Below are 57242 nucleotides of genomic sequence, written 5' to 3'. Positions count from 1 at the left end.
CCGGCTCACCGACACCGGCGAGATCGCCCTCGACGAGGTCCGGATCAGCGACCAGGACCTGCGCGACGTCGACAAGATCATGATCGTGGCCTGCGGCACGTCGTACCACGCCGGCATGGTCGCCAAGTACGCCATCGAGCACTGGACCCGGATCCCCTGCGAGGTGGAGCTGGCCAGCGAGTTCCGCTACCGCGACCCGGTGCTCGACCGGTCCACCCTGATCGTGGTGATCTCGCAGTCCGGCGAGACGATGGACACCCTGATGGCGCTGCGGCACGCCAAGGAGCAGAAGGCCCGGGTGCTGGCGATCTGCAACACCAACGGCTCCACCATCCCGCGCGAGTCCGACGCCGTGCTCTACACCCACGGCGGCCCCGAGATCGCGGTCGCCTCGACCAAGGCGTTCCTCACCCAGCTGGTCGCCTGCTACCTGATCGGACTGCACCTGGCCCAGGTACGCGGGATCAAGTTCGCCGACGAGGTGGGCGCGGTGGTGGCCCAGCTCCAGGAGATGCCGGGCAAGCTGCGTGAGCTGCTCGACCGGATCGAGCCGGTGCGGGAGCTGGCCCGGGAGCTGAAGTCCGAGCCGACCATTCTGTTCATCGGCCGGCACGTCGGCTACCCGGTGGCCCTGGAGGGCGCGCTCAAGCTCAAGGAGTTGGCGTACATGCACGCCGAGGGGTTCGCCGCCGGTGAGCTGAAGCACGGCCCGATCGGGCTGCTCGACAAGGGCACCCCGGTGATCTGCGTGGTGCCGTCGCCGGTCGGCCGGGGCATGCTGCACGACAAGGTCGTCTCCAACATCCAGGAGGTCCGGGCCCGGGGTGCCCGGACCATCGTGATCGCCGAGGAGGGTGACGAGGCGGTGGTCCGCTACGCCGACCACCTGATCTATGTGCCGCGTACGCCGACCCTGCTCGCACCGCTGGTCACCACCGTGCCGTTGCAGGTGTTGGCGGCCGAGATCGCCGCCGCCCGGGGGCACGACGTCGACCAGCCGCGCAACCTGGCGAAGTCGGTCACCGTCGAGTAGCGCACCGGTCACCGGCCGAGCACGATCCGGGCCATGCCGTCCAGGGCCGGGTTGTCGGGCTCCCAGTAGCCGGTGTGGCCGTACCGGCTGCTGGGGAAGGTCCGGCCGCCGAATCCGGGATCGCTCGGATCGTGCCCGAACCACAGCTGGTGGTCGTCCGGGCGGAGCAGCCAGGCGGTGCTGGCCAGCGGCGAGGTGGCCAGCACCGCCCGGCCGGCCAGGTCGCGGGGCGGCTCGACCAGCCTGATCACGTCGTCCGGGGCGGTGCTCGCCCAGACCCGGTCCGGTGGCAGGCCGAGCGCCCCGGCCCGGTCCACCCCGACCCCGGGTGAGCCGACGAAGGCCAGCGCGTCGGCGGCCAGCCCGTGGTCCCGGGCGGCGCTGCCCACCACCAACGAGCCGTAGCTGTGCCCCAGCACGGTCTGCCGGGCTGCCGGCCCGTCGTGGGTGGCGCGCAGCCCTTCCTGGAAGCGGTGCAACGCCGGCCCGGCGTCGTTGGCCTGGGCCGGCGAGGATGCCTCGGGCAGGAAGTCGGGCGCGTCGTAATCCAGCCAGAGCACCGCTGCCGTCTCCTCGCCGGGGGCGATGGCGGCGCACCTGGCCTGCACCCGGGCGGCCCGACTCAGCTCACCGGGGACGTCGGCGAGGTCGCTGGTCATCCCCGGCACGTAGGTCAGCACCCGGCCGGCCCGGTCCGGGTTGCCCAGCGCGACGATCGCCCGTCCGTCACCTCGCGGGTCGAGCCCGAGCAGGTATGCCCGGGGTGGGGTCGTCGAGGCCAACCGCCCGGCGAGCCCGTCCAGGACGGCCAGCGCCCGCTCGACCCGACGCAGGCCGGCGCGTTCGCGCGGAAGGCGGGCCGACAACGACCGGCGCTCGGCCAGCAGGGCCTCCCGATGACCGGCCAGCAGCAGCCGGTTGGCCTGGTCACGAGCCGTCGCCGGCACCCCGTCGAGCCGGCCGATCCGGGCCGGCTCGTGCACCACCAACCAGCGCCGCTGGGCCGGGGTGAGGGTGGTCCACCAGGCGCGGACCAGCGCCGGGGCGGCGTCGTCCGCCGGTCGCCCCGGGGGTGGCCGCTCGACCCAGCCGGTGTGGGCCGCCCCGGCCAGCTCGGTCAGCCGGGCCGCAGCCTCCCGGTCGGCCGCGTCGGCCAGCGCGAGCGCGTCCCGCAGCGCCGCCGCCACCTGGCCCACCGCCCCCGCCGAGCCCGCCCCGCCGACGGCACCGGGTCCGCGGACGGCACCGGGTCCGCGGACGGCACCGGGCTCGGCACCGGGGGCCCCGCCCGCGCCGCCCCCGGTGCCCGTGCCGGGAAGGCGGGTGCCCACACCGGCCGGGAGCACACCCGAGTCGGGGCCGCGCCATACCGGGGGCAGCGCCCGTACGCCGCCGTGCCGGTCCACCGCCACGCCGGTGCGGTCCGCCAGCGTCACCGCCTCGGCGAGCCGGGCCTTCGCCACCCGGAGCCGACCGGCGAACTCGGCGAGCACCTGCTCGATCTCGACCAGTGCCGGCAGGATGGTGGCCAACTCCGCCCGGAGCCCGTCGAGCCGCCCGCCGGCTGCCGTGGCCGCCCCGCCGGACCAACCCGCCCGCAGCGCCGCCGCCCGGTCGGCCAACCCGGCCCGCCGCCGCCCGACGGGGGTGGCCACCCCGCGCCAGGCCACCCCCGCCGCGTCCCAGTCGCCCGGGGAGGCGGCCCAGAGCTGCGCGTACCCGATCATCGGGGGTGCCCGGCCAGCCGCCCGGCGGCGCGGTCGTCGGCCGCCGTGTACGCCTCGGCGGCGGCGCGCAGCGCGGTGCCGGTCTCGGCCACCCGGCTGCCGAGCGTCCCGTGCCAGGTGTGCACCGCCGACTCCAGCCGGCCCAGGGCGGGGCCGGCCCGCCAACCCGGCGCGGACAGCACCAACCCGGGCCGGCCCGCCAGCCCCTGGGCCAACGCGTGCGCCTCGTCGGCCAGCCCGCCCGCCGCCACCCGCAGCACCGACAGGTCGACCTGCACCGGCTCGTCCGTCATTCGCGTTCCTCCCCGCCCCCGTTGCCGGCTCCGCTGCCGATCGCGGCACCGACGCTAGGTGACCGGACAGCCGTCGATCCGGCCCTGTGGACGACGGGCGACGGTCGTACCCGTGGGCTGTCCACAGGTCTTGCCCACCGCGACGCCGGTGGCTAATCTGCCGCCCCCATCGCCGGTAGGGTGATCTCGACCACGACGGACGCGCACGCGCGGATCGGAACGGGCCCGGCCGGTCGGCCCGTCCAGGTGCCGAACGGGACGGGGTGCAGGAAGACGGGGGTGGCATGAAACCGGTGTGGCGGGTGTCTGACGTACGCGCGGCGGAGGCCGGCCTGATGGCGACCCTTCCGCCCGGGACGCTGATGCAGCGGGCGGCGGCCGGGCTGGCCCGGCGCTGTGCCCTGCTGCTCGCCGACCGGGGCGGGGTGTACGGCGCGCGGGTGCTGCTGCTGGTCGGCACCGGGGACAACGGCGGCGACGCGCTCTACGCGGGCGAGCGGTTGGCCCGGCGTGGCGCGCAGGTCGCCGTGCTGCCGGTCACCCCCGGGCGGGCGCACGCCGAGGGGCTGGCCGCGCTGCGGGCCGCCGGTGGCCGACTGGTCGACGCCCCGCCCGCCACCGTCGACCTGGTGCTCGACGGGATCGTCGGGATCGGGGGCACCGGCGGGCTGCGGGAGGCCGCCGACCGGCTCGTCGCCGGCCTGCCCGCGCTGCGGGGCCGCGACGGCGGCCGGGCCACCGTCGTGGCGGTGGACGTGCCCAGCGGGGTGGCGGTGGACACCGGGCACGTCCCGCTGGACGGGTCGGGTCGGCCGCTCGCCGTCCGGGCGGACGTCACGGTGGCCTTCGGCGCGCTCAAGCCGGCCCTGGTGGTCGGCCCGGCGGCCCCGCTCGCCGGGCAGGTCGAGCTGGTCGACATCGGGCTCGGGCCGTGGCTGCGCGGCACCCCCGCGCTACGGGTGACCGAGTGGTCGGACGTGGTCGACTGGTGGCCCCGCACCGGTGCGTCCTCGGAGAAGTACAGCCGGGGCGTGGTCGGGGTGGCCACGGGGTCGCGGACGTACCCGGGGGCGGCGGTGCTCTCGGTGGGTGGCGCGCTGGCCGGCCCCACCGGCCTGGTCCGGTACGCCGGTGGCGCCCGGGACGAGGCGGTCCGGCAGCATCCGTCGGTGATCGCCACCGACCGGGTCGCCGGTGCGGGCCGGGTGCAGTCCTGGGTCTGCGGCTCCGGTCTGGGTACCGGCGAGCAGGCCGGCGCGGAGCTGCGGGCGGTGCTGGCCGCGCCGGTGCCGGTGGTGCTCGACGCGGACGCGCTGACCCTGCTGGTGGACGGCTCGCTCGCCGGCCGGCTGCGCGACCGGGACGCCCCGATCGTGGTCACCCCGCACGACCGCGAGTTCACCCGGCTGTGCGGGGAGGAGCCGGGGGCCGACCGGGTCGCCGCCGCGCTGCGGCTGGCCGCCTGGATGAACGCGACGGTGCTGCTCAAGGGGGACCGCACGGTGGTCGGCACGCCGGACGGCCGGGTGTACGTCAACCCGACCGGCAGCCCCGCGCTGGCCACCGGGGGCACCGGGGACGTGCTGGCCGGGCTGCTCGGTTCGCTGCTCGCCGCCGGGCTGGCCCCGGAGCGGGCGGCGGCCGTCGCGGCGTACCTGCACGGGCTGGCCGGGCGGGAGGCGGCCCGGGGTGGCCCGGTGGCCGCGCCGGACGTGGTGGCCGCGCTGCGTCCGGTGGTGGCCCCCCTGCTCTGACCGCCTCCCGCTGGCGGCGGGCCTGGTCGGCGTCCACCGGCCCGCTGATCACCGACGCCAGTAGGCTGGGCGCATGTGGCAGGCCGAGGTGCGCGTCGATCTGGACGCGATCCGTGACAACGTGGCCCGGCTCCGGTCGGGCACCAGCGCCGAGCTGATGGCGGTGGTCAAGGCCGACGGGTACGGCCACGGCATGGTCCCGTCCGCGCGGGCCGCGCTCGATGCGGGGGCGGACTGGCTCGGGGTGTGCACCCTCGACGAGGCGCTGACCCTGCGCCGGGCCGGGATCACCGCGCCGGTGCTGGCTTGGCTGCTCGACCCGGGGCTGCCCCTGCACGAGGGGGTGGCCGCCGGGGTGGACCTAGCCGCCGCGAGCCTGCCCCAGCTCGACGAGATGGTCGAGGCGGGCCGGGCCGCCGACCGGCCGGCCCGGCTGCACCTGAAGATCGACACCGGTCTGGCGCGCGGTGGGGCCACCGTCGCCGACTGGCCGACCCTGCTGGAGGCCGCCGCGAAGGCCCAGGCCGACGGCCTGGTCGAGGTGGTCGGGGTGTGGAGCCACTTCGTGTACGCGGACTCGCCCGGCCACCCCACCACCGACCGGCAGTTGGCGGTCTTCCACGAGGGGTTGGCCATGGCCGAGCGGGCCGGCCTGCGCCCCCGCTACCGGCACCTGGCCAACTCGGCCGCCACCCTGACCCGACCGGACACCCACTTCGACCTGGTCCGGCCCGGGATCGCCGTCTACGGGCTGTCGCCGATCGCCGGTGAGCAGTTCGGGTTGCGGCGGGCGATGACCGCGCGGGCCCGGGTGATGCTCACCAAGCGGGTTCCCGCCGGCACCGGCGTCTCGTACGGCCACACGTACGCCACCGAGGAGGAGGCGAACCTGGCGGTGGTGCCGCTCGGCTACGCCGACGGGGTGCCCCGGCACGCCTCCAACGTCGGCCCGGTGCAGCTCGGCGGCAAGCGCCGCACCATCTCCGGCCGGGTCTGCATGGACCAGTTCGTGCTCGACTGCGGCGCGGACGAGGTGGCCGCCGGTGACGTGGCGACCCTCTTCGGCAGCGGCGACGACGGGGTGCCTACCGCCGACGACTGGGCCGAGGCGGTCGGCACGATCAACTACGAGATCGTCACCCGGTTCGGCGGGGTCCGGGTGCCCCGGGTCTACGACGGTGAGCGGCCGTGAGCGCCGTCAACCGGTTCCGGGTGCCCCGGCCGAGGACCGCCGTCGGAAGGGTGGCCGGGGTGGTCGGTGCCGCGGTGGGGGTGGCCGCCGCCGGGCTGGCCGCCGGGGTGGCCACCGAACGTGCCCTGGTCCGCCGGCTCAAGGCCGACCCCGCCGACCCGTACGTCGGGGAGGACTTCGGCGCGCAGCGCTACGACGAGGCGTACCGGCTGGAGTTGCCGGACGGCACCGACATCCACGTCGAGGTGGTCGAGCCGACCCGACCGGTGCCGGGACACCCGACGGTGGTGCTGGTGCACGGCTTCTGCCTGGACATGGGGACGTTCCACTTCCAGCGCCAGCTGTTGGCCGCCCGGGGCGACTACCGGGTCGTCGCGTACGACCAGCCGGGGCACGGCCGGTCGGGGCGGTTGGAGACCGGCGAGTACGACCTCGCCGCGCTGGGGCACACCCTGCGTCGGGTGATCGACCGGACCGCCCCGGAGGGGCCGCTGGTGCTGGTGGGTCACTCGATGGGCGGGATGACCATCATGGCCTTCGCCGAGGCGTACCCGGAGCTGTTCGGTGACCGGGTGGTCGGCACGGTGCTGATGGCCACGTCGGGCGGGTTGCTCGCCGAGACGAAGCTGGTCGCGCCGGCGCTGCTCGGCCGGGTCGGCTCGCCGGTGCTGTTCATGATGAGCAACGCCACCCGGTACGGCGGGATCGTGATCGACCGGGCCCGCAGGTCCACCTCCAACGTGGCCTGGTTGTTGACCCGCCGGTACGGCTTCGGCACCCCGAAACCGAGCCCGGCCCTGGTGTCGTACGTGGAGCAGATGAACTCCCGGACGTCGGCCGACACGGTGACCCGCTACCTGCGGACCCTGGCCACCCACTCCCGGTTCCCGGCGTTGGCCGCGCTGAGTGGCACGCCGGTGCTGGTCGTGGTGGGCGACAAGGACATGATCACGCCGGTGGTCCACTCGGAGGAGATCGTCCGGCGGCTGCCGCACGCCGAGTACATCAAGATCCATGACAGCGGGCACGTGGTGATGCTGGAGCACGCCGACGAGGTCAACGCCGCGCTGGAACGTTTCCTGGAGGCACTGTGAGGGTGACCGTCACGCTGCCGACGGTCGAGGACACGCACGCCTTCGGCCGCCGGCTGGCCGGGTTGCTGCGCGCCGGTGACCTGCTGCTGCTCACCGGCCCGCTGGGAGCCGGCAAGACCGCGCTCACCCAGGGCCTCGGCGCCGGCCTGGGGGTACGCGGCGACATCACCTCGCCGACCTTCGTGATCGCCCGGGTGCACCGGCCCGATCCGACGCGCGGCGGCACGGTGGACCTGGTACACGCCGACGCGTACCGGTTGGGCGACGCGACCGACCCGCGCGCCGAGATCGACGACCTGGACCTGGACGCCTCGGTGGACGACTCGGTGACCGTGGTCGAGTGGGGTGAGGGGCTGGTCGAGCAGCTGGTCGACGCCCACCTGCGGGTGTGCATCGACCGGCGCGACGACGACACGCGGGTGGTCGAGCTGACGCCGGTGGGCGGGGACTGGGCGCAGCGGCTGACCGCCCTGGGCTGAGGGCTGTCGTACCCGCTGCCTAGAGTTCCGGGGACTTCGTTGCGAAAGGTTGCCGATGCCCGACGACACCCCCGCCCTCGACCTGCTGGCACTGCTCCCGCAGGCGTGGCGTGCCGTGCTCACCCCGCACCTGGACCCGGCCCGTACGGCGGCGCTGGCCGACTTCGTCGCCCACGAGTACGCCACCCAGACCGTCTTCCCGCCGCTGGAGGATCTCTTCTCCGCGTACCGGCTGTGCGGGCCGGATCAGTGCCGGGTGCTGATCCTCGGTCAGGACCCGTACCACAAAGCGGGGCAGGCGCACGGGCTGAGTTTCAGCGTGCGCGAGGGGGTGTCCGTGCCGCCGTCGCTGCGTAACGTCTTCAAGGAGCTGAGTGAGGACCTGGGCGTGCCGAAGCCGCGCAGCGGCAACCTGGACGGCTGGGCGGCGCAGGGCGTGCTGCTGCTCAACGCGGTGCTGACCGTCCGGCAGGCCAGCCCCGGGTCGCACGCGAACAAGGGGTGGGAGGAGTTCACCGACGCCACCATCCGGGCCCTGGACGCCCGGGACGAACCGGTGGTCTTCCTGCTCTGGGGCGGCTACGCCCGCAAGAAGGCGGCCCTGGTCACCAACCCCCGGCACGTGGTGCTGGAGGCCGGTCACCCGAGCCCGATGAACCCGCGTGGTTTCCTCGGCAGCCGCCCGTTCAGCGCCACCAACAAGGCCCTCGCCGACGCCGGTCTACCCACCATCGACTGGGAACGCTCGGCCGGCTGACCCGCCGGTCCGACCGACCGCCCGGCCCGCCCGGCCCTTCCGGGCAGCGGCGCGGCCAATCGCACTCGTGCTGCCCGGCGGCGGGGCCTCGGCCGACCGAGGCCCCGCTGTGCCCCGGTGGGCCCCGTCGAGGGTTCCGTACGGTCAACCGCTCTTCCCGGCACCGCCGGCAGCCCGCTGGCGGTGCCGGCGCAGCAGGTCGGCGGCGCGCGGATCGGTCAGCTCCACCGCCAACAACGGCACCACCCGGTAGCTGCGCTCGTCGTGTCGTACCTCGACCGCCGGGGGTAGCTCGTCGCACATCTGCGCGCGGAGGTCGCCGTACCTGGTCCGCCAGAGATGCTCGCCCGGCTCTTCCGGTTCGAGGTACAGTCCGCCGAACTCGCGCCACCGGGCGTCCCAACGCTGTCCGTAGGCGGCCCTCAACCAGGCGGTGAACCGGGCGGAGTCGCGCCAACGGACCGCGATCTCGACCACGTCGACCGGTACCGGGGCGCCCTGAAGCAGCGCGGCGGTGCTGCCGGTCAGCCGGTAGGGCAGGTCGCCCAGCCGGTCGAGCAGGAGATCGAGTTCCAGGTCGCCGATCCGGTCGCGGAGTGGCCGAGCGGCGAGGGCGTCCATCCGGGCGTCGAGTTGGCTGTCCAACTGCTCGGTGGTGACGGCGAGCTGTAGGTCGAGGGCGGCGAAGAGCCGTTCGACCAGCGGAATGCCCGGAATCCGTTCGCCACGCTCGACACGGGCCACCGCACTCTGGCTCGTGCCGGCCCGGTCTGCCAGTTGCTGCTGGGTGAGCCGTCGGGACCCGCGTTCCCGGCGGAGCACGGCGGCGATCTCCGTGGCGAGGCGACTACGCTGAGGCATCCCCGCATGATGACGTTGTCCCGCTGAGCCGTATGCCGATCTGTCATAAACATGCCTCCTCGGCATACAGTTCCCCGCCAAGTACAACGCCGGAACCCGAGCGCCGAGCGTCGGGAACCCGAGCGCCCAGGGGTCGAGCGCCGGGGCCGAGGATTGGCGACCGAGTGCCGGGGCCGAGGCGAGGGCTGGGGGCGGCTCGTGCACGTGCCGACACCGCGGGCCAGGCGGGGTGTGACCGGCGGGCGCGGGTGGACGGCTAGGCTGGCTCACCGTGCTCGTACTGGTGGTGGACTCCTCGACCCCCGCGGTCACCGCGGCGCTGGCCGAGGTCACGGTGGACGGCGTCGCGTTGCGGGCGTACCGGTGCACGGTCGACGCTCGGGCCCACGGTGAACTGCTCGCCCCGCAGGTCGAGGCGGTGCTCGCCGACGTCGGTGCCCGGCCGGGTGACCTCGGTGCGATCGTCGCCGGGCTCGGCCCCGGCCCCTTCACCGGACTGCGGGTCGGGCTGGTCACCGCCGCCACCATGGGCCAGGTGCTCGGCATCCCCACGTACGGCGTCTGCTCGCTCGACGGCATCGGCCGCCCGGCGGAGGGCGACCCGGCAGCGGGCGGCGCGGCCGGGGACGAGCGGGTGCTGGTCGCCGCCGACGCTCGGCGGAAAGAGGTGTACTGGGCGGTCTACGACGGCACCGGCCGGCGGATCGCCGGGCCGGAGGTGGACGCCCCGGCGGTCGTCGCCGCCCGCGCCCGGGAGTTGGCCGTCACCGTGGCGGTGGGGGACGGCGTCCACCGGTACGCCGACGTGCTCGGCCTGCCGCTGCGCGCCGAGCCCCGTTACCCGGACGCCGCCGCGCTGGTCACCCTGGCCGCCGCGCGGATCACGGCGGACGCCCCAAGCGAGGCGCTCACCCCGCTGTACCTGCGCCGACCGGACGCGGTGGCGGCGACCAGCCGTAAGTCGGTGCTGCCGTGACGGTCCGACTCGACCGGTTCCGCTGGTGGCACATCGACGAGGTGCTGCCGATCGAGGCGGACCTGTTCGGTGCCGAACAGTGGTCGCCGGCGATGTTCTGGAACGAGCTGGCCAGCGGGCACCACTACCGGGTCGCCCTGGACGCCGACGGGGCCCTGCTGGGCTACGCCGGGTTGACCGTCGAGCCGGGCGGCGAGGCCTGGGTGCAGAACATCGCGGTCCGCCGGGACGCCCAGCGGCGCGGGGTCGGCCGGGCCCTGCTGGAGGATCTGCTGGCGGAGGCGACCCGGTGCGGCGCGGGCAGCGTCCTGCTGGAGGTGGCCGCCGACAACGCCCCCGCCCAGCGGCTCTACGCGACGTACGGGTTCGAGCCGATCGGCGTACGGCGGGGCTACTACCAACCGAGCAACACCGACGCGCTGGTCATGCGGCGCGACACGGAACCGGTCGAGGACGGGACGGACCATGGCTGACGAACCGCTGATCCTCGGCATCGAGACCTCCTGCGACGAGACCGGGGTGGGTATCGTCCGCGGGCACACCCTGCTCGCCGACGCGCTGGCCTCCAGCGTGGACGAACACGCCCGGTTCGGCGGGGTGGTGCCCGAGGTGGCCAGCCGGGCGCACCTGGAGGCCATCGTGCCGACCATGGACCGGGCGCTGCGTGAGGCGGGGGTGACCATCGCCGACATCGACGCGATCGCGGTCACCTCCGGTCCCGGCCTGGCCGGTGCCCTGCTGGTCGGGGTGGCCGCCGCCAAGGGTTACGCGGTGGCCGCCGAGAAACCGGTGTACGGGGTGAACCACCTGGCCGCCCACGTCGCCGTGGACACCCTGGAGCACGGCCCGCTGCCCGCCCCGGCGATCGCCATGCTGGTCTCCGGCGGGCACTCCTCGCTGCTGCTCGTCGACGACCTGGCCCGGGGGGTGACCCCGCTGGGCGCGACGATCGACGACGCGGCCGGGGAGGCGTTCGACAAGGTGGCCCGGCTGCTCGGGCTGCCGTTTCCGGGCGGCCCGTACATCGACCGGGAGGCCAGGGCCGGTGACCCGGCGGCGATCGGGTTCCCGCGTGGCCTCACCGCCGCCAAGGACCTCGCCGCCCACCGGTACGACTTCTCCTTCTCCGGGCTGAAGACGGCGGTGGCCCGCTGGGTGGAGGGGCGGCGACGCTCGGGTGAGCCGGTGCCGGTGGCCGACGTGGCCGCGTCCTTCCAGGAGGCGGTCTGTGACGTGCTCACCGGCAAGGCGCTGGCCGCCTGCCGGGCGCACGGGGTGGACACCCTGGTGATCGGCGGGGGAGTGGCGGCCAACTCGCGGCTGCGGGCGATGGCCGAACAGCGGGCGCAGCGGTACGGCATCCGGGTCCGGGTGCCCCGGCCGGGGCTCTGCACCGACAACGGGGCGATGGTCGCCGCGCTCGGTGCGCACCTGGTGGCCGCCGGGGTGGCACCGAGCCGGCTGGACCTGCCCGCCGACTCGGCGATGCCGCTGACCACGGTCAGCGTGTGACGGGACCGCCGGTTCGTGCGGCTCGACCAGGGGAATCGTGTGACGGGAGGGGGCCGGCGTGATCGTCCGGATGTGGGAGGCGCGGGCGGAGTCGTACGGCTTCGCCGACCTGATCACCTGGGTGTGCGAGACCGCGCTGCCCGAGTTCGAGCACGACCCGCTACACCTGTCCAGTGAGGTCTTCTCGTCCACCGACCATCGGGTGGTGGTCATCTCGAAGTGGCGCAGCAGCCCACGTGCGTTGCCGGAGCCGCCGGCCACGCTGGTCGCCCGACCCCCGCACTCCTGGGACTTCACCCAGGTCGACCGCTGACCCACGAACGCCCCGAGGCCGGCCGCTGACCGAAGAACGCCCGGGTCGGGCCGCTGACCGAACAGCGGCCGGCCCGCTGACCGCACACCGCCCGGGGTCGGGCCCGCCGAAGGGGCCGACGCCCCGAGGTCGCCGGACGCACGACGGCCCGGAGGCGTACCGCCTCCGGGCCGTTCGTCGAGCGCGTGGGGGTCAGCTGCGTCGCATGATCCGCCAGGTGGCGTAGCCGCCGGCACCGAGCGCGAGCAGGAAGACCGCCCAGACGACGGTGGTGCTGACCGCGACCGACGGCCCGGAGGTGGCACCGACCTGGGCGGCGGCGACCAGCGAGTCGCTCTGCGCGGGCGGCATCGCGGCCGGCGGCATCTGCTGCCAGCGGACCAGTCCGGTGCTCTCCAGCATGGCCATGTGGTCGTTGACGAACTTGTTGGCATCGTCGGCGAGCTTGCGGACGGTGTTGTCCCGGGTGCTGGCCCGGACCGCGCCGATCACCGGGAAGATCTTGCCGTGGGCCACCCGGAGCCGGGTCACGAAGATCTGGTCGAACTGAGCACCGGAGGCGTTCTGCATCTCGGTCAGCCACCCCTTCTGCTCGGTGGTGGGATCGCTCGGCAGCGTCGCGCCCAGCTTGTTGGCGGCCTCCACCACCAGCTCGTCGAGGACGCCGTGCTGCCGGGCGATCTCGGCCCCGACCTCCCGTACCCGCGCGGACTGGCCCTTCTCGGCGGCCATCTGACCGGCCGGCATCTCCCACAGGCCGGCCAGCCGGACGCCGTTGAGCAGCGTCATGTCGGCGGCGTTCATCTGGGAGCCGGGCGCGGCGACGGCCATGCCGGGTAGGACGACGAGCCCGGCCAGGAACGTGACGAGCAGCACCGCCACCCGGTGGGTCCGGTGCCCTCGCCGACGACGTACGGAATCCAGCGGTGCCATGCTGCGGTGCCTCCTCGATCCGGGCCGACCTGTCCTGCCGGGCAGCGACCCGCCGGCTGCCCGTCCGTCCACTGGTACGGAATACCGGGCCGATCAGTTCACCGGGGGCCGACCAACTCGCCGGGCGGCGGGAACAGGGCGGCGGGAACGGGGCGGCGGAGACTCAGTTGACGTCGAGCGGGTCGGCGAGGAGCCGTTCGAAGGCCAGCTCGGCCGCGCCGATGAGCGCCGCGTCGTCACCGAGCTTGGGGGTACGCAGCCGGACGTGCTCCAGGCAGGCGGGCAGCCCGGTCTCGTTGAGCCGGCTGCGGACCTGGGCGGCGGCGGCCAGGTAGAGGTCCCGCATGGTGCCGCCGAAGATGACCATCTCGGGGTTGAAGATGTTGACCAGGTTCGCCACCCCGAAGCCGAGCCAGTCACCGGCGTGCCGTAGCGCCGTCTGGGCGCGGGCGTCGCCCCGGTCGGCGGCGTCGAAGACGGCCAGCAGCGCCTCCCGGCCCCGGGCGTCGGACCGGCCGGCGGCCCGGAGCAGCCCGTACTCGCCGATCTGGGTCTCCCAGCAGCCCCGGGAGCCGCACTCGCAGGGGGTGCCGTCGCGCACCACCACCATGTGCCCGACCTCGCCGCCGTACCCGCCGTGGCCGGTCAGCCGGCGTCCCCCGGCGATGATGCCGGCACCGACGCCGACGTCCCCGTAGAGGTAGATGACGTTGTCGCAGCCGGCGGCGACGCCCCGGGCGTGCTCGGCGAAGGCGGCGACGTCCGCCACGTTACCCACCGTGACCGGCAGCTCCACGCCCAGCTCGGCGGCGAGCGCGGCGCCGATCGGCTCGTCCACCCAGCCGGTGGTGGGGCCGAGCCGGACCAGCCCGTCGGCCTTGCGGACCATGCCGCAGACCGCGACGCCGGCCCCGACGCAGATCGACCCCGGCGGCACCCGCTCGCGCATCTGCTTGAGGGCGCCGGCCAGCATCGGGGTGGTCTCCCCGGCGTCCAGGTCGCGCGGCCGGTCCAGGTCGCGGCGGTCCAGCACCTCGCCGCCGAGACCGACCCGCGCGGCCCGAAGCCGGTCCACCTCGATCGAGTACGCGTACGCGTAGACCCGGGTCGACTCGGGCCGGACGACCAGTGACGGTCGTCCGGCCCGGCCGGTCTCCTTCGGCGTCCCCTCGCTGACCAGCCCGGCACCGGCCAGTTCGGCGGTGAGCGCGCCGATGGTGCTGCGGTTGAGCCCGAGGGCGGTGGTGAGTTCCGCGCGGGAGGTGGCGCCGTGCACGTGGACGTGCCGGAGCAGCGCCCCGAGGTTCTGCCGCCGGATCTCGTCCTGGCTCGGTCCTACCCGCATCGTTACTGGCACCCCATGTCCCCGCCGGTGGTGTACGCGGATCAGCGGGTGCCGGAGGCGTTGGCGCGACGGCGCGACAGCGCGTCCACGCTGGCCGCGAGGAGCAGCACCACGCCGGTGACCACGTACTTCACCCCGGCGCTGTAACCCATCAGGCCCATGCCGTTGTCGATCACGGCGACCACCGCGCCACCGAGCACGGCGTCGAGGACCCGGCCCTTGCCACCGAAGAGGCTGGTGCCACCGATCACCGCCGCGCCGACGGCGTAGAGCAGCACGTTGCTGCCGCCGGTGTTCGGGTCCACCGAGTTGGCCCGGCTCGCCGCGACGATGCCGCCGACGGCCGCCATGGACGAGCAGATCACGAAGACCGAAATCCGGATCTTGTCGACGTTGATGCCGGCCCGGCGGGCGGCCTCCTTGTTGCCGCCGACGGCGTAGACGTGCCGGCCGTAGCTGGTGCGCTGGAGCACGAAGGTCCAGACGATCAGCAGCACCGCGATGATCGGCACCACGATCGGCACGCCCTTGAGCGAGTTGACCAGGACGTTGCGGCTGCGCTCCTGGTTCAGGATGTAGACCGCGATGCCGAGGATCAGGGTCAGCCCGCCGATCCGGCTGAGCACCACCGCCAGCGGGTCGGTGGTCAGGCCCCGGGCCAGCCGCTGGCGGTGCCGGAGCAGTTGCACGGCCGCGTACCCGCCGACCGCGAGGGCGGCCAGCAGCCAGCCGAGGGTGGGCGAGAGGTTCCGGTTGGCGATCGCCACCAGCACCTCGTCGTTGACCGTGATGTTGCTGCCACCGCTGATCAGCATCAGCACGATGCCCTGGAAGGCGAGGAAGCCGGCCAGGGTGACCACGAAGGACGGGATGCCGATCTTCGCGACCAGGAAGCCGAGCACGGTGCCGATGACCACGCCGGTGAGGATCGCGGCGAGCACGGCCACGTACCAGGGGTAGCCGGCCTTGGTGGCGACGTTGGCCAGGATGGCCGCGCAGACCCCGCTGGCGAAGCCGGCGGAGAGGTCGATCTCGCCGAGCAGCAGGACGAAGACCAGCCCCATGGCGATCAGCATGACCGCCGCGCCCTGGGTGAACAGGTTCGCGAAGTTGCCGGCGGTGAGGAACGACGGCCGCATGATCGAGAAGACCGTGCAGAGCACGATCAGACCGAGCACGGCGGGCAGCGCGCCGATGTCGCCGCCGCGTACCCGGCCCAGGTAGCCGCGGACGTGGCTGCCGACGGTCGGGGTCGGTGTGACCGCCGCCGGGCCTTCCTTGTGCACGGCGGTGGTGGTCATCGAACGCCTCCTGGAGTGGTGTCGGCGGGCCCTGCGCCGGTGCCGTTGCCGGCCCGGACCGGCTCGCCGGTGAGACCCAGCGTGCCGGAGCGGCCGGCGGTGATCAACTCGACCACCTGCGAGTGGGTGATGTCGGTGGTCTTCACCTGGGCGACCATCTGGCCGAGGTAGAGCGCGGCGACCCGGTCGGAGACGGCGAAGACGTCGTTCATGTTGTGTGAGATCAGCACCACGGCCAGGCCGTTGTCGGCCAGTCGGCGGACCAGTTCGAGGACCTGGGCGGTCTGCGCCACCCCGAGCGCGGCGGTCGGCTCGTCCAGGATGACCAGCCTGCTGTTCCAGAGCACCGCCTTGGCGATGGCGACGGTCTGCCGCTGGCCGCCGGAGAGGCTGGAGACGTGCTGGCGCAGCGACTTCACGGTCCGCACGGAGAGCCCGGCCAGGGTCTCCGCCGCCATCTGCTCCATGGTCGGCTCGTCGAGCACCAGCCCGCTGCGCTTCTCCCGGCCGAGGAACATGTTCTGCACGATGTCGAGGTTGTCGCAGAGCGCGAGGTCCTGGTAGACGACCTCGATGCCGAGCGTGGCGGCGTCCCGGGGGCTGTTGATGCTCACCGGGCGGCCGTCGAAGAGGAACTCGCCGGCGTCGGCCGGGTAGATGCCGCTGATGCACTTGACCAGGGTGGACTTGCCGGCGCCGTTGTCGCCGACCAGCGCGGTCACCTCTCCGGCGTAGGCGGCGAGGGCGACGTCGCGCAGGACCTGGACGGGACCGAAGCTCTTGTCGATCCCGCGCAGTTCCAGCAGGGGGGTCGCGGACACGGGGGTCTCCTTCGGACGGAGGGAAGGTCTCGGAGCCCGTCCGGCGAGCGCCGCCCGGCACGGGATTCCGTGCCGGGCGGCGTCACGTCAACGGGGTACGACGCTCGTCGTACGGGTCAGCTGATGCCGTTCGCGGCGCACAGGGCGGCGTACGCACCGGCGCAGAGGGTGGCCTTGTCGACGTAGCCGTCGGCCACCACGTCCTTGACGGTCGACTTGTCGATCGCCTTCGGCTCCAGCAGCACGGACGGGACGTCCCGGCCGCTCTCCGGGTCCTTGACCGTCTGCCCGGTCTCCTTCCGCTCGCCCTTCGCCACCGCGATGGCCAGCTCGGCAGCCGCGTCGGCCTCCTTCTTGACGGCCTTGTAGACGGTCATGCACTGGTCACCGGCGAGGATGTTCTGCAGGCCGGTCACGTCGGCGTCCTGGCCGGTCACCGGGACCTTGCCGTTCAGCTTGTTCTTCTTCAGCACCGAGATGGCCGCGTTGCCGAGGCCGTCGTTGGCGGAGAGCACGCCGTCGATCTTGCCGCCGGTCTGGGTGAGCATCTGCTCGAAGATCGTGGCGGCCTGCGCCGGGTCCCAGTCCGGCACGGACTGGTCCGGGCCCTTGGTGTATTCCTTCAAGTCGAACTTCGGCTTGAGTACCGAGTCGTACCCGTTCTTGAACAGGGTGGCGTTGTTGTCGGTCGGCGAGCCGTTGAGGTAGGCGACCGTCGGGTTCTTGACGCCCTTGTCGGTCAGGCACTTGGCCAGTCCCTCGCCCTGGAGCTTGCCGACGGCCTCGTTGTCGAAGCTGACGTAGTACTGGGCGGAGCCGCCCAGGGTGAGCCGGTCGTAGTCGATCGTCGCGACACCCTGCGACTTCGCCTTTTCGAGCACGGCCTTGCCGGTGCCGGAGTCCAGGTTGACGATCATCAGCGCGGTGACGCCGTTGGTGATCATCTGGTCGGCGATGGTCTGGAAGGCGTTCTTGTCGTTCTGGGCGTTCTGGATGTCCGAGTCGACGCCGGCCTTGTCGAACGCCTCCTTGAGGAACCTGCGGTCGGCGGTCTCCCAGCGGGCGGAGGACTTGCTGTCCGGCAGGATCACGCCGATCTTCGGCTTCTTGTCGGTGTTGCCGCCGGCCTCGTTGCTGGCGGAGTCGTCGCCACAGGCGGCCATGCTGCCGGTGGCCAGCAGGCCGACGGCGGCGAAGGTGAGGAAGCCCTTGCGCATCTGCACGGGTCCTTTCGGGGGTGGGGGAAGTAGTGATCGGTGTTTTGTTGTGTCCGGCAACGTATTCCCGCTCACATCCCGGGCGCAAGACTGCCGAGGTCAGAAGTTTGTTGGCGGCGGTAACAATTCAGCAACGCGGTTGTCACCCCCAGGACACCCGCCCTGGAAACACGCTCCGTGTCCGTTCCGCGACCACCCCCGTCGGGGGTGGTGGGCCGGTCAGCCGGCGGCGATCCGCGCGGTGCGGGCCCCGGTGAGGGTGACCAGGTCGGCCGGGGCGAGTTGGAGCTGCAGTCCCCGGCGGCCGGCCGAGACGTAGACGGTGTCGTGGGCCAGCGCGGAGGCGTCCACCACCGTCGGCAACCGACGCCGCTGACCCAGCGGGCTGATCCCACCCCGCACGTAGCCGGTGGCCCGCTCGGCGTCGGCCCGGTCGGCCAGGGTGGCCCGCTTGCCACCCAGCACCGCCGCCAGCGCCTTGAGGTCGAGTTCACCGGTGACCGGGACGACCGCCACCGCCAGCGCCCCGTCCACCTCGGTGACCAGCGACTTGAACACCCGCTCCGGCGGCACTCCGAGCGCCGCCGCGACCAGCGCGCCGTAGCGCGGCGCGTCCGGGGAGACGTCGTACGGATGGGTGCTGTGCGCGATCTTCCGCTTCGTCAGCAGCGCCGTCGCCGCGGTGGCCTGTCCCGCCATGCCGATCACGCTAACCCGGCGGGGCCTCGCTCGCGACCGGTCGGCCGACCAGCACCGTGGGTGCCCCGGCGACCCGGGTCAGCACCAGGCTGGCAGCGGCCTCTCCGGCCAGCTTCAGATCCCGGCGAAGCTGTTCCGGCTCCAGCGCCGAGCCCCGCTTGAGGATCTCCACCCGGCCGACCCGACGCTCCCGTAGCAGCGCACGCAACCGCTTCAGCGAGAACGGCAGCACGTCGACGATCTCCAGGCACCGGCCGAACGGGGTCGGCTGCGGAGTGTCCGCGTACAGGTAGGCGATGCTCGGGTCGGCAAGCGTCGCGCCGAGCGTGTCGGCCAGCTCGGCGACCAGGTGCGCCCGGACCACCGCCGGGTCGGGGTCGTACAGGTACCGCCGCACCGGCCCGACCGCCGCCTCCCGATCACCCGCTCCGGTCAGCTGATGACAGGGGACTCCCGCGCTGTCGCGGGGCTGACCCGGTGGACGGCCGCCCGCCGGTTGCTGCCGGACCCGGTCGGCGAGGTGCCCCTCCTTCGGTCTCAGGACGGTCGCCCGGCGGGGGGCCCCGACGAGCGGGCCGCCCCAGAGGGCCGCCTCGACCAGGTCGCCGTCGACGCTTACCCACTCCGCCTCGGCGTCCGCCGGGATCAACGCGTGGTCGATGCCGGGGGCCACCTTCACCACCGTGTACGGCACCCGCCCGGCCAGCCCGGTGACGAAGTCCCACGGCGGCGAGTAGGCGTTCGGGTCGAAGATCCGCCGTCCGGTGCCGGCCCGACGCCGCGCCGGGTCGCAGAAGACCGCGTCGACCCCGGTCACGTCGAACGCCGTCGCGTCACCGCACTCCACGGTGAACATCTCGGCCAGCCCGGCCGCCTCGGCGTTCGCGGCGGCCAGCGCGGCGGTGACCGGGTCGGCCTCCACCCCGTACACCCGGATGCCGGCGCGGGCGGCGGCGAGCGCGTCGGCGCCGAGGCCGCAGCCCAGGTCGGCGAGGGTGCGCACCCCGGCGGCGGCCAGCCGCGCGGCCCGCCGGTCGGCGACCACCCGGCGGGTGGCCTGCTCCAGGCCGGGGCGGGTGAGGAACATCCCGGCGGCCTCGGGGCCGAACTTGCCGACCGCCCGGCGGCGCAGCTCGGCCTGGGTGAGCGCGGCGGCGGCCAGCCCGGCCGGCAGCCCGCGCGACCGCAGCGCCGCCGCCGCGACCAGTGGGTCGCCGCCGGCCACCTCGGTCGCCGCGGCGAGCACGGCCGACCCCTCGGGGGTACGTAGGGCGGCGAACTGGTCGAGATCCACCCGCCCATTGTCCGGCTCGGACCGGACGGAGCCGGCGGCGGTGTCGACCCGCGCCCGGCCCACCGGTCCCGGCGCGTCGTGCGGCCGGGGCAATCGGGGAGGCTCGACCTGGGCGGGCCGACGTTACGGCCTCCGTGCGGGGTCGACACCGCTGGATCGCCACCACTGAGTCGATCATCACCGGCGGCGGAACCGGGGCGACACGATGGGTGGCGCGTTGGCACTCTCCTTGACGGAGTGCTAGCCGAGGAATAACCTGCGATTAGCACTCTCACCCTGAGGGTGCCAGCGTCCGGACCATCCGGTCCGGGTGCTGAACGCCAGGCGGACCGGCACCCGCGACGACGGCCCCGCCCGGTGGCATGAGGCAGATTGACGCTGGTCGGACTCTCGGCCGGCAACGAAACCAAGTACCCCAGGAGGGTATGCCCGTGACTACCGCGACCAAGGTTGCGATCAAGCCGCTCGAGGACCGCATCGTGGTCCAGGCGAACGAGGCTGAGACCACCACGGCGTCGGGCATCGTGATCCCCGACACCGCCAAGGAGAAGCCGCAGGAGGGCACCGTCCTCGCCGTCGGCCCGGGCCGGATCGACGACAAGGGCAACCGCGTGCCGCTCGACGTCAAGGTCGGCGACACCGTCCTGTACTCGAAGTACGGCGGCACCGAGATCAAGTACGCCGGCGAGGAGTACCTGGTGCTCTCCGCCCGCGACGTTCTCGCGGTCATCGAGAAGTAACCAACCGATTCCAGTGTCGTCGCCCCGGTCCGGCTCGCCGGGCCGGGGCGACGTCGCTTCGAAGGGACATTCATGGCGAAGATCCTGAGCTTCTCGGACGACGCCCGGCACCTGCTGGAGCACGGTGTCAACGCCCTCGCGGACACGGTCAAGGTCACCCTCGGCCCGCGCGGGCGCAACGTCGTCCTGGACAAGAAATTCGGTGCGCCGACGATCACCAACGATGGTGTGACCATCGCCAAGGAGATCGAGCTCACCAACCCGTACGAGAACCTCGGCGCGCAGCTGGTCAAGGAGGTGGCGACGAAGACCAACGACGTCGCCGGCGACGGGACCACCACCGCGACCGTGCTGGCCCAGGCGATGGTCCGCGAGGGCCTGCGCAACGTGACCGCCGGGGCCAACCCGGCCGGCCTCAAGCGGGGCGTCGACGCGGCGGCTGCCAAGGTCTCCGAGGCGCTGCTCGGCCGGGCCGCCGAGGTGGCCGACAAGGAGTCGATCGCGCACGTCGCGACGATCTCCGCGCAGGACGCCACCATCGGCGAGCTGATCGCCGAGGCGATGGAGAAGGTCGGCCGCGACGGCGTCATCACCGTCGAGGAGGGCTCCACGCTCACCACCGAGCTGGAGGTGACCGAGGGTCTCCAGTTCGACAAGGGCTTCATCTCGCCGAACTTCGTCACCGACTCGGAGTCGCAGGAGTCGGTGCTGGAGGACCCGTACATCCTCATCACCACGCAGAAGATCTCGGCGATCGAGGAGCTGCTGCCGTTGCTGGAGAAGGTCCTCCAGAACAACAAGCCGCTGCTGATCGTCGCCGAGGACGTCGAGGGCCAGGCGCTGTCGACCCTGGTGGTCAACGCGATCCGCAAGACCATCAAGGTCTGCGCGGTCAAGGCCCCGGGCTTCGGCGACCGCCGTAAGGCGATGCTCCAGGACATGGCGATCCTGACCGGCGCCGAGCTGGTCGCCCCGGAGCTGGGCTACCGGCTCGACCAGGTCGGCCTGGAGGCGCTCGGCACCGCCCGGCGCGTCGTGGTCGACAAGGAGAACACCACCGTCATCGACGGCGGCGGCCAGTCCGCCGAGGTCGCCGACCGGGTCGCCCAGATCCGCAAGGAGATCGAGGCGTCCGACTCCGAGTGGGACCGGGAGAAGCTGGCCGAGCGGCTGGCCAAGCTCTCCGGCGGCATCGCGGTCATCAAGGCGGGCGCGGCGACCGAGGTCGAGATGAAGGAGCGCAAGCACCGCATCGAGGACGCGATCGCCGCGACCAAGGCCGCGGTCGAGGAGGGCACGGTTCCCGGCGGCGGTTCCGCGCTGGCCCAGATCCGCTCGGTGCTCGACGACGACCTCGGCCTCACTGGTGACGAGAAGGTCGGTGTCTCGATCGTGCGCAAGTCGCTGGTCGAGCCGCTGCGCTGGATCGCCCAGAACGCCGGCCACGACGGTTACGTGGTGGTGGAGAAGGTCGCCGGCAAGGAGTGGGGCCACGGCCTCGACGCCGCCAAGGGCGAGTACGTCGACCTGGTGAAGTCCGGCATCATCGACCCGGTGAAGGTGACCCGTAACGCGGTCACCAACGCCGCGTCGATCGCCGGTCTGCTGCTGACCACCGAGAGCCTGGTGGTGGAGAAGCCGGAGCAGCCGGAGCCGGCCGCCGCCGGTGGCGGCCACGGCCACGGCCACGGTCACCAGCACGGCCCGGGGTTCTGACCCGGTAGCACGCCAGTTCAGGGCGCATCGTCGTACGTCGGCGGTGCGCCCTGACACGTTCGGTGGCTCTGCTTACGGAACGCTTACACAGTTGGCGGGCGGGGTGGTCGATCGACGACACTGGCCCGATGAGCACCACCCCCCGCGGCCTCGCCGCACTGGCCGGGGTCACCGCCGCCGTGGTGGCCATCGGTGTCGCCGAGCCGGTCGCCGTCCTCACCGGTCCGCGCTCCGCTCCGCTGATCGCGGTCGGCGGGGTGGTGGTCGACGTGGTCCCCGAGCCACTCAAGCAGTTCGCCATCGACGTCTTCGGCCGGTACGACAAGATCGCCCTGTTGGTCGGCACGGCGGTGCTGCTGGCGGCGTTCGCCGCCGGGATCGGCGTGCTGGCCGCACGCCGGCTCGCCGTCGGCCTGCTGGGCATCGCGGCGTTCGCCGTCCTCGGTGCCGCCGCCGCGCTCTCCCGGGCCGGGGCGGACGCCGCCGACGCCCTGCCCGCCCTGGTCGGCGGGGGACTGGGCGCGCTGGTGCTCTGGGCCTTCGTGGCCGGTCCGTTGCAGCTCGACCCCTGGCCCTGGCAGCCACCCACCCCGCTGCCCGCCGCATCCTCGCCCGAGGGCCCCGAGCAGTCCCCGACACCGGTGACCGAGCCGCCCGTCGTCCCGCCCGACCCGGCTCCGACGACCGGGTCGGCGGTTGGCCGATCGGGCCCGGACGCCACGACGACGGCACAGGCCGGGCGGGAGCTGTCGACACCGACCGACCCGGAGTCCCGGCGGCGTTTCCTGCGGGGGGCGGGGGTGCTCGCGGGCGCGGCGACCGTGGCCGGGTTGGGCGGGCACTGGCTCGCCGGTCGACGGGGTGTCTCGGCGGCCCGGGACGCCGTCGCGTTGCCCACCCCGTCGGCGGCGGCGTCGACGGTGCCGGCCGGCGCGGATCTGTCGCTGGCCCAGCTCGCCCCCTACACCACCCCGAACGGCGGGTTCTACCGGATCGACACGGCGCTGGTGGTGCCGCAGGTCGATCCGGAGACCTGGCGGCTGCGCATCCACGGCCGGGTCCGCAACCCGATCGAGTTGAGCTTCGCCGACCTGCTCGCCCGCCCGATGGTCGAGCGGTACGTCACCCTGGCGTGCGTCTCCAACGAGGTGGGTGGGGACCTGATCGGCAATGCCCGTTGGCTCGGCGTACCGATCAGGGAGCTGCTCGACGAGGCGGACCCGGAGGAGGGGGCCGACCAGGTGGTCGGCCGCTCGGTCGACGGTTGGACCTGCGGCACCCCGACGGCGGTGCTGCGCGACGGCCGGGACGCCCTGCTGGCGGTGGGGATGAACGGTGAGCCGCTGCCGGTCGAGCACGGCTTCCCGGTGCGGATGGTGGTGCCCGGCCTCTACGGGTACGTGTCGGCCTGCAAGTGGGTCACCGAGCTGGAGCTGACCAGCTTCGCCGACTTCGACGCGTACTGGGTGCCGCGCGGTTGGTCGGCGCAGGGGCCGGTGAAGACCCAGTCCCGGATCGACACCCCGCGCTCGCGCAACCGGCTCACCGCCGGTGAGGTGGTGGTGGCCGGGGTGGCCTGGGCGCAGCACCGGGGGATCAGCCGGGTCGAGGTACGGGTGGACGGCGGTGGATGGCAGGAGGCGACCCTCGCCCCGGCGGTGTCGGTGGACACCTGGGTGCAGTGGTCCTGGCGGTGGCCGGCGACCACGGGTGAGCACACCCTCCAGGTGCGGGCGACCGACCGGGACGGCGAGCCCCAGACCCCGCTGGCCGCCCCGGTGGCCCCGGACGGCGCCACCGGTTGGCACAGCGTCACAGTCACTGTCCGCTGATTTCACACCACCCTCGGTCATCAGCCATGATCGATATGTTGATTACCGGAAATTCCCCTGCGGTATCGAGGGTTGAGGCTGTGGGAGCGCTCCCGTAACATACCTGACGCGACTGTTAACGTTCACCTAACAACGACCACCACCAATGTGCAGGTCGCCATCCCGTCAGGAGGGTGTTTTATGTCCAGATCCAGATCGGCCAATGTCGGCCTGATCTCGGCCGGTGTCGCGTTGCTGGCCTCGGCGTCGATCGTCACCGCGTTGCCGGCGGGTGCCGCGGCGGCGGGTTGTTCGGTGAACTACACCGTGTCCTCGGAGTGGGGTGGCGGCTTCGGCGCCAACGTCGCGATCACCAACCTGGGCGACGCGGTGAGCAGTTGGACGCTGACCTGGTCCTTCGCCTCCGGGCAGTCGGTGACCCAGGCATGGAACGCCACGGTGACGCAGAGCGGTTCGGCGGTGACCGCCAAGAACGTCAGCTACAACGGTGCCATCCCCACCAACGGCTCGGTGTCGTTCGGCTTCAACGGGGCCTGGACGTCCAGCAACCCGGTCCCGACGAGCTTCGCGCTCAACGGGGTGGCCTGCAACGGCGGCACGACGCCGACCAACCCGCCCACCACCCCGCCGACGACCGCGCCCCCCACCACCCCGCCGCCGACGACGCCTCCGCCGACCACCCCGCCGCCGACGGGCAACTGCTCCCTGCCGACGTCCTACCGCTGGTCGTCGACCGGCCCGCTGGCGCAGCCGAAGTCCGGCTGGGCGTCACTCAAGGACTTCACCATCGCCCCCTACCAGGGCAAGCAGTTGGTGTACGCCACCACCCACAGCAGCAGCGCCAATGGCGGCTGGGGTTCGATGAACTTCGGCCTGGTCGACAACCTCAACCAGCTCGGCTCGGCCACCCAGAACGCCATGAGCCAGAGCACCGTCGCGCCGTCGCTGTTCTACTTCGCGCCGAAGAACATCTGGATTCTCGCCCACCAGTGGGGCCCGACGTCGTTCTCGTACCGCACGTCGACCAACCCGGCCAACGCCAACGGCTGGTCGGCCGCGCAGACCCTGTCGACCGCGACGATCACCGACTCCGGCACCGGCGTGATCGACCAGACGATCATCGGCGACGACCAGAACATGTACCTGTTCTTCGCCGGCGACAACGGCAGGATCTACCGCCAGATCATGCCGATCGGGAACTTCCCGGGCAGCTTCGGCTCCAACTACACGACGATCATGACCGACACCTCGGAGAACATCTTCGAGGCACCGCAGGTCTACAAGGTGCAGGGCCGCAACCAGTACCTGATGATCATCGAGGCCAGGACCAGCTCCTGGGAGCGCTACTTCCGCTCGTTCACGGCGACCAGCCTGAGCGGCACCTGGACGCCGAACGCGACGACCTACAACAACCCTTTCGCGGGCAAGGCCAACAGCGGTGCCACCTGGACCAACGACATCAGCCACGGCGAGCTGCTGCGCACCAGCGCGGATCAGACGAACACGATCGACCCGTGCAACCTGCAGCTGCTGTACCAGGGCCGCGCCACGAACTCGGGCGGTGACTACGGCCTCCTGCCGTACCGGCCGGGTCTGCTGACCCTGCAGCGCTGACGGCGTGACGCAGGTGGGGCCCCGCTGTTCCTGACTCCCGAGACCGCCGGCGTACGCCGCATCGGGTGAGCCGCACGACGGCTCGGGAGCAGGATCGGGTGGAACACCGGGGCGGGCTCGGCGATGCCGGGCCCGCCCCGTTCTCCGTCCACGTCCCCTTCCGGTGATGGGGACTTCCGGCTGCGGCGGTGCGGCAACGGCGTACGGCTACCGGCCCGATTCCACGACCGCGGGTGGGCAGGAGACGACGAGGCCGCGCTCCGGTGCCGGAGCGCGGCCTCGTCGAGGTGTGCCGGGTCGGTCAGGCGATCTTGCGCTGGGCCGGGACGGCGGTCTTGTGCGGAGCGCCGAGGCGGGCCTCCATCCGGGCGATGTCCACCCGGGTCTGCCGGCGGTCGGCCAGGTCCTCCCAGCCGAGGGCGAGCAGCCGCAGCCGCTCCGACTCGCTGAGGCCGCCCCAGACGCCGTACGGCTCACGGACCGCGAGGGCGTGTGCGGCGCACTCGGCGCGGACCGGGCAGGTCTGGCAGACGGACTTGGCATCGGACTCCCGGCGCAACCGGGACGAGCCGCGCTCGCCGTCCGGGTGGAAGAACTGGGCGCTGTCCCGGCCTCGGCAGGCGCCGAGACGCTGCCAGTCCCAGAGGTCGACGATGGGTCCGGGCAGTCTGCGTACGTTCGACATCAGCACCCCTCCTCCCGCGCGGCACCGCGAGATCCTCGTTGAACCGACGTCCGGGTTGTGGTCCGCGCTGGCGTACCGCGTTTCCGGCGTGGAGCCTCGGTACCCGGACCCTCGCCGACTCACACGTGTTGAGATCGAAAAGCCGAGACGTCATGCGGTATATGACCCAAATGTCGGAAAAGTTCAGAGGATTGCCCGGAACCTCCACCCCGGTGGACCCCGTCATGGTCTGCTCGTGTCCGGAGAGGAGAACACCGTGCGTACCGTTCTCGTATGCGTTCGGACACCGCTCGCCGCGCAGCAGTTGACCAACGCGGCGGCGCGGCTCGGCCTGGCTGCGGTCGTCCGGACGGCTGTCTCCGATCCCGAGGTGATGCTGCGCCTCGCCGAGCGCCCGGTCGACGTGGTGCTCGCCGACACGGCGCTCACCCGCCCGGACAGCGCCGGTTTCGTCCGCCGGGTGCTGGCCCGCGCGCCACAGGCCGCGGTGCTGCTGCTCGGCACCGAGGAGTCGGAGGCGGCGGCGGCCACCATCAGCGCCGGGGCGCGGGGCCTGATCCAGGGTGCCGACCACGATCTGACCAGCGCGGTGGCGAAGGCCCTGCTGCTGCTCTCCGCACCTGGCCGGCCCGCCCGACACCGGGTCGCCGACCCCGCCCGGGACACCGCCGCGGTCGGTGCGCCACCCCGACCCACCACCGGTCGTACGCCGGGAGCGGGCTGGTCTCCGACGGGGGCCGAGGGGTCGCCCGGAGCGCCTTCGGTGGTGCCCGTGCAGCGCGGCGACGACGAGGTCGAAGGGGAGGCGGAGGCCGGTACGGCCGAGTCGACCCCGACCGGCGCGTTGCCGCGACCGGCCCCCGGCGCCCGCGGCGGTCGCACCTCCGTCGGGCTGACCGAACGCGAACTCCAGGTGTTGCTCGGCATGGCCGAGGGCAAGAGCAACGCGGAGATCGGCCGGGAGCTGTTCGTCTCGGAGGACACCGTCAAGACCCACGCCCGCCGGCTGTTCCGCAAGCTCGGCGCCCGGGACCGGGCGCACGCGGTGGCTGCCGGTTTCCGTGCCGGCCTGGTCACCTGAGCGTCCCGGCAGCGGGTGCGGCCGGCGGTGGGTGTGGTCCGGCGGTGGCCGGGCAGCCCGATGTCCCGGGGGAGCGGTGGCCCTACCGGGCAGTCAGTCGTCCGAGTCGGTGTCGTCCCCGGTCGACTCGGTCAGCGTGTCGTGCACGCCGTCGGCGTAACCACGGGCGTAGTCCCAGGTGACGTAGTGGTCCGGGTCGGGGTCGTAGGCCGGCTCGTGCACCCGGGGTCGGCCGGAGCTGAGCAGGTGACGCAGGTTACCCCGGAGCAGGTCCCAGTCGAAGTAGTGCGGCTCGCGGCAGTCCTCGCACTCGATGACCAGCCCGCGGACCCCGATGGGGGCCAGCAGGGCCTGATAGATCTCCAGGTCGGCCAGGTCTTCCAGCACGTCCTGCCGCTCGACCTCGGTCAGCGGGTCGAGCGGGGCGTCGTCGCCCGGATCGTCCAGCCCCGCAGCCGGATCGGCCGGGTCGCCGTTGAACGGGTCGATGGGCTCGTCGTGCACCCCCTCACCGTAGACCCAACCCTCGCGGCACGCGCCCCCCGGCGGTCGCTGTGGCGTCGCCGACGCCGGCCGGTCGCCGGCAGGGGCGGCCCTGCTCAGTGGGTACGATGAGACCGACTCGCCGTCACCCCGGCGTGCGCCGGTGCCGCATGCGCCGCCTCGCTGAATCCCGTCCGAGCAGCTCAGGGGAGCAATCGTGGAGAATTCACCCAGCACTGATCTTCCGGCCGGTGCCGGCAACGGCGAGTTGGGGGGGCACCTGCCGGAGCTGCCCGCCGGGTCGGCGCGGGTGGTTCCGCTCGGCCTGACCTTCGACGACGTGCTGCTCCAGCCGGGCGAGTCGGACGTGGTGCCCAGCCGGGTGAACACCCGCACGAAGCTCACCCGCAACGTCGAGCTGACCATCCCGCTGCTGTCCAGCGCGATGGACACCGTCACCGAGGCCCGGATGGCGATCGCCATGGCCCGCCAGGGCGGTATCGGCGTACTGCACCGCAACCTCTCCCTGGAGGACCAGGCGCTCCAGGTCGACCTGGTCAAGCGCTCCGAGTCCGGCATGATCACCAATCCGGTGACGGCCAGCCCCGAGGACACCCTCCGTGAGGTCGACGAGCTGTGCGGTCGCTACCGCATCTCCGGCGTCCCGGTGGTGGACGGCAACAGCCAGTTGGTCGGCATCGTCACCAACCGGGACATGCGCTTCGTCTCCGACCCGGCCACCCCGGTCCACGCGATCATGACCCGGACGCCGCTGGTCACCGCCCCGGTGGGGGTGAGCAAGGACGACGCGCTCGCGCTGCTGCGCCAGCACAAGGTCGAGAAGCTGCCGATCGTGGACGACTCGGGCCGGCTGCGTGGCCTGATCACCGTGAAGGACTTCACCAAGAGCGAGCAGTACCCCGAGGCCACCAAGGACGACGCCGGTCGGCTCCGGGTCGCCGCCGCCATCGGGGTCGGCGAGGACGCCTACAAGCGGGCCCGCACCCTGGTCGACGCAGGCGTCGACGTGCTGATCGTGGACACCGCGCACGGCCATCAGCGGGCCGTGCTGGACATGGTCCGCCGGCTCAAGGCAGACGTCGCCATCGACATCGTGGGCGGCAACGTGGCCACCTATGCCGGGGCGAAGGCCCTGGTCGACGCCGGTGCCGACGGCGTCAAGGTCGGTGTCGGCCCGGGTGCCATCTGCACCACGCGGATCGTCGCCGGGGTCGGCGTGCCGCAGGTGACGGCGATCATGGAGGCGGCCCGCGCGGCCCGCCCCTCCGGCGTACCGGTGATCGGCGACGGCGGCATCCAGTACTCGGGCGACATCGCCAAGGCCCTGGTGGCCGGTGCCGACACGGTGATGCTCGGCAGTCTGCTGGCCGGCTGCGAGGAGAGCCCCGGCGAACTGATCTTCGTCAACGGAAAGCAGTTCAAGGCGTACCGGGGGATGGGGTCGCTCGGCGCGATGCAGTCCCGGGGCCAGGCCAAGTCGTACAGCAAGGACCGCTACTTCCAGCAGGACGTGCTCAGCGACGACAAGCTGGTCCCGGAGGGCGTGGAGGGCCAGGTTCCCTACCGGGGGCCGCTCTCCCGGGTGGCCCACCAGCTGGTCGGTGGGCTGCGACTGGCGATGGGGTACGCCGGTGCGGAGAACATCCCCGACCTGCACCACCGGGGCCAGTTGATCCGGATCACCGCGGCCGGGCTGAAGGAGAGCCACCCGCACGACATCCAGATGACCGTCGAAGCGCCCAACTACCACACCCGCTGACCCACCACCCCCAACCACCTGGAGTCTCTCATGCGTGACGTGGTCGAGATCGGGCTGGGCAAGACCGCGCAGCGCGGCTACCACCTGGACGACATCGCCATCGTGCCCAGCCGCCGGACCAGGGACGTCGACGACGTCTCCACCGGCTGGCAGCTCGACGCCTACCAGTTCGACATCCCCTGTGTCGGCCACCCGTCGGACGCCACCATGAGCCCCGCCTCGGCGGTCAGGCTCGGCCAGCTCGGCGGCCTGGGCGTGCTCAACGTCGAGGGCCTCTGGACCCGGTACGAGAACCCGGCCAAGGTGCTCGACGAGCTGGCCGGCCTGGGCGAGGACGCCCGCGCGACCAAGCGGCTCCAGGAGGTCTACGCCGAGCCGATCCGCCCCGACCTGATCGCCGAGCGGGTCCGCGAGCTGCGGGCCGGCGGCAGCACGGTGGCCGTCCGGGTCTCCCCGCAGCACACCCTGGCGTTGGCCCCGGTGATCCTGGACGCGGGCGTCGACATCCTGGTCATCCAGGGCACCATCGTCTCGGCCGAGCACGTCTCGACCACCGACGAACCGCTGAACCTCAAGGAGTTCATCGCCGACCTCGACCTCCCGGTGGTCGTCGGTGGGTGCACCGACTACAAGACGGCGCTGCACCTGATGCGTACCGGCGCGGCCGGGGTGATCGTCGGTATCGGCGGCGACGACTGGTCGACCAGCGAGTCGGTGCTCGGCATCCGGGTGCCGATGGCCACCGCGATCGCCGACGCCGCCGCGGCCCGCCGCGACTACCTCGACGAGACGGGCGGACGCTACGTCCACCTCATCGCCGACGGTGACATCCAGACCTCCGGCGACATCGCCAAGGCGCTCGGCTGCGGTGCGGACGCGGTGATGCTCGGCGAACCGCTGTCGCTCTGCGCGGAGGCTCCGGCCGGCGGCGCCTGGTGGCACTCGGCGGCCAGCCACCCGTCGCTGCCGCGTGGCGCGTTCGAGGTGGCCGGCGAACCGCTCGGCTCGATGGAACGCCTGCTCTTCGGCCCCGCCGACGAGCCGGACGGCCAGCTCAACCTCTTCGGCGGGCTGCGTCGGGCGATGGCCAAGTGCGGCTACCGCGACCTGAAGGAGTTCCAGCGGGTCGGTCTGGTCCTCGACCGCTGACCCCCGTGCGCTGCGGCCGGCCGGCTCCACTGTGGGGCCCGGCCGGCCGCAGCGTCGTTCCCGCCCCCGGAGCGGCGACCGGCCCCGCAGCCGGTCCGGCGTTCGGCGCACGCGCGGCCGGCGGGCTCGGTAGGCTGCGCGGACGGCGGGCAGCGGACGGGGGACGGAGGTGGCCATGAGCCGGAACCGGCGCGGCCTCGCGCTGCTGGTGACCGTGGCGCTCGCCCTGGCCGGCTGCACCGCCGACCCGAAGCCCCGGGAGGCCCCCCGGCCGACCCCGGCCCCCGGTGAGACCCCGAGCGTGACTCCCGGCCCGGCCGGCGTCGGTGACCCGTACTTCCCGACCGCCGGCAACAGCGGCTACGACGTCGACCGGTACATCCTCAAGGTCCGGTACGACCCGGCCACCGACGAGCTGCGCGGCACCGCCACCGTGCGGGCCACCGCCACCTCGGAGCTTGCCCTGTTCCACCTCGACCTGGCCGGACTGACGGTCCGTCGGGTGACCGTGGACGACGCCCCGGCCCGGCACGCCCGCGACGGCGCGGAACTGGTGGTCACCCCGGCCGCGCCGGTCCGCGTCGGGTCGGCCTTCACCGTCGAGGTCGGGTACGACGGCCGGCCGGTGCCGTTGCGCAACGAGACGATCGGTGATGGCGGCTGGCTGCACACCGCCGACGGGGCGGTCGCGCTCGGCCAACCCGAGTCGGCGAGCACCTGGTTCCCGGTCAACGACCACCCGTCCGACAAGGCCGCCTACGACTTCGAGATCACGGTGCCGAAGGGGCTGGTGGCGGTCGCCAACGGGGTGCCGAAGGGGCAGCGTGCCGCGTCGGATGGCTGGACCACGTGGCGCTGGTCCGAGGCAGCCCCGATGGCCAGTTACCTGAGCACGGTGGTGATCGGGAAGTACCGCACCAGTACCGGCGAACACCAGGGCAAGCCGGTGTTCAGCGCGGTCGCCAGCACGCTGCCCCGGGGTGCCGCCGACGGGTCGGTCGCCCGCACCCTGGAGGTCGCCGACTACCTGGAAAGCGTCTTCGGGCCGTACCCGTTCGACGCGTACGGCGGGGTGGTGGTCGACGAGCCGCGAATCCGGTACGCGTTGGAGACGCAGAGCCGGCCGGTCTATTCCGCCGATTTCTTCCGGTCCGGCGAGAACACCGGGGTGGTCGCCCACGAGCTGGCCCACCAGTGGTTCGGCGACAGCGTCTCGGTGGCCCGCTGGGAGGACATCTGGCTCAACGAGGGGCTGGCCACGTACGCCGAGTGGCTCTGGGCCGAGCACCAGGGCCGGGACACCGCGCAGGCCGAGTTCGACAAGCGGTACGCCTCGTCCACCGATCGGATCTGGCAGGTGCCACCCGGTGCGCCGGGGGTGGCGAACCTGTTCAGCGAGTCGGTCTACGAACGCGGGGGGATGACCGTGCACGCGTTGCGGATGACGGTCGGCGACGACGCCTTCTTCCGTCTGGTGAAGACCTGGGCGGCGGAGAAGCGGAACGGCAACGCCACCACCGCGGAGTTCGTGAGCACCGCCGAGCGGGTCTCCGGCCAGCAGCTCGACGATTTCTTCGCCGCCTGGCTGCACGGCACCGAACGCCCGCCGCCGCCCACCCGCCGTTGATCACCCCACCGGCCAGGCCCGCCGAGACCTGGGTCGGCTAGTTCTTCACCCGCAGTTCGGGGTGGGCGTCCAGGTACTGTTCGGCGTTGCCGGCCTTGAGCGCCGGCAGGAAGTCCTTGCCGACCTTGGTGAGCTGTTCACCCTGATAGGCGCTGCCCTTGCCCACCCCGTCGCCGGGCAGTCCGACCAGGGTGATCCGGTCGGCGCTCATGCCGCCCAGGGCGTACGCCAGGTCGACGATGCGTGGTCCGCCCGCGTAGACCAGGGTGTCGCCGAGCGCCGCCACCACCTGCTCCACCCGGTCGGGCTGCCGGGCCAGGCCCTCGCCGAGGATCTTGGCGGCCAGCGCCCGGAGGAGCTGTTGCTGGTGACGCTGCCGGGCGTAGTCACCGCCGGTGATGTAACGCTGCCGGGCATAGTCCAGCGCCTGCCAGCCGTTCAGGTGCCGCTCGCCCTTTTCGTAGACCATCTGCGGGCCGGTGTACCCGCCGCCCCCGGGGGCCGGGTCCCGGTACTTGCCGTCCGGCCTGCGGTGCAGGGAGGGAACCTGTTGGTCGACGTAGAGGTCCACCCCGCCGAGGGTGTCGACCAGCCGGTCGAAGCCGTTGAAGGTGACCACCGCGCCGGCGTCGAAGCGCAGCCCGGTGTAGCCGGCGACCGTGCTGCGCAGCAGCTCGTACCCCTGGGCCGCGCTCGGATTCTTGGGTTTGCCCGGCACCCGGCTGCCGTAGCTCATCGCGTGGGTGAGCTTGGTCCGGCCGCCCTTGTACCCGGACCTGGGAAAGGCCGGGATGTCGACCAGCAGGTCGCGGGGGAGCGAGAAGAGGTACGCCTGGTCCAGGCCGGCCGGCACGTGCAGCACCAGCACCGAGTCACCGTGCGGTTCCCAACCGGGCACGCTCACCCGGGTGTCGACGCCGACCAGGAGCAGGTTGAGCGGGCCGGTGACGGCCGCCCCGGGCGGTGGGGTCGGGCTGGGGGTGGGGGCGGGGATCGGGGTCGGGCTGGCGGTCGTGGCCGTACGCCGCGGCCTGTCGTCGCGGACCAGCCGGGTCACCACCAGGGCGGCCACCGCCACCAGCACGACCACGACCAGGGCGGCCAGCCCCCACACCCATCGTGGGCGTCCCGTTCCGGTTTCCTGAGTCATCGCTCGCCACCCCCGTCTGCACAACGCGCCGACCAGGCCCCCGGGTTGCGGCCGTCGATCGGCGACGGTGAGCATGATCGCGCGAAATCCGGCACTGGCGCGATGGCTACTCGCCGGTAATGATGCGTTCATGCGGTACGACGTGCTCGTCATCGGGTCCGGCTTCGGCGGCAGCGTCACCGCCCTGCGGCTGGCCGAGAAGGGCTACACCGTCGGGGTGCTGGAGGCGGGCCGGCGGTTCGCCGACGACGAGTTCCCGCAGACCTCCTGGCGGCTGCGGCGGTTCCTCTGGGCCCCACGACTCGGCTGCTACGGGTTGCAACGGATCACCCTCCTCCGCTCGGCCGACCGCAGGGCCGGCGGCGGCGTGCTGGTGCTCTCCGGGGCCGGGGTGGGCGGCGGCTCCCTGGTCTACGCGAACACCCTCTACGAACCGCCGGACGCCTTCTACGCCGACCCGCAGTGGCGCGACGTCACCGACTGGCGGGCCGAACTCGCCCCGCACTACGACCAGGCCAGGCGGATGCTCGGGGTCACCACGTACCCGGTGCACACCGGGGCGGACCGGGCGATGCGGGCGGTGGCCGAGCGGATGGGGGTGGGGCACACCTTCCACCCGACCCCGGTGGGGGTGCACATCGGCCACCCCGGCCAGCGGGTGGCGGACCCGTACTTCGGCGGGGCCGGGCCGGAGCGCACCGGCTGCACGCACTGCGGATCGTGCATGACCGGCTGCCGGCACGGTGCCAAGAACACCCTGGTCAAGAACTACCTGTGGCTGGCCGAACGGCTCGGGGCGCGGGTCCACCCGCTGACCACGGTCACCGCCGTCCAGCCCACCGCCGACGGCGGCTACCGGGTGCACACCGTGCGTACCGGGGCTTGGCTGCGGCGGCGTCGCCAGGTGTTCCACGCCGACCAGGTGGTCTTCGCGGCCGGGGCGCTCGGCACCCAGCGGCTGCTGCACGAGATGAGGGAGACGGGCGCGCTGCCGCACCTGTCGGACCGTCTCGGCGAGCTGACCCGCACCAACTCGGAGGCGATCCTCGGCGCGTCGGTCGGCCACCGGCAGGCCCGCAGGCGGGCCCTCGACTTCACCGAGGGGGTGGCGATCACCAGTTCGTTCCACCCCGACCCGCAGACCCACGTCGAGCCGGTCCGTTACGGCCGGGGAGCCAATGCGATGGGGCTGCTCCAGTCGCTGCTGGTGGACGGCGGCCCGCACCGGGTCCGACGCTGGCTGGTCGGCATCGTCCGGCAGCCCCGGCTGGCCGCCCGGATGCTCACGGTGCGCCACTGGTCCGAGCGGACCGTGATCGCGCTGGTGATGCAGTCGGCGGACAACTCGCTGACCACCCGCTGGCGGCGAGGACCGCTGGGGCGGGGGCGGTTGGTCTCCGGCCCCGGGCACGGCGCACCCAACCCGACCTGGATACCGGCCGGCAACCAGGCGGTCCGGCTGCTCGCCGAGGAGATCGGCGGCACCCCGGGCGGCGCGCTGACCGAACCGTTCGACATCCCGATGACCGCGCACATCCTCGGCGGAGCGGTGATCGGCGTCACCCCCGCCGACGGCGTGGTCGACCCGTGGCACCGGGTCCACGGCCACCCGGGGCTGCACGTGGTGGACGGTGCGGCGGTCTCGGCGAACCTCGGGGTGAACCCGTCGCTGACGATCACCGCGCAGGCGGAACGGGCGATGTCGTTCTGGCCGAACCGGGGCGAACCGGACCCTCGGCCGCCGCTCGGGTCGGCGTACACCCGGGTGGTGCCGGTGCCACCGCGGCACCCGGCGGTCCCGGCGGACGCCCCCGGCGCGCTGCGTGGCTGACCGGCGGTGAGGTGGCGCGGCGCGTGGAGGGGCGGCCCGTGCCCGGGGCGGGGGTGACGGTCGGTAGGCTTTGCGCACATGAGCACGCCTCGCCCCGTCCTCGTGGTGGACTTCGGAGCCCAGTACGCCCAGCTCATCGCGCGCCGGGTGCGCGAGGCGAAGGTCTACTCGGAGATCGTCCCGCACTCCATGCCGGTCGCCGAGATGCTGGCGAAGGACCCGGCCGCGATCATCCTGTCCGGCGGCCCGTCCAGCGTCTACGCCCCGGACGCCCCGCAGATCGACGCCGGGTTGTTCGACGCGGGCGTGCCGGTCTTCGGCATCTGCTACGGCTTCCAGGCGATGGCCCAGGCGCTCGGCGGCACGGTCGCGCGGACCGGCAACCGTGAGTACGGTGGCACCCCGCTGCGTCCCCGCCTGCTCGACCCGGGTGTGCTCCTGCGGGACCTGCCGGCCGACCTGCCGGTCTGGATGAGCCACGGCGACGCGGTGACCGAGGCGCCCGAGGGCTTCACGGTGACCGCCGAGTCGGCGGGCGCCCCGGTCGCCGCCTTCGAGGACCTGGCCGGCCGCCGGGCCGGCGTGCAGTTCCACCCCGAGGTCGGGCACACCGCCCAGGGCCAGGAGATGCTCCGGCGCTTCCTGTACGACATCGCCGGCATCGCGCCCACCTGGACGCCGCAGAACATCATCGACGAGCAGGTGGCCCGGATCCGGGCCCAGGTCGGCGACAAGGAGGTCATCTGCGGCCTGTCCGGCGGGGTCGACTCGGCGGTCGCCGCCGCGCTGGTGCACGAGGCGGTCGGTGACCAGCTCACCTGTGTCTTCGTCGATCACGGTCTGCTGCGGGCCGGCGAGGCCGAGCAGGTGGAGAAGGACTACGTCGCGGCCACCGGCATCAAGCTGAAGGTGGTCGACGCGGCCGAGCGGTTCCTCGGCGCGCTGGCCGGGGTGACCGACCCGGAGCAGAAGCGGAAGATCATCGGCCGGGAGTTCATCCGGGTCTTCGAGGCCGCCGCCCGGGAGGTCGCCGCGCACGGCGACGTCGAGTTCCTGGTGCAGGGCACCCTCTACCCGGACGTGGTGGAGTCCGGCGGCGGCACCGGCACCGCCAACATCAAGAGTCACCACAACGTCGGCGGCCTGCCGGAGGATCTGAAGTTCGCCCTGGTCGAGCCGCTGCGCACGCTGTTCAAGGACGAGGTCCGGGCGCTCGGTCTCCAGCTCGGCCTGCCCGAGGCGATGGTCTGGCGGCACCCGTTCCCCGGGCCGGGCCTGGCCATCCGGATCATCGGCGCGGTCGACCGGGAGCGGTTGGCGCTGCTGCGCCAAGCCGACCTGATCGCCCGGGAGGAGCTGACGGCCGCCGGCCTGGACCGGGGTGTCTGGCAGTTCCCGGTGGTGCTCCTGGCCGACGTGCGCAGCGTCGGGGTGCAGGGTGACGGGCGCAGCTACGGGCATCCCGTGGTGCTGCGCCCGGTCTCCAGCGAGGACGCGATGACCGCCGACTGGTCCCGGCTGCCCTACGAGGTGGTGGCCCGGATCTCCACCCGGATCACCAACGAGGTCGCCGAGGTCAACCGGGTGGTCCTGGACGTGACCAGCAAGCCGCCGGGCACCATCGAGTGGGAGTGAGCGGGGTTCGGCCTCAGCCGGACACCGGCGGCTGCGGCATCGTCGGCATCGGCGGTTGCGCCTGCGGCGTCGGGTGCGGCCAGGCCGGGGCGTCGGCCGGCTCCTCCGGCATCAGGAACCACATGATCGGGTACGCCAGCGCGGCGACGCCGCCGGTGACCAGGGTCGCCACCGCGAACACCACCCGGACCAGGGTGGGGTCGACGGCGAAGTAGCGGCCGAGACCGCTGGCGACGCCGGCCACCATCCGGTCGGTGGTCGGCCGGCGGAGTTGCTTGTACGGGGCGTGGGGGGTGCTCGTCGAGGTCATGTCTCCACGGTCCGCTTCGGCGGGCACCACGACCTCGGTGACCGCCCGGATGCCTACCCTGATCGATCCCTGAGGAGCCAGCCATGAGTCAGGAATCCGACTCTTTTCCGCACTGGTAACGCAGTAAGGGGAGAATTTGGCTCCGTGACCACCTTGCTGGAGCCGCTCCGCAGGATCGCGGCATATGCAGTCTGTGCTGATTCAGTCGGCCGAGTGTTGCTGGTCCGCGCATCGGAGCGCTCCGGCACACCCGGCGTATGGTCCCTGCCCGGTGGGGCGGTCGACCACGGCGAGGACCCGAACCACACCGTCGTCCGGGAGACCGCCGCCGAGACGGGCCTCTCGGTCGCCGTCGCCGGCCTGGCGGACGTCCTGGCCGACATGCGCGCCCTGCCCGAGCGGCGCATCACCATCCACACCGACCGCCTGATCTACCAGGTCTCGGTGCGTGGTGGCACCCTCACCGACCGGGTCGACCGCTCCACCGACCTGGCCCGTTGGTACACCCTCGACGAGGCGCGGGAGTTGCCGCTGCGGGCCTTCACCGCCCGTGCCCTGGGGTTGCCGGCCTCCTCGGCCGACGTGGTGCCCGACGAGGCCCCCGAGTTCCCCTCCTTCTACGCGGTGCCCGGCCCGGACGGGCTGCACCGGGCGCAGCGCTTCGCCGCGTACGCGGTGGCCACCGATCCGGCGGGCCGGGTGTTGCTCACCCGGGTCTCCGACGGCTACCCGGGCGCGGGCTGTTGGCACCTGCCCGGCGGTGGCACCGACTACGGCGAGCAGCCGGGCGCGGCGCTGATCCGGGAACTGGTCGAGGAGACCGGGCAGACCGGCCGGTTGGTCGAGCTGCTCGGGGTGGCCAGTCACCGGGATGCCGCCTCGCTCGGCCCGGAGGGCTACCCGATCGACTGGCACGGCGTCCGGGCCTTCTACCGGGTGATGGTCGACCAGCCCGCCCCGCCGACCGTCACCGACGTGGGCGGCTCCACCTGTGAGGCCCGTTGGTTCGCCCGGGAGGAGTTGGGCGCCCTGCCCACCGACCGGCTCACCGAGGTCACCGCCGAGGCGGTGCAGGCCGCCCGGCTCACCTGACGGGGGTCGCCCCGGCGGGCCCGTGGCGGTCCCCGGCGTGACGCTGCGACGGCATCCGACCCGGTCGGTCGACCGCTAGCCTCATGATCGACGGGGCGGGCCGACGGGGGAGGATGACGTGCGGGAGCGACGACGGATCGCGGCGTACGGCTGGTGCGTGGACGACGACGGCCGGGTGCTGCTGGCGCGTGGGGCGGCGACCGGCCCCTTCCCGGGGGTCTGGCGACTGCCGGGCGGGGGCGTGCCGCACGCGGAGCATCCGGCCGCCACCGTGGTCCGGGAGGTCGCCGTGGAGACCGGGCTGAGCGTCGCCGTGACCGGGTTGCGTGCCGCCGTCGCCGATCTGGTCGACTCCCGCGTCGGGGACGCCGACGTGTCGGTGCACACCGACCGACTGGTGTTCGACGTCACGGTCCGGGGCGGCCGGCTCCGCCGGGGGCTGGACTGCGGCGTCGACGAGCTGGGCTGGTGCACCGCGCGGGAGGCGGCGGCGCTGCCGTTGATGCCGTTCACCGCCGAGCTGCTCGGTCTGCCCGTCCCGCCGCTGGTCGCCGGCCTGCCCCCGGAACTGCCCGCCGGGCCGGAGCAGTCGGCGGGGCCGGAGCAGTCGGCCGGGTCGGCCTCGTCGGGCGACCGGCGGCAGCGGTTCGCGGCGTACGGCCTGGTCACCGATCCCGACGAGCGGGTGCTGCTCACGATGATCGCGCCCGGCTATCCGGGTGCCGGCAGGTGGCACCTGCCCGGCGGCGGCACCGATCACGGTGAGCAGCCGGTCGACGGTCTGTTACGGGAACTGGTCGAGGAATCGGGCCAACAGGGCCGGGTCGACCGGCTGATTCTGGCCGACAATCTGCACAATCCGGCCGCGATTGGCCCCGAGGGGCGTCCACTGGACTGGCACGGAGTGCGGGTGGTTTATCGGGTGCTGGTCGACGAGCCCGGCGAGCCGGTGGTGACCGAGCAGGCCGGCGGGTCGACGGCGAGCGCCGCCTGGTTTACGCCTTCGCAGCTCAGCGGCCTGTCGATGACCGACGTGGCCTCCCTGGCAACCGGACGAACGGTCGGATGGCACTCGCTCGACGAGCCGGGTGATGGGGGCTCCGGTAGAGTCGGACGTGAGGTTGGCGAAGAAAATGGGCGATGAAGCCCAAGATGGGAATAAGAGAGCGGTTTGCGCGGTTTAAGGGAGATATAAGTACCGCCGGCAGCTATCGCCAACCACCAGGCCCCTGTGCAATGGTGTACTCCGCTTGAACGGCTGCCGGGCCAAGAGCGGTCCGGCACGAGACAAGCCGGACACCCGCCCGCACGGGCGGCAAGCCGATCCGGTGATGGAGGAAACGTGCCGAGAGCCCCATGGCGCCGGCGTCGTACGACTGACAGTCCGCGCCCCGCAGGGCGTCGCTGGGCGGGCCCGTTGCGCCGCAGCAGCACATTCGCCCGCCAGGTGCTGCTGGTCCGGGTAGGTCGCCGGGACGGTGACGGTGACCAGCTCAACGGCACCGACCTGGTCCTTCCCGAGCACCGCGTCAACCGCCAGCGTCGCCGGTACGGCTTCGACCGTCGGGCGGTCACCCTCGACCGCGCCGAGATCGAGGCGGTCGTGCCGGTCAGCCCGGCCCTGGCCCCCGCCACACCGGTCGACGAGTCGTCGGCGATGGCGATCCCGCTGCTCCCCGGCGCGCGCACCCCCGCCCGCCGGATGAAGTTCGCGTTGGTCAACGCCTGCACCCTGGCCAGCCTGGTGCTCGGCATCAACGCCATCTTCGTCGCCATGACCGGTGAGACCCGGATCGCGGCGCTCCTGCTGATCGCCTGCGTCGTCTTCGACGGTCTCGACGGCGCGCTCGCCCGGAAGTTCGGCGTGGCCAGCCCGTTCGGCGCCCAGATGGACTCGCTGGCGGACATGTGCTCCTTCGGCCTCGCCGCCCCGGTGGTGGTCTACGCCTCGCTCGCCGGGTCGGCCCCCACCGCCGCCGCGGCGGTCGCCGCGGCGCTCGTCGCGTCCTGCGCCGCGATCCGGCTCGCCCGGTTCAACGTCTCGCCGAAGGACGGCCGGTTCTTCTGCGGCGTACCGACCACCATGGCGGCGGCGGTGCTCGCGCTCACCGTCGCCATCGGGCTGCCGCTGCCGGCGATCGTGCAGATCGGCGGGGTGGCGCTGCTCGCCTTCGCGATGGTCTCCAGCTTCCCGTACGCCAAGTTGGCCCGGCTGGTCAAGCTGCCGCCGTGGCTCTGGCTGGCCCCGGCCGTCGGCGCGCTGGTCGACATCCGGCTCACCTTCGCCCTCGTGGTGGTGGGCTACCTGGTCAGCGGGCCGCTGCTCTGGCTGCACCAGCGCCGCACCGCCTGATCCGTCCGCAGCAACGCAACAGGGGCGCCGCGACCGCGGCGCCCCTGTTCGTGTCGGCGTCGACTCAGCTCCAGCGGGCGATGACCGAGGAACCGCCGACCACCTTGTCGCCGGGGCCGACCAGCGGCTCGGCGGCATCGGCCGGCAGGTAGACGTCGGTACGGGAGCCGAATCGGATCAGCCCGAACCGTTCCCCCCGGGCCAGCAGCGCCCCCACCGGCGCCCGCTGCACGATCCGTCGGGCGATCAGCCCGGTCCGCTGCGCCACCACCACCGTGCCGTGCGCGGTGTCCAGCACCGTGTACGCGGCGACGTTGTGCTCGGCGTCCGGCTTCATCGCGTTGACGAAGCCGCCGTCGGCGACGAAGTAGTCCACCACCTTGCCGGCCACCGGCGCGCGGTTGACGTGCACGTCCAGCACCGACAGGAAGACCGCGATCCGCAGCCACTCACCGTCGCCGAACCGCTCGTCGTGCAGTCGTTGCACCGACAGCACCTGGCCGTCCGCTGCGGCGACCACGGCCGAGGGGTCCTCCGGCACATCCCGCTGCGGGTCGCGGAAGAACGCGGCCACCGGGGCGGCGGCGAGCGCCGGCACCAGCCACAGCTTCGACTTCGGCCGGGCGATCCGGGCGACCGCGGCCAGGCCGAGCGCGATGCCGGCCGCCGCGACCCCGTTCGAGTCGATGTGCATGCCCCGGGTCAGCGGCACGCTCGACGGCCGGTACGCCGGGGCGAGCTGGGCAGCGGACGCGGCGCTGGCCGGGGTGAACCGCAGGTGGTGCACCCGGACCGGCGGGGAGTTGCGCAGCACCAGGTCGGTGCGGACGCCGTGCAGCACGCCGTGCCGGTCCAGCTCGGCGGCGGCCCCCTCGGTACGGAACACCGGGGCGGCGACGCTCAGCACCGCGCCGTCGGCCAGGTACTTGGTGAGGCCGTCGATGGTGTCGCGGGTCTCCTCGCCGGTCCCGGTGAACGGCTCGGCGGCGATGACCAGCTCGGCGGCGTCCGCCTCGGCGAGGGAGTCGACCACCCGTACCCGGTCGGCGACCCAGCGGCCCTGGGCCGTCACGTGTTCGCGCAGCGCGGCGGCGTCGGTCGTCGGGCCGGGCACGACGGTCAGCGTGTCGCCCGGCAGCAGCGCGTCGATCGCCGCGGCGAGGACCGCGGCTCCGGGGGTCGCGCCCACCAGCAGGGCGGCCTTCGGGTCGTTGCGTCGGGCGAGTTCGGCGACGAGGGTACGGGCGGCACGCTCGCCGATGCGGACCGGACCGGGCGGACCGGGGGGGCGCACGGCGGGGGACTGGGTCATGTCGGGCGGACTCCTGACGGGGTAGAGACGGACGTCGCGGCGGGACCGCCTCGGGTGCCTCGGACGAGGCGCACCCGGGCCGGTGCCGGGCCACCTGGTGCGCGGCCACCGGCGGGCCCGACGACGTGGGTCGGCCGGCGGAGGCGGGATCTCCCCGGCCAGCATACGAGCCGCCGGGCACCGCCGGCATCGGTGCGGTCAGCGGGACGGCTGTGGTGGGGTGCCGGGTGGACCGGTCACCGGGTCGCTCGTCGTCCGCCGCTCGTCGTCCTGCCCGTCCTCCTCGTCCTGCTCGGACTCCTGGCCCTCCTCGTCATCCTGGCCCTCCTCGGCCGTCTTCGGGCTGCCGAGGTGCAGCTCGGCGGTGTCCTGCCAGTCGGTCCGCTCGTCGCCCCCGCTCAACGGGCCGGTCGGCACGAGGGTGGCCGCGCCGCCTGCGGCCGGTGCCTGCTGGTCCGGGTTGCGGGCCGACCGCACCGCACCGACCAGGCCGAGCAGCCCGATCAGCACCAACGCGCCGGCCAGGAACCAGCCCACCGCAGGCAGGGCCAACCCGAGGATCTGGGCGAGCAGCCACCAGAGGGCGAGTCCGACGAAGAGCAGTCCGAAGGCGAACGACACCAGATCGGTGCGATGGACCTTCACCGGGTCACCTCCAGGTTGCCCGCGTTGACGTGGACGGTGAGCCGCAGGGTGCCGCCGCCGGCCCCGTCCGGACCAAGGTCGGTGAGCTGCCGTGCCTGTCCCTCCAGCCCGGCGCTACGTCGCCCGAAGACGGTGGCCTCCCCGGCCTTGACGTTGGTCACCGCGGTGACGTCCACGTTCGGCGGCACCACGATGGTGGCCGCACCGAGGTTGACCACCACGGTGAGGTCGGTGTCCCGCTCGGCGAAGTCCACCGCCCGCAGGTCCAGGGTCGCGTCGCCGAAGCTGTTCTCGTAGCGGTCGGCGAGTTCCCGGTAGCTGGACGGCGCCCAGGTCACCGCCCCGTCGACGCCACGGACCCGGTCGTAGGACTCGGCGACGGCGGCGACCCCGAGGGCGGCGGCGGCGACCAGACCGAGGGCGATCAGCCAGCGGGCCCGGCCGAACCAGGTGCCGACCAGCAGCCCGAGGCCGATGGTGGCGAGCACCGCCGCGAAGTAGCCGGCCGCGCTGATCGGGAGGACGTCCAGCAGGTCCAGGAAAGCGACCACACCGAGGACCAGGAAGATCAACGAGAAGGTCACCGCACCTAGTGCCGACCGCTCCTTCGGCTTCTTTGGCGGCTTGCTCCGGGGTGTGGGCGGAGCCGGCGGCGGACCTCCCCCGGCGTACGGGCCGTGCGGCGCGAACGGCGGCCGGTAGCCGGTATCCGCCAGCGGTGGAACGGCCACCGGGGTGGCGGCGGGCCCACCGGTCACCGGTGCGTGAGGGGGCCAGTCCGGTGCCTCGGCCCGGGTCGTCATGATCTCCATCGGCCGGGTTGGTGGCCAGGCCGGCAACGGGGCGGTACGGGTCGCCGGCGGCCAGCCCACCGGTTCCCCGGTACGGGTCGCCGGCGGCCACGCCGCCGGTTCCCCGGCACCCCCCGGGGGGAACGGCGGAAACGGTGCGGCGGGCGCCGCCGGGGTGAACGGGGCGGGTGCCGGGTAGCCGGTCGGGGGTACCGGTCCGGGCGGTGGACCGGCGGCCGGGGCACCGGGTCGGCTCTCCCGGTTGAGCAGCAGCGCGCCGCCGACGAGGATCGCCGCACCCAGCAGCACCGCCCGGAACGCGTCGGTGACGATGTACCCGAAGCCGACCGCGACCAGGATGGTCAGCACGATCACGGTGATCGGGGACATGCTCGACCGACCCCGGCCGAGCATCGACTCCAGCGGGGACGCGCTGTCTCCCTCACCCGGGATGATCAACCAGGCGGCCACGTAGACCAGGATGCCGACCCCGCCGAAGAACCCGAGCACGGCGAGCAGTACCCGCCACAGCACCGGGTCGGTGTTGCTGGCCCGGCCGATCGCCGCGCAGACCCCGGCCAGGTAGCGGCCGTCGCGGGGCCGCACCAGGCCGTACCGTGAGGTGAAGCTGGCTCCTCCGGATGGCGGGGGGTACCCACCGGGCGGTGGCGGTGCGTCGTCGCCCCCCGTGGGCGCCGTGGGCGCCGTCGAGGCCGGCCCGGCGGCGGATGCGGGCGGCGGCGTACCGCCCGGTGCGGCCACCGGAGGGTACGGCGGCGGGGCAGGATCCTCGGTCATGACTCGATCCTGCTGCGTCGTCGGGCCGAGCTGCCTCCGGAACCGACCCTGACCCCACCCTGAGATCCCGGCGGGCGGATGTCGGGGGCGTCCCCGTGGTCGGGACTGTCCCTCACGTGTGACGATCGGAGCGGCACCGTACTCCAGGTGACCGCTCGCCACCCACCGTGACCAGGGAGCCTCCGATCAGCGTCGTGACCCCGCCGCCGCCCCGCCTCTACCGGGCGCCCGAGCACCGGCTGGCCGCCGGTGTGGCCGCCGGCATCGCCGACCACCTCGGCATCTCGGTGCTGCGGGTACGCGTCGCGTTCATGGTGCTGCTCGGGCTCAGTGGTCTGGGGCTGCTGCTGTATGCGGCGTTCTGGGCGGTGGTGCCGTTGCGGCCGGGTGACACCGCCACGCCGCCCCGGCGTGACCCCGGGCAGCTGTTGCCGTTCGTGGCGATCGGGCTCGGTGTGCTGCTGGTCCAGGTGATGGTCTTCGACTCGGTCGGCGCGGCGGGCACCGCCGGCTGGCTGGTGGCGATCATCGCGGTCGGCGCCGGAGTGATCTGGCACCAGTCCGCGCCGGAGCGCCGCCGGCAGTGGGGTGGGTCGATGCCGGTGCCGTGGCTCGGCGCGGTGGTGGAGGAGAGCGACCGGCGGGCCTTCCTGCTCCGCTTCGCCGGCGGCGCGCTGCTGGTCGCCGTCGGCATCATCGGGGTGGCGGCGGTCTACTCCCCGGTGCAGAACCTCGACGCGGTGATCAACGGCGTGATCTTCGCTTTGGTCGGGCTGGCCGGCGTCGGGGTGGTGGCCGCCCCGGTGCTGTGGCGCACGTGGAACCAGCTCCGCGCGGAACGCGAGGGGCGCATCCGCGAGCAGGAGCGCGCCGAGCTGGCCGCCATGGTGCACGACCAGGTGCTGCACACCCTCGCCCTGATCCAGCGCAACGCCAGCGACGTCAAGACGGTGCAGCGACTCGCCCGGGGCCAGGAGCGGTCGTTGCGCAACTGGCTCTACAAGCCCACCGCCTCACCGACCGAGCGGTTCGCGGCGGCGCTGGAGCAGGCTGCCGCAGAGGTGGAGGACACCTTCGCGATCACCGTCGAGGCGGTGGTGGTGGGTGACCGGGAGACCGACGAACGGGTGGGTGCGCTGGTGGCGGCGGCCCGGGAGGCGCTGGTCAACGCGGCCCGCCACGCCGGGGTGCAGACGGTGTCGCTCTACGCCGAGGTCGAGCCGGAGCAGGTGAGCGTCTTCGTCCGGGACCGGGGGAAGGGCTTCGACCCGGATACCGTAGAGGATCACCGGCACGGCGTCCGAGGATCGATCATCGGACGGATGAAGCGGCACGGTGGCCGGGCGGAGATCCGTTCCGAGCCCGGGGAGGGGACGGAGGTCCGGTTGATGCTGTCGATCACCGGCACCGGCTCCACAGCGGAAAGGGACAGCTGAGATGGCGGAGCAGCAGATGGAGCCGGTGCCCGGCGCGCAGGACCGGGTGGAGCGGTTGCGGGTCTTCCTCGTCGACGACCACGCGATGTTCCGGGCCGGAGTACGGGCCGAGTTGGGCTCGCACGTCGAGGTGGTGGGGGAGGCGAGCACGGTGGCCGAGGCGGTCGCCCGAATCGCCGCGACCGGGCCGGACGTGGTGCTGCTCGACGTCCACATGCCCGATGGTGGTGGCCGGGCGGTGCTGGACGCGATGCGCCGTAGCCACCCGCAGGTGAAGTTCCTGGCCCTGAGCGTGTCCGACGCAGCCGAGGACGTGATCGGGCTGATCCGGGCCGGTGCCCGTGGCTACGTCACCAAGACCATCTCCCCGGGTGAGTTGACCGACGCGATCCGCCGGGTCGCCGACGGTGACGCCGTGTTCAGTCCCCGGCTGGCCGGTTTCGTGCTGGACGCCTTCGCGGCCCGTCCGGACGCCCCGGTCGCCGACCCCGAACTGGACCAGCTCACCAACCGGGAGCGCGAGGTGCTACGCCTGCTCGCCCGGGGGTACGCGTACAAGGAGATCGCCAAGGAGCTGTTCATCTCGATCAAGACGGTCGAGACGCACGTGTCGAACGTGCTGCGCAAGCTCCAGATGTCCAACCGGTACGAGTTGTCCCGCTGGGCGGCGGACCGGCGACTCGTCTGACACCACTCATTCCGGGAGCATCGCCCCAGGGGCTGACAAGAGATCAATTCGTGTCGCATAATGCCCCGTCGCCTTCACGCGAGCGGGTGGTGTCACGACCCCGCGGGACGGCGACGCACGCAGGCCCGCCGGGAGCGGGCCTACCCCTGGGGAGAGGTGCACGGAACTGATGTTCGGAGAACGAGGACGACGCTGGGCGGGGCTCGCCGCGGCGCTCGTCACCGGTGGCGCGCTGGTGCTCGCCGCAGCCGGTCCGGCCGCTGCCGAGACGGTCACGAAGGGTGTGGCGCGGGCGGTGCCGGACACCCGCGTCACGTTGAAGCTGGACGGCCGGGCGCAGCAGACCTCGGCGCTGGCCCTGGAGCTGAAGGACGGCACCGTGCCGGTCTTCTGCATCGACTTCCACACCCCGGTGGCCCGTAACGGCGAGTACGCCGAGGGCACCTGGGGCCAGTCGGAGGTGAAGAACCTCGGCAAGGTGCAGTGGGTGCTCACCCACGGCTACCCCAACGCCGACCGGGCGAAGCTGCTCGCCGCGGCCGGGGCCACCCTGCCCGGCGGGCTGCCCGACTCCCGGCGCGACACGCTGCTCTACTTCGGCACCCAGACCGCCGTCTGGCACTTCAGCGACGGCATCGTCCTGGGCGACTGGGAGCGTGGGTTGACGGCCGCCGCCGAGTACGACGTGATCCGGCGGGTCCACGACTACCTGGTGAAGAACGCCACCGACCAGCCGGAGCCGAAGGCCGAGCTGAGCCTCGACCCGGCGTCCGCCACCGCGACCACCGGCGGTCGGGCCGGACCGTTCACCGTGCACGGGCCGGCCGGGGAGATCGCGGTGAAGGTCGACGGTGGGACCGCCGTCGACGCCGAGGGCCGTCCGGTCGGCACGACCACCAACGGCGGCCGGTTCTGGCTGACCGCCACCGCCGCCGGCCGGGTCACCGTGACCGTCTCCGCCCAGGACTCGGTCTCCTTCGGTCGGGTCTTCCTCTTCTCCGGCGGCAAGAACGCGAAGCAGAAGCTGATCCTGGGTGGGAGCACCGGGACCTCGGTCACCGCCGCCGCGGCGGCGAGTTTCGCCGCCGCCCCCGCGTCGCCGTCGCCGTCGGTCTCGCCGTCGGTCTCGCCGTCCGGGTCGCCGTCACCGTCAACAGACTCGCCGTCACCGTCGCCGTCCGCCCCGGCGGAGTCCTCGTCGCCGCCGGTCAGCCCGGCGCCGTCGACCTCGCCGGCCAGCAGCGGCGGCGGACTGCCGCTGACCGGATCGCCGATCGCGATGGCCGCCCTGGCCGGGCTGGCGTTGCTCGCCTTCGGCGCGGTGGCCGTGCTGCTGGTCCGCCGTCGCAAGGTCCGCTTCACCGTCTGACGAACGGGATACTCCGGCCCCGGCACCCGATGGTGCCGGGGCCGGCCCGTCTCCGGACGCCGGGCCGGGTCTTCGTCGACCTCTGGTGGTCCGATCGGTGGTGCGAGCTGGATGTCGTCGGCCGCCCGGCTGGGACTTTTCTCCGCCCGGACGAACAGGCCATCATCCGGATGGGCAAAATCGGCCAACGCTCGGTGGACGTCCGCCACGCGTCGACCGGGCGGCGGGGAAGCTCACACCGCTCACTGCGCGGTCGCGACCTGGCCGAGCTGACTTGCTGTCTTTCCTGCTCAGAGCGGTACGACCGGGGCAACTCATGATCTTTTCTCAAGTATCGGCTACGCGGCACCCGACTAACGGCTTGATAACGGCACCTTCACGTAATGGGCCAGTGGGTGTCACAGTTGCAGCACCTCACCCTCGAAGCGAGGCGCTCCGCACGTCCCGCCTGCCACGAAACCGCTGCTGAGCACGCGCGTGGCCGTCGAGCCTGCGTGGCGTCGAGCGCGGGAGGTGGGGTGGCCCGGCGGATCGGTCCCCCTGGGGTGTCCCGATTTCTCTGCGGTAAACCGATGACCTGCGACAACGAGGTCGTCGGCGGTGTCACCCCCACACGTGCGTGAAACCCACGACGGAACTGGTTAGAAAGAGGAGGCCCCTCGGAATGAGAGTCTCGAACCGGGCAACCGGCGCCATCGCGGTCGGCATGGCCGCCGCGCTGGTCGTCAGCGGTTGCTCCAGCAGTGACGGCGGCGGCGAGAGCGACTCCGCCGCGACCGCGGACGGTGCGATCACCATCCACGGCGTCCAGCCGCAGAACCCGCTGGTTCCGGCGAACACCACCGAGACCGGTGGCGGCAAGATCATTGACGACCTGTGGACCGGCCTGGTCGAGTACCCGAACGACGGTAGCGCCCCGCGCAACGCGCTGGCCGAGTCCATCGAGACCAAGGACTCCAAGGTCTTCACCATCAAGATCAAGAAGGGTACCAAGTTCCACGACGGTACCGAGGTGAAGGCGGAGAGCTTCGTCAAGGCCTGGAACTGGGCCGCCTACAGCCCGAACGGTGCGGCGAACGGCAGCTTCTTCGCCGACATCGCCGGCTACGACCAGGTCACCTCGGTGGACCCGGACGACGACGGCCCGAAGAAGGCCCCGGAGCCGGCTGCCAAGGAGATGTCCGGCCTGAAGGTCGTCGACGACCAGACCTTCGAGGTCACCCTGTCCGCGCCGACCGCGGTCTTCCCGACCAAGCTCGGCTACAGCGCCTTCATGCCGCTGCCGGACGTGTTCTTCACCCAGAAGCCGGAAGAGTTCGGCAAGAAGCCGATCGCCAACGGCCCGGTGAAGTTCGTTTCCTGGGAAGACAACGTCTCGATCAAGCTGACGCGTTTCGACGACTACAACCTGCGCGACAAGGTCAAGGTCAAGGACGTCAACGTCAAGCTGTACCAGGACGAGAACGCCGCCTACGCGGACCTGCTCTCGGGCAACCTGGACTTCCTGGAGTCGATCCCCACCTCGGCGCTGGCCGGCGAGAAGTACAAGGCCGACCTGGGCGCCCGGGCCCTGAGCACGGTCACCCCGACGACCGCGTTCATCGCGTTCCCGATCTACGACAAGCGCTTCCAGGACCCGAAGCTGCGTCGCGCCGTCTCCCTGGCGATCAACCGGCAGGACATCTCGGACAAGATCTTCTTCGGCACCCGCAAGCCGGCCGACAGCTGGGCCAACCCGCTCACCCCGGGCGCCCCGGCCGGCAACTGCACCTCCTGCAAGTTCGACGCCGCCCAGGCGAAGCAGCTGCTGACCGAGGCCGGCGGCTTCACCGGTGAGATGGTCTTCTACTACAACGCCGACTCCAGCCACAAGGACTGGATGGAGGCCGTTGCCCAGCAGGTCAAGACCAACCTCGGCATCGAGGCTCGGGCCGAGGGCATCCCGACCTTCGCGGTGTTCCGCCAGAACATCGACGCCCACTCGATGAAGGGCCCGTACCGGGCTGCCTGGCAGCAGGACTACCCGGACATCGAGAACTGGGTGAACCCGCTCTTCGTCAAGGGTGGCTCCTCCAACGACGGCCTCTACAACAACCCCGAGGTCGACGCCGGCGCCAAGGCCGCCAGTGGCGCGCCGAGCCTGGAGGCCTCGCACCAGCAGTTCGCCGAGGTCCTCAAGAAGGTCGACGCTGACGTCCCGACCATCCCGATCTACTTCTACGGCCAGCAGTCCGGCCACTCGGAGAAGATCAAGAAGATCGAGCTGAACAACGTCGGTGAGCTGGACCTCTCCTCGGTCGAGCTCTGATCCGTTCGCGCTGACCCCGGGTCGGGCTCGCCACATCCGGCGGGCCCGACTCGGGGCAGTTCCGCGAGAAGATGTCACCACATCCGCCTCGCACGTTGTCACCCCGTGTCGGCCGTCCGACGCGCCCCCTGTCTGGAGGACCACCCCATGGGCCGCTATCTCTTGAGACGGCTGCTCCAACTCGTGCCGGTGTTCATCGGCACCACTTTCCTGATCTACGCGCTCGTCTGGGCCGTGCCGGGTGACCCGTTCGCGGGCAAGTGCGGCGAGCGGAGATGCCCGCAGAACTACATCGACTTCATGACGGCCAAGTACCACCTCGACGAGAACGTCTTCGTCCAGTACGCGATCTACATGCAGAACCTCCTCAAGGGCGACTTCGGGCAGACGTTCAGCGGCCAGTCGATCAACGACATCATCGCGACGGCGTACCCCAACACGCTGAAGCTCGCCCTGGTGGCGCTGGTCATCGAGGCGGGCATCGGCCTCACCGCGGGCGTGCTCACCGGCCTGCGTCGCAACGGTTTCCTGGACAACCTGGTGCTGGTCTCCACGCTGTTCCTGATCGCGCTGCCGGTCTTCGTGGTCGGCTTCGTGCTGCAGTGGCTCTTCGGCGTGCAGTGGGGCATCGTCAAGCCGACCGTCTCCAGTGACATGCTGCTTTCCGAGCTGATCATCCCCGGCTTCGTGCTGGGCAGCGCATCGACGGCGTACATCGCCCGGGTGGCGCGGACGAGCATCGCCGAGAACCGGCGGGCCGACTACGTGCGCACCGCGATCGCCAAGGGTCTGCCGATGCGCCGGGTGGTCGGGGTGCACCTGCTGCGTAACTCGCTGATCCCGGTGGTCACCCTCCTCGGCACCGACCTCGGTGCCCTGATGGGCGGTGCGATCGTCACCGAGGGCATCTTCGGCATCAACGGCATCGGCCGGCAGGTCTACCGGTCGATCGTCACCAAGGAGAGCGCTACCGTTGTCTCCATCGTGGTGGTGCTGGTGCTGGTCTACCTGCTGATGAACCTGCTGGTCGACCTGCTCTACGCCGCCCTGGACCCGAGGATCCGCTATGAGTGACCCCTCCACCGCCTCGATCGTCAGTACCCCGCGCCCCGAGCAGCCGGGCCAGATCGGTGCCCCCGCCGACGCCGGTCTGCCGGAGAGCGCCCGCAAGGAGAAGCCCCGCGGTCTGCTCGGCGACGCCTGGCGCGACCTGCGCCGCAAGCCGCTGTTCTGGATCCCCGCCTTCTTCATCGTGGTGTTCATCGTGATGGCGGCCTTCCCGTCACTGTTCAGCACCGGCGACGCGGTGAACGGCAACCTCACCAACAGCCTGGGCAAGCCGTCGTCGACCGCCTGGTTCGGCTACGACGTGCAGGGCCGCGACGTCTACGCCCGGGTCATCTACGGGGCCCGCGCCTCCATCGTGGTGGCGCTGTTGTCCGTGATCGGCACGCTGTTCTTCGGTGGCCTGATGGGTGTCGTCTCCGGCTACCGCGGCGGCTGGGTGGACGCGCTGCTCTCCCGGATCGCCGACGTCTTCTTCGGCCTGCCGTTCGTGCTCGGTGCGATCGTCATCCTGACCACGTTCAACGGGTCCGGGACGAGCAACAGCAAGTGGAAGATCATGGGCCTGGTCATCGCCTCGCTGGTGCTGCTGAGCTGGCCGGTCGTGATGCGGCTGATGCGCTCCTCGGTGCTGTCCACCAAGGAAGCCGACTACATCATGGCGGCTCGCGCGCTGGGCGCGGGGACCGGGCGGATCATCCTCAAGCACCTGCTGCCGAACTGCCTGGCTCCGCTGCTGGTGTACGGGACGATCATGGTCGGCTCCTTCATCGGCGCCGAGGCGACGCTCTCCTTCCTGGGCGTCGGCCTGAAGAGCCCGGTCGTGTCCTGGGGCATCATGATCAGTGAGGCGCAGAACTACATCCGAGTCGCGCCCAACCTGCTCTTCTTCCCCTCCGCGTTCCTCGTCACCGCCGTGCTGAGCTTCGTCATGCTCGGCGAGGCCGTCCGCGAGGCCCTCGACCCGAAGCTCCGATAGGGGAACTGAGTTGTCCGAGATTCTCGTTTCCGAGCAGTCCGCGCCCGGCGCCGACGGATCCGGCCCCCCCTCGGGTCGGCTGCTCGAGGTCGACGACCTGCGGGTGGAGTTCCGTACCCGGGACGGCGTCGCCAAGGTCATCAACGGAGTCACGTACCACGTCGACGCGGGGGAGACCCTCGCCGTGCTCGGCGAGTCCGGCTCCGGCAAGAGCGTCACCGCGCAGACCATCATGGGCATCCTGGACACGCCGCCCGGCTTCGTCACCGGCGGAAAGGTCCGCTTCCACGGCAAGGACATGCTCACCATGTCCGCCGAGGAGCGCCGTCGCATCCGTGGCGAGGGCATCGCGATGATCTTCCAGGACTCGCTCTCCGCGTTGAATCCGGTCTTCACCGTCGGGTTCCAGATCGCCGAGCAGTTCCGGGTCCGACGCGGGATGAGCCGCGCGGACGCCAAGAAGCGCGCGATCGAGATGCTCGACCAGGTCAAGATCCCGAACGCCAAGGGCCGGTTCAGCAACTTCCCGCACCAGTTCTCCGGCGGTATGCGGCAGCGCGCGATGATCGCGATGTCGCTGGCGCTGGACCCGGAGGTGCTGATCGCGGACGAGCCGACCACCGCGCTGGACGTGACCGTGCAGGCCCAGATCATGGACCTGCTCGGCGAACTCCAGCGGGAGCGCCGGATGGGCATGGTCCTGATCACCCACGACCTCGGCGTGGTCGCCGACGTCGCGGACCGGATCGCGGTCATGTACGCCGGCCGGATCGTCGAGGAAGCCGACGTCCACGACCTGTACGCCAAGCCGGGGCACCCGTACACCCACGGTCTGCTCAACTCGATCCCCCGGATGGACGAGAAGGGGCAGCAGCTCCGGACCATCAAGGGCCTCCCGCCGAACCTGATGAACATCCCGCCGGGCTGCCCGTTCAACCCGCGTTGCCCGATGGCGCAGCCGGTGTGCCGCGAGGAGCTCCCCCCGTTGCTGCAGATCGGCACCGGCCGGGCCAGCGCCTGCCACTTCGCCGAGGAGCTGGTGAACCGTGACTGAGCACATCATCGAAGTCCGTGACCTGGTCAAGCACTATCCGGTCACCCGGGGCATCGTCCTCAAGAAGACCATCGGTCAGGTCAAGGCGGTCGACGGCGTCTCGTTCGACCTGAGGGCCGGCGAGACGCTGGGCGTGGTCGGCGAGTCGGGCTGTGGCAAGTCGACGCTGAGCCGGGTCCTGATGAACCTGGAGAAGCCGACCGCCGGCACGGTGCACTACAAGGGCCAGGACATCTCCAAGCTCTCCGGTGGCGCGCTGCGGCGGCTGCGCCGGCAGATCCAGCTGGTGATGCAGGATCCGTACACCTCGCTGAACCCGCGGATGACGGTCGGTGACCTGATCGGTGAGCCGTTCGAGATCCACCCGGAGGTGGCGCCGAAGGGCAGCCGCCGGGACAAGGTCAAGGAACTGCTCGACCTGGTGGGCCTCAACCCGGAGCACATCCACCGGTACCCGCACCAGTTCTCCGGCGGCCAGCGGCAGCGCATCGGCATCGCCCGCGCGCTCGCCCTGCGTCCCGAGGTGATCGTCTGCGACGAGCCGGTCTCCGCCCTGGACGTCTCGATCCAGGCACAGGTGATGAACCTGCTGGAGCAGCTCCAGAGCGAGCTGGGCCTGTCGTACGTCTTCATCGCCCACGACCTGTCGGTGGTGCGGCACCTCTCCGACCGGGTCGCGGTGATGTACCTCGGCAAGATCGTGGAGATCGGCACCGAGGACGAGATCTACGAGCGGCCGACCCACCCGTACACCCAGGCGCTGCTGTCGGCGGTGCCGGTGCCGGACCCGACGCTGCGGGACAACAAGGCGATCATCCGGCTCACCGGTGACGTGCCCTCCCCGATCAGCCCGCCGTCGGGCTGTCGGTTCCGTACCCGGTGCTGGAAGGCGCAGGACGTCTGCGCCGAGCAGCCACCGTTGCTGGAGATCCGGTCCGGCTCGGACCACCCGAGCGCCTGCCACTTCGCCGAGAAGCGGGAGATCGTCGCCACCCACGAGGTGTGAGACACCCGGACCGCCTGCCACCGTCAGCCCGACGGCGGCAGGCGGTCCGTCGTTTCCGGCCGGTCCGCCGCCCCCGCTGGCTGGCCTGACCGCTGGCTGGTCCGGCCCGCTGGTGTCCCCTGACCGTTGGCCGGCCTGGCCGTGCTGGCCTGCCCGCGCCGTGGCCCTGGCCGGTGCTGGCTGGCCTGCCCGCGTCGTGGCTCTGGCCGTGCTGTCGGCCCCGCCTGCGCCGTGGTGCGTGGTTACAGCGGCCCGCGTCCGGCCCGCAGCAGCAGCAGCGCCAGTTGGGTGCCGTCGGCCCCCAACTCCCGGCGGAACCGTTCCAGGATCTCCCGCTCCCGGGAGAGCACCAGCCGGGTGCCTCCGGAGGCCATCCGGGTCACCCCGACCTCCTGGGAGAGCGCCGCGCGCTCCTGCCAGAGCGCGATGAGGGTGCGGTCGATCTCGTCGATCCGTTCCCTGATCGCCACGATCCGCTCGGCCGCCGCCGTGTCACCGGTGCCGGTACGGGCAGCAGCGGCTCCGGTCGGGTCGGCCCCCGTCGGGTCGGCCTCGGCCGGGTCGTCATGCTGCGCGAGGCCATCGCTGGACTCCACCACGTCAGTCATCATCGTCGTACCCCTCGGGTCTCGGGCCCGGTGTTCGGATCCCGGGACGAAAAAGCCCCGGGCTCTCCGAGCCCGGGGCTTTCGTAGGTCCTGTCGATCAGGCGCGACCCACGGCAGCCGGACTCCCGGTGCCGTAGCAAAAGTAGGAACGCCGATCGATCACGCCATCGAGTATGCCGACCGGGGGCCGGTCCGCGCAAGCAGACCCGGCTACCGGGCCGGAGGGGCCCCTTCCCACCGCACGCAGGTGCGATGACCAGGGCCCCTCCGACCCGGTCAGCCGAGGCGGGTGATGCGGTCGGCCGCGGTCGGGGCAACCGGTTCCCCGGCGCCCAGGTACGCCACCAGGGCGTCCACGTCGAAGCCGGGTGCCGTGGTCCGGCCGGTGCCGGCCGACAGTTCGGTGAACCCGTCCCCACCGTTGGCGAGGAAGTCGTTCGTGGTGACCCGGTAGCTGGCCGCCGGGTCGATCGGGGTGCCGTTGAGGGTCAGTGCGCTGACCCGCGAGCCGGCCGGCGCGGTGCTGTCGTACGAGTAGGTCAACCCGGCCGACGGCTGGAGGATGCGCTGGGCGGTCTGCCCGTTGAAGCCGACGAACTGCTGCTCCAGCACGTTCTTGAGCTGCGCGCCGGTGAACGTCTGGGTGACCACCAGGTTGTTGAACGGCTGCACGGTGAACGCCTCGCCGTAGGTCACCTCGCCCGGGGCCTCACCACCGGCCGCGGCCCCGTACGACAGGGAGGCCCGGACGCCACCGGGGTTCATCAGCGCGAGCTGCGCCCCGTCGCCCTTCGTGTACGCCAGCTGCGCGTCGGCGATCACGTCACCCATCGGGCTCTCCCCGTTGGGCTTGGCGTCCCGGACGATGTCCGCGCTGATCTTCCCGACCACCCGGTTGGCGATCGGGGCGACGGCCGTCCGGTACTTGTCGGCCAGCGCCTTCGCGCCCGCGTCGACCAGGGCCGGGTTCTTGGCGAACACGCCGCCGGTCTGCTGCCAGCTGCCGTCGGCGTTGCGTACGCCGTTCTCCACGATCACGTTCTTCGCGGTGATGCCGGTGAACCGGCCGGTACGGCGGTCCAGCGAGTAGTCGATGTCGGTGACCAACTGGCCGTTGTTGCCGGCGCTGGTGACCACGCTCGGCTTGCCCGAGGAGTTCGGCAGCGAGCAGGAGTAGAAGCGGTGGGTGTGCCCGGAGACCACCACGCCGAACTCCGGCCGCAGGCCCTTCACGATGTCCACGATCGGGCCGGAGAAGTTGGCACAGTCGGAGACACCCGGGGTGGTCGGTGGCGCGGACTGCGTGCCACCCTCGTGCACCAGGAGGACCATCGCCTTGACACCGAAGAGCTTGAGCAGGCCGCCCCACTTGTTGGCGGTCTGGACCTCGTCGGCGAAGGTGACGTCCTTGATGCCGGCCGGGTTGACGATGCCCGGGGTGCCCTCCAGGGTGACCCCGACGAAGCCGACCGGCACGCCGCCGACGAACTTGACGTCGATCGGGGGCAGGATCGGCAGCTTGGTCTTCTTGTTGATGGTGTTGGCGGCGAGGTAGGTGAACTTCGCGCCCTTGAAGCCGTCGCCGTCCTGGCAGCCGTCGACCGGGTGACAGCCACCCTTGTCGATCCGGAGCAGCTCGTTGACGCCCTCGTCGAACTCGTGGTTGCCGACCGAGCTGATGTCCAGGCCGACCTGGTTCATCAGCTCGATGGTGGGCTCGTCGTGGAACGCGGCGCTGACCAGCGGGGAGGCCCCGATCAGGTCACCCGCGCCGACGGTGGTGGTGACCCGACCCTCGGCCTTCGCCTCGGTGCGCAGCTTCTTCAGCCAGGTGGCGAGGTACTCCACCCCACCGGCCGGGGTGCCGTTGACGGTGGCGCCACTGCCGCCGGGCGGGTCGATCGCGCCGTGGAAGTCGTTGTAACTGAGGAACTGGCCCTTGACCTCGCCGCCCGTCGCGATGGCGTACGAGACGGCGACCGGGGCGAGGCCGGCCCCGGGGGCGGCGTCGACCGGCTGCGTGGTGGCGCGGCTGGTGATGGGCAGGCTGGCCACGACGGCCAAGGCGAGGGCCGGCGCGGCGAGGTGACGCAGCACGGCCCGACCGCGCGAGCGCGGTTGACTCATGGTTGTTCTCCCAAGTCGTCTACGGGGGAGCAGGCGGGGATTTCCCGGGTCATCGTCGCGCCTCGGGGACGAAGACGCCAGGGGCGACACCGTGACAGCTTCGTCTCAGTCCTGCCCGGCACCGCGCCAACCCCACGCCCGGTGTGGACCGCCCGCGCCCGGTGCCGACTGGCATGCCCGGCCTCCGATGCCCCGGCCCTGGCCCGTGTCCCCGCCTTGGCTCGGCACCCGCCCCGCCTTGCCCGTGCTGTGGTCTTGGCCCGTGCCTCGCCCGTGCCTCGCGCCCGTGCCTCGCCCGTGCCTCGCGCCCGTGCCTCGCCCGTGCCTCGCGCCCGTGCCTCGCCCGTGCCTCGCGCCCGTGCCTCGCCCGTGCCTCG

The 57242-nt window shown here is 72.4% G+C and carries 49 protein-coding genes and 1 pseudogene (1 of these 50 only partly in view); 31 read left to right on the top strand and 19 right to left on the bottom strand.

The genetic code is table 11. The annotated features are described in order from the left end of the window. Nucleotides 1–1033: the 3' portion of a glutamine--fructose-6-phosphate transaminase (isomerizing) gene (glmS, locus tag ACIG87_RS05900; RefSeq protein ID WP_396848600.1), read on the top strand. Its footprint begins 881 nt before the window's first position; 1033 of the gene's 1914 nt are visible here — the last part of the coding sequence; its start codon lies beyond the left edge, outside the window; its stop codon occupies nt 1031–1033. 8 nt (nt 1034–1041) lie between these two features. Here glmS and ACIG87_RS05895 read toward each other — a convergent pair whose 3' ends face one another. Together ACIG87_RS05895 and ACIG87_RS05890 are read right to left on the bottom strand one after the other, a co-directional pair. Further along, a complete protein-coding gene (locus ACIG87_RS05895) occupies nt 1042–2760 on the bottom strand; it encodes an alpha/beta hydrolase (protein ID WP_396848599.1) in 1719 nt (572 codons plus the stop codon). Then, nucleotides 2757–3053 (bottom strand): hypothetical protein, encoded by a 297-nt coding sequence (locus tag ACIG87_RS05890; protein WP_396848597.1) that lies wholly within the window; start codon nt 3051–3053, stop codon nt 2757–2759. The genes ACIG87_RS05895 and ACIG87_RS05890 overlap by 4 nt, the downstream gene beginning before the upstream one ends. A 284-nt stretch (nt 3054–3337) precedes the next feature. Between ACIG87_RS05890 and ACIG87_RS05885 the strand changes: the two genes are divergently transcribed. From ACIG87_RS05885 to ung, 5 genes are all read left to right on the top strand, one after another. Then, complete coding sequence (locus ACIG87_RS05885; protein ID WP_396848595.1) at nt 3338–4807, top strand: NAD(P)H-hydrate dehydratase; 1470 nt, start codon at nt 3338–3340, stop codon at nt 4805–4807. A gap of 73 nt (nt 4808–4880) precedes the next feature. Continuing rightward, entirely contained in the window at nt 4881–5999 is a 1119-nt protein-coding gene (alr, locus tag ACIG87_RS05880) for an alanine racemase (protein ID WP_396848593.1), read from the top strand. After that, nucleotides 5996–7093, top strand: coding sequence for an alpha/beta fold hydrolase (locus tag ACIG87_RS05875; RefSeq protein WP_396848592.1), 1098 nt, complete (start codon nt 5996–5998; stop codon nt 7091–7093). Before alr ends, ACIG87_RS05875 begins: the two co-directional genes overlap by 4 nt. Beyond that, nucleotides 7090–7572, top strand: a complete 483-nt coding sequence (tsaE, locus tag ACIG87_RS05870) for a tRNA (adenosine(37)-N6)-threonylcarbamoyltransferase complex ATPase subunit type 1 TsaE (RefSeq protein ID WP_396848590.1) — start codon at nt 7090–7092, stop codon at nt 7570–7572. The genes ACIG87_RS05875 and tsaE overlap by 4 nt, the downstream gene beginning before the upstream one ends. Nucleotides 7573–7627: 55 nt before the next feature. Continuing rightward, nucleotides 7628–8329, top strand: a complete 702-nt coding sequence (gene ung, locus ACIG87_RS05865; RefSeq protein ID WP_396848588.1) for a uracil-DNA glycosylase — start codon at nt 7628–7630, stop codon at nt 8327–8329. A 144-nt stretch (nt 8330–8473) separates the two neighbouring features. Here ung and ACIG87_RS05860 read toward each other — a convergent pair whose 3' ends face one another. After that, nucleotides 8474–9190: a helix-turn-helix domain-containing protein gene (locus tag ACIG87_RS05860; protein WP_396848586.1), complete on the bottom strand. Its 717-nt coding sequence runs from the start codon at nt 9188–9190 to the stop codon at nt 8474–8476. A 271-nt stretch (nt 9191–9461) separates the two neighbouring features. Here ACIG87_RS05860 and tsaB point away from each other — a divergent pair, with 271 nt between their 5' ends. From tsaB to ACIG87_RS05840, 4 genes are read left to right on the top strand one after another with little or no spacing between them, the layout of a single operon-like run. Next, nucleotides 9462–10166, top strand: a complete 705-nt coding sequence (tsaB, locus tag ACIG87_RS05855) for a tRNA (adenosine(37)-N6)-threonylcarbamoyltransferase complex dimerization subunit type 1 TsaB (protein ID WP_396848585.1) — start codon at nt 9462–9464, stop codon at nt 10164–10166. Next, nucleotides 10163–10639, top strand: a complete 477-nt coding sequence (gene rimI, locus ACIG87_RS05850; protein ID WP_396848584.1) for a ribosomal protein S18-alanine N-acetyltransferase — start codon at nt 10163–10165, stop codon at nt 10637–10639. Before tsaB ends, rimI begins: the two co-directional genes overlap by 4 nt. Further along, nucleotides 10632–11678, top strand: a complete 1047-nt coding sequence (tsaD, locus tag ACIG87_RS05845; protein ID WP_396848583.1) for a tRNA (adenosine(37)-N6)-threonylcarbamoyltransferase complex transferase subunit TsaD — start codon at nt 10632–10634, stop codon at nt 11676–11678. The genes rimI and tsaD overlap by 8 nt, the downstream gene beginning before the upstream one ends. A gap of 58 nt (nt 11679–11736) precedes the next feature. Then, nucleotides 11737–11991, top strand: coding sequence for a hypothetical protein (locus ACIG87_RS05840; RefSeq protein WP_396848582.1), 255 nt, complete (start codon nt 11737–11739; stop codon nt 11989–11991). A 192-nt stretch (nt 11992–12183) separates the two neighbouring features. On the opposite strand, the gene ACIG87_RS05835 is transcribed toward ACIG87_RS05840, so the two are convergent. The 7 genes from ACIG87_RS05835 to ACIG87_RS05805 form a co-directional block, all read right to left on the bottom strand. Next, on the bottom strand, nt 12184–12924 hold the full coding sequence (locus ACIG87_RS05835) for a DUF4142 domain-containing protein (protein WP_396848580.1): 741 nt from the start codon (nt 12922–12924) through the stop codon (nt 12184–12186). A gap of 163 nt (nt 12925–13087) precedes the next feature. After that, the gene (locus ACIG87_RS05830; protein ID WP_396848578.1) at nt 13088–14269 is read right to left on the bottom strand and encodes an ROK family protein; all 1182 of its coding nucleotides are present in this window, start codon (nt 14267–14269) and stop codon (nt 13088–13090) included. Between the two features lie 41 nt (nt 14270–14310). Beyond that, on the bottom strand, nt 14311–15570 hold the full coding sequence (locus tag ACIG87_RS05825; RefSeq protein ID WP_396848576.1) for a sugar ABC transporter permease: 1260 nt from the start codon (nt 15568–15570) through the stop codon (nt 14311–14313). Then, a complete protein-coding gene (locus tag ACIG87_RS05820) occupies nt 15567–16391 on the bottom strand; it encodes an ATP-binding cassette domain-containing protein (protein WP_396848574.1) in 825 nt (274 codons plus the stop codon). The genes ACIG87_RS05825 and ACIG87_RS05820 overlap by 4 nt, the downstream gene beginning before the upstream one ends. 116 nt (nt 16392–16507) lie before the next feature. After that, nucleotides 16508–17608: a sugar ABC transporter substrate-binding protein gene (locus ACIG87_RS05815; protein WP_396848746.1), complete on the bottom strand. Its 1101-nt coding sequence runs from the start codon at nt 17606–17608 to the stop codon at nt 16508–16510. Between the two features lie 219 nt (nt 17609–17827). Next, nucleotides 17828–18307 carry a Cys-tRNA(Pro) deacylase gene (ybaK, locus tag ACIG87_RS05810; protein WP_396848572.1) on the bottom strand — a complete coding sequence of 160 codons (480 nt, stop codon included), beginning with the start codon at nt 18305–18307 and terminating at the stop codon, nt 17828–17830. A 10-nt stretch (nt 18308–18317) separates the two neighbouring features. Then, the gene (locus ACIG87_RS05805; RefSeq protein ID WP_396848570.1) at nt 18318–19601 is read right to left on the bottom strand and encodes a methyltransferase domain-containing protein; all 1284 of its coding nucleotides are present in this window, start codon (nt 19599–19601) and stop codon (nt 18318–18320) included. A 425-nt stretch (nt 19602–20026) separates the two neighbouring features. Between ACIG87_RS05805 and groES the strand changes: the two genes are divergently transcribed. The 4 genes from groES (at nt 20027) to ACIG87_RS05785 (ending at nt 25503) form a co-directional block, all read left to right on the top strand. Beyond that, nucleotides 20027–20341: a co-chaperone GroES gene (gene groES / locus ACIG87_RS05800; protein WP_084261531.1), complete on the top strand. Its 315-nt coding sequence runs from the start codon at nt 20027–20029 to the stop codon at nt 20339–20341. A 72-nt stretch (nt 20342–20413) separates the two neighbouring features. Further along, the gene (gene groL, locus ACIG87_RS05795) at nt 20414–22057 is read left to right on the top strand and encodes a chaperonin GroEL (RefSeq protein WP_396848568.1); all 1644 of its coding nucleotides are present in this window, start codon (nt 20414–20416) and stop codon (nt 22055–22057) included. A 128-nt stretch (nt 22058–22185) separates the two neighbouring features. After that, on the top strand, nt 22186–23889 hold the full coding sequence (locus ACIG87_RS05790) for a molybdopterin-dependent oxidoreductase (protein WP_396848566.1): 1704 nt from the start codon (nt 22186–22188) through the stop codon (nt 23887–23889). A gap of 180 nt (nt 23890–24069) precedes the next feature. Next, a complete protein-coding gene (locus ACIG87_RS05785; RefSeq protein WP_396848564.1) occupies nt 24070–25503 on the top strand; it encodes a non-reducing end alpha-L-arabinofuranosidase family hydrolase in 1434 nt (477 codons plus the stop codon). Nucleotides 25504–25804: 301 nt separating this feature from the next. On the opposite strand, the gene ACIG87_RS05780 is transcribed toward ACIG87_RS05785, so the two are convergent. After that, entirely contained in the window at nt 25805–26188 is a 384-nt protein-coding gene (locus ACIG87_RS05780) for a WhiB family transcriptional regulator (RefSeq protein ID WP_396848562.1), read from the bottom strand. A gap of 256 nt (nt 26189–26444) precedes the next feature. On the opposite strand from ACIG87_RS05780, the gene ACIG87_RS05775 reads away from it, so the two are divergent. After that, the gene (locus ACIG87_RS05775) at nt 26445–27269 is read left to right on the top strand and encodes a response regulator transcription factor (protein WP_396848560.1); all 825 of its coding nucleotides are present in this window, start codon (nt 26445–26447) and stop codon (nt 27267–27269) included. Between the two features lie 93 nt (nt 27270–27362). Here ACIG87_RS05775 and ACIG87_RS05770 read toward each other — a convergent pair whose 3' ends face one another. Next, nucleotides 27363–27773, bottom strand: coding sequence for a DUF5319 domain-containing protein (locus ACIG87_RS05770; RefSeq protein ID WP_396848559.1), 411 nt, complete (start codon nt 27771–27773; stop codon nt 27363–27365). 196 nt (nt 27774–27969) lie between these two features. Between ACIG87_RS05770 and guaB the strand changes: the two genes are divergently transcribed. The 3 genes from guaB (at nt 27970) to ACIG87_RS05755 (ending at nt 32308) form a co-directional block, all read left to right on the top strand. After that, the gene (guaB, locus tag ACIG87_RS05765) at nt 27970–29532 is read left to right on the top strand and encodes an IMP dehydrogenase (protein WP_396848557.1); all 1563 of its coding nucleotides are present in this window, start codon (nt 27970–27972) and stop codon (nt 29530–29532) included. Between the two features lie 30 nt (nt 29533–29562). After that, nucleotides 29563–30681 carry a GuaB3 family IMP dehydrogenase-related protein gene (locus ACIG87_RS05760; protein ID WP_396848555.1) on the top strand — a complete coding sequence of 373 codons (1119 nt, stop codon included), beginning with the start codon at nt 29563–29565 and terminating at the stop codon, nt 30679–30681. A gap of 175 nt (nt 30682–30856) precedes the next feature. Beyond that, nucleotides 30857–32308 (top strand): M1 family metallopeptidase, encoded by a 1452-nt coding sequence (locus ACIG87_RS05755; RefSeq protein ID WP_396848553.1) that lies wholly within the window; start codon nt 30857–30859, stop codon nt 32306–32308. A gap of 37 nt (nt 32309–32345) precedes the next feature. On the opposite strand, the gene ACIG87_RS05750 is transcribed toward ACIG87_RS05755, so the two are convergent. Continuing rightward, nucleotides 32346–33458, bottom strand: a complete 1113-nt coding sequence (locus ACIG87_RS05750; protein WP_396848551.1) for an LCP family protein — start codon at nt 33456–33458, stop codon at nt 32346–32348. Between the two features lie 130 nt (nt 33459–33588). On the opposite strand from ACIG87_RS05750, the gene ACIG87_RS05745 reads away from it, so the two are divergent. Then, nucleotides 33589–35289, top strand: a complete 1701-nt coding sequence (locus ACIG87_RS05745; protein WP_396848549.1) for an FAD-dependent oxidoreductase — start codon at nt 33589–33591, stop codon at nt 35287–35289. Between the two features lie 78 nt (nt 35290–35367). Then, nucleotides 35368–36924: a glutamine-hydrolyzing GMP synthase gene (gene guaA / locus ACIG87_RS05740; protein WP_396848548.1), complete on the top strand. Its 1557-nt coding sequence runs from the start codon at nt 35368–35370 to the stop codon at nt 36922–36924. Between the two features lie 13 nt (nt 36925–36937). Here guaA and ACIG87_RS05735 read toward each other — a convergent pair whose 3' ends face one another. Continuing rightward, nucleotides 36938–37234, bottom strand: coding sequence for a PspC domain-containing protein (locus ACIG87_RS05735; protein ID WP_396848546.1), 297 nt, complete (start codon nt 37232–37234; stop codon nt 36938–36940). A 144-nt stretch (nt 37235–37378) separates the two neighbouring features. Between ACIG87_RS05735 and ACIG87_RS05730 the strand changes: the two genes are divergently transcribed. The 3 genes from ACIG87_RS05730 to ACIG87_RS05720 all read left to right on the top strand — a co-directional run bounded on the left by ACIG87_RS05730 (nt 37379) and on the right by ACIG87_RS05720 (nt 40679). Then, on the top strand, nt 37379–38326 hold the full coding sequence (locus ACIG87_RS05730; protein WP_396848544.1) for an NUDIX hydrolase: 948 nt from the start codon (nt 37379–37381) through the stop codon (nt 38324–38326). A gap of 118 nt (nt 38327–38444) precedes the next feature. After that, nucleotides 38445–39470: an NUDIX hydrolase gene (locus ACIG87_RS05725; protein ID WP_396848542.1), complete on the top strand. Its 1026-nt coding sequence runs from the start codon at nt 38445–38447 to the stop codon at nt 39468–39470. A gap of 273 nt (nt 39471–39743) precedes the next feature. Beyond that, nucleotides 39744–40679, top strand: coding sequence for a CDP-alcohol phosphatidyltransferase family protein (locus ACIG87_RS05720; protein WP_396848540.1), 936 nt, complete (start codon nt 39744–39746; stop codon nt 40677–40679). Nucleotides 40680–40743: 64 nt separating this feature from the next. Here the strand turns inward: ACIG87_RS05720 and ACIG87_RS05715 are convergent, their stop codons facing one another. The 3 genes and pseudogenes from ACIG87_RS05715 to ACIG87_RS05705 form a co-directional block, all read right to left on the bottom strand. Further along, nucleotides 40744–41991 (bottom strand): phosphatidylserine decarboxylase, encoded by a 1248-nt coding sequence (locus ACIG87_RS05715; protein WP_396848538.1) that lies wholly within the window; start codon nt 41989–41991, stop codon nt 40744–40746. A 393-nt stretch (nt 41992–42384) separates the two neighbouring features. After that, nucleotides 42385–42636: pseudogene (locus ACIG87_RS05710) on the bottom strand (hypothetical protein); the annotation flags it as partial. Further along, complete coding sequence (locus tag ACIG87_RS05705) at nt 42633–44225, bottom strand: PspC domain-containing protein (protein ID WP_396848536.1); 1593 nt, start codon at nt 44223–44225, stop codon at nt 42633–42635. The pseudogene ACIG87_RS05710 and the gene ACIG87_RS05705, both read right to left, overlap by 4 nt. A gap of 167 nt (nt 44226–44392) precedes the next feature. Between ACIG87_RS05705 and ACIG87_RS05700 the strand changes: the two genes are divergently transcribed. The 8 genes from ACIG87_RS05700 to ACIG87_RS05665 all read left to right on the top strand — a co-directional run bounded on the left by ACIG87_RS05700 (nt 44393) and on the right by ACIG87_RS05665 (nt 54130). After that, nucleotides 44393–45661 (top strand): PspC domain-containing protein, encoded by a 1269-nt coding sequence (locus ACIG87_RS05700; RefSeq protein WP_396848534.1) that lies wholly within the window; start codon nt 44393–44395, stop codon nt 45659–45661. Nucleotide 45662: 1 nt separating this feature from the next. Next, a complete protein-coding gene (locus ACIG87_RS05695; protein WP_396848532.1) occupies nt 45663–46349 on the top strand; it encodes a response regulator in 687 nt (228 codons plus the stop codon). A 169-nt stretch (nt 46350–46518) separates the two neighbouring features. Further along, complete coding sequence (locus ACIG87_RS05690; RefSeq protein WP_396848531.1) at nt 46519–47718, top strand: thioester domain-containing protein; 1200 nt, start codon at nt 46519–46521, stop codon at nt 47716–47718. 664 nt (nt 47719–48382) lie between these two features. Continuing rightward, a complete protein-coding gene (locus ACIG87_RS05685) occupies nt 48383–50026 on the top strand; it encodes an ABC transporter substrate-binding protein (RefSeq protein ID WP_396848529.1) in 1644 nt (547 codons plus the stop codon). A gap of 147 nt (nt 50027–50173) precedes the next feature. After that, complete coding sequence (locus ACIG87_RS05680) at nt 50174–51100, top strand: ABC transporter permease (RefSeq protein WP_396848527.1); 927 nt, start codon at nt 50174–50176, stop codon at nt 51098–51100. Then, a complete protein-coding gene (locus ACIG87_RS05675; RefSeq protein WP_396848526.1) occupies nt 51093–52070 on the top strand; it encodes an ABC transporter permease in 978 nt (325 codons plus the stop codon). Before ACIG87_RS05680 ends, ACIG87_RS05675 begins: the two co-directional genes overlap by 8 nt. Before the next feature lie 10 nt (nt 52071–52080). Further along, on the top strand, nt 52081–53124 hold the full coding sequence (locus ACIG87_RS05670) for an ABC transporter ATP-binding protein (RefSeq protein WP_396848524.1): 1044 nt from the start codon (nt 52081–52083) through the stop codon (nt 53122–53124). Next, nucleotides 53117–54130 carry an ABC transporter ATP-binding protein gene (locus tag ACIG87_RS05665; protein WP_396848522.1) on the top strand — a complete coding sequence of 338 codons (1014 nt, stop codon included), beginning with the start codon at nt 53117–53119 and terminating at the stop codon, nt 54128–54130. Before ACIG87_RS05670 ends, ACIG87_RS05665 begins: the two co-directional genes overlap by 8 nt. Nucleotides 54131–54372: 242 nt before the next feature. Here the strand turns inward: ACIG87_RS05665 and ACIG87_RS05660 are convergent, their stop codons facing one another. Further along, on the bottom strand, nt 54373–54741 hold the full coding sequence (locus ACIG87_RS05660; RefSeq protein WP_396848520.1) for a chorismate mutase: 369 nt from the start codon (nt 54739–54741) through the stop codon (nt 54373–54375). A gap of 273 nt (nt 54742–55014) precedes the next feature. Beyond that, entirely contained in the window at nt 55015–56865 is a 1851-nt protein-coding gene (locus ACIG87_RS05655) for a bifunctional metallophosphatase/5'-nucleotidase (RefSeq protein ID WP_396848518.1), read from the bottom strand. Nucleotides 56866–57242: the final 377 nt, after the last annotated feature.

It is taken from the genome of Micromonospora sp. NPDC051925 (assembly GCF_044548625.1).
GTDB lineage: Bacteria > Actinomycetota > Actinomycetes > Mycobacteriales > Micromonosporaceae > Micromonospora.
Note: the sequence above shows the minus strand (reverse complement) of the source record. Positions and strands in the feature narration are given on the sequence as shown.

Excerpts from the sequence above, each read along its gene's own strand:
- ACIG87_RS05895 (WP_396848599.1), bottom strand. The coding sequence starts at position 2,760 with ATGATCGGGTACGCGCAGCTCTGGGCCGCCTCCCCGGGCGACTGGGAC.
- ACIG87_RS05890 (WP_396848597.1), bottom strand. The coding sequence starts at position 3,053 with ATGACGGACGAGCCGGTGCAGGTCGACCTGTCGGTGCTGCGGGTGGCG.
- ACIG87_RS05885 (WP_396848595.1), top strand. The coding sequence starts at position 3,338 with ATGAAACCGGTGTGGCGGGTGTCTGACGTACGCGCGGCGGAGGCCGGC.
- alr (WP_396848593.1), top strand. The coding sequence starts at position 4,881 with ATGTGGCAGGCCGAGGTGCGCGTCGATCTGGACGCGATCCGTGACAAC.
- ung (WP_396848588.1), top strand. The coding sequence starts at position 7,628 with ATGCCCGACGACACCCCCGCCCTCGACCTGCTGGCACTGCTCCCGCAG.
- ACIG87_RS05860 (WP_396848586.1), bottom strand. The coding sequence starts at position 9,190 with ATGCCTCAGCGTAGTCGCCTCGCCACGGAGATCGCCGCCGTGCTCCGC.
- tsaD (WP_396848583.1), top strand. The coding sequence starts at position 10,632 with ATGGCTGACGAACCGCTGATCCTCGGCATCGAGACCTCCTGCGACGAG.
- ACIG87_RS05835 (WP_396848580.1), bottom strand. The coding sequence starts at position 12,924 with ATGGCACCGCTGGATTCCGTACGTCGTCGGCGAGGGCACCGGACCCAC.
- ACIG87_RS05830 (WP_396848578.1), bottom strand. The coding sequence starts at position 14,269 with ATGCGGGTAGGACCGAGCCAGGACGAGATCCGGCGGCAGAACCTCGGG.
- ACIG87_RS05825 (WP_396848576.1), bottom strand. The coding sequence starts at position 15,570 with ATGACCACCACCGCCGTGCACAAGGAAGGCCCGGCGGCGGTCACACCG.
- ACIG87_RS05815 (WP_396848746.1), bottom strand. The coding sequence starts at position 17,608 with ATGCGCAAGGGCTTCCTCACCTTCGCCGCCGTCGGCCTGCTGGCCACC.
- ybaK (WP_396848572.1), bottom strand. The coding sequence starts at position 18,307 with ATGGCGGGACAGGCCACCGCGGCGACGGCGCTGCTGACGAAGCGGAAG.
- groES (WP_084261531.1), top strand. The coding sequence starts at position 20,027 with ATGCCCGTGACTACCGCGACCAAGGTTGCGATCAAGCCGCTCGAGGAC.
- groL (WP_396848568.1), top strand. The coding sequence starts at position 20,414 with ATGGCGAAGATCCTGAGCTTCTCGGACGACGCCCGGCACCTGCTGGAG.
- ACIG87_RS05790 (WP_396848566.1), top strand. The coding sequence starts at position 22,186 with ATGAGCACCACCCCCCGCGGCCTCGCCGCACTGGCCGGGGTCACCGCC.
- ACIG87_RS05785 (WP_396848564.1), top strand. The coding sequence starts at position 24,070 with ATGTCCAGATCCAGATCGGCCAATGTCGGCCTGATCTCGGCCGGTGTC.
- ACIG87_RS05780 (WP_396848562.1), bottom strand. The coding sequence starts at position 26,188 with ATGTCGAACGTACGCAGACTGCCCGGACCCATCGTCGACCTCTGGGAC.
- ACIG87_RS05760 (WP_396848555.1), top strand. The coding sequence starts at position 29,563 with ATGCGTGACGTGGTCGAGATCGGGCTGGGCAAGACCGCGCAGCGCGGC.
- ACIG87_RS05755 (WP_396848553.1), top strand. The coding sequence starts at position 30,857 with ATGAGCCGGAACCGGCGCGGCCTCGCGCTGCTGGTGACCGTGGCGCTC.
- ACIG87_RS05750 (WP_396848551.1), bottom strand. The coding sequence starts at position 33,458 with ATGACTCAGGAAACCGGAACGGGACGCCCACGATGGGTGTGGGGGCTG.
- ACIG87_RS05745 (WP_396848549.1), top strand. The coding sequence starts at position 33,589 with ATGCGGTACGACGTGCTCGTCATCGGGTCCGGCTTCGGCGGCAGCGTC.
- guaA (WP_396848548.1), top strand. The coding sequence starts at position 35,368 with ATGAGCACGCCTCGCCCCGTCCTCGTGGTGGACTTCGGAGCCCAGTAC.
- ACIG87_RS05735 (WP_396848546.1), bottom strand. The coding sequence starts at position 37,234 with ATGACCTCGACGAGCACCCCCCACGCCCCGTACAAGCAACTCCGCCGG.
- ACIG87_RS05715 (WP_396848538.1), bottom strand. The coding sequence starts at position 41,991 with ATGACCCAGTCCCCCGCCGTGCGCCCCCCCGGTCCGCCCGGTCCGGTC.
- ACIG87_RS05705 (WP_396848536.1), bottom strand. The coding sequence starts at position 44,225 with ATGACCGAGGATCCTGCCCCGCCGCCGTACCCTCCGGTGGCCGCACCG.
- ACIG87_RS05695 (WP_396848532.1), top strand. The coding sequence starts at position 45,663 with ATGGCGGAGCAGCAGATGGAGCCGGTGCCCGGCGCGCAGGACCGGGTG.
- ACIG87_RS05690 (WP_396848531.1), top strand. The coding sequence starts at position 46,519 with ATGTTCGGAGAACGAGGACGACGCTGGGCGGGGCTCGCCGCGGCGCTC.
- ACIG87_RS05685 (WP_396848529.1), top strand. The coding sequence starts at position 48,383 with ATGAGAGTCTCGAACCGGGCAACCGGCGCCATCGCGGTCGGCATGGCC.
- ACIG87_RS05680 (WP_396848527.1), top strand. The coding sequence starts at position 50,174 with ATGGGCCGCTATCTCTTGAGACGGCTGCTCCAACTCGTGCCGGTGTTC.
- ACIG87_RS05675 (WP_396848526.1), top strand. The coding sequence starts at position 51,093 with ATGAGTGACCCCTCCACCGCCTCGATCGTCAGTACCCCGCGCCCCGAG.
- ACIG87_RS05660 (WP_396848520.1), bottom strand. The coding sequence starts at position 54,741 with ATGATGACTGACGTGGTGGAGTCCAGCGATGGCCTCGCGCAGCATGAC.
- ACIG87_RS05655 (WP_396848518.1), bottom strand. The coding sequence starts at position 56,865 with ATGAGTCAACCGCGCTCGCGCGGTCGGGCCGTGCTGCGTCACCTCGCC.